Origin of the sequence: Pseudomonas carassii, from assembly GCF_036324045.1 — a bacterium.
Lineage (GTDB): Bacteria > Pseudomonadota > Gammaproteobacteria > Pseudomonadales > Pseudomonadaceae > Aquipseudomonas > Aquipseudomonas peradeniyensis.
Genome location: NZ_JAZDCT010000021.1, coordinates 1 through 55,498, shown reverse-complemented (window position 1 = coordinate 55,498; position 55,498 = coordinate 1). Strand labels below are relative to the sequence as shown.

The window sequence follows — 55,498 nt, the reverse complement described above, 5'->3', positions numbered from 1 at the left end:
CTTCGGCGAGATGGCCGTGCTCGACGGCGAACGCCGCTCGGCCACCTGCGTGGCCGCCAGCGACTGCCAGCTGCTGACCCTGGGCAAGGACGCGCTGGAAAAGATGCTCAACGAAGCGCCGCGCATCGCCGCCCGGATCATCCGCGCCCTCGCCGTGGCCTTGTCCAGGCGCCTGCGCATGCAGGATGGCCAGCGCCTGGCGCAGCAGGTCTAGCGACCCTTGTCAGGCGGTTTCGGCGGGTCCTGGCTCAGCCCGGGCAACGGCTGGTCCTTGGGTGGCCCCGGCAGCGGCATCGGCGGCAACAGCGGCGCACCCGGTCGGTTGGCGCCGGCCTTGGGCGGCGTGCTCGGAGTGATCTGCGGGTAAGGTGTCGGCGTCGCGGTCCCGGGCGCGCCGGGAACCGTCGTGAGCGGCCGCTGCTGGCCCGCGGCGTCGGCCGTGGATACTGCGCCAAGCAACAGCGCGGCGAGGATCGCATGCAACATCGGCAGCCTCCTGTCAGAAACCTTCCTACAGGCTACGCCCAACGGCGCGATTTTGCCTGTCCGCCCGCCCCACAGGCGCGCTAGACTCAAAGGCATAACCGTCATTGCCCTGATCAGAAAAAAGGTAACACCATGAGTTCCACCTCCGACGCCACCGCCCGCCTCGACCGCATCCTCGCCGACGCCAAGCGCGACAAGGAAATGGGCTACCGCGACAAGGCGCTGAAGATGTATCCCCACGTCTGCGGCCGTTGCACCCGCGAGTTCTCCGGCAAGCGCCTGTCGGAACTGACCGTGCACCACCGCGACCACAACCACGACAACAACCCCCAGGACGGCTCCAACTGGGAGTTGCTGTGCCTGTACTGCCACGACAACGAGCACGCCCGCTACACCGACCAGCAGTATTTCAGCGAAGGTTCGCTGAGCACGCCGAAAGTCGCCGTGGCCACCCACAACCCGTTTGCCGGCCTGGCCGCGCTGATGAAGAAGGACTGAACGTCGATTCGCGCCCCCGGCGTGCCGGCAAGCCCGTATAATCGCGCTCTTTTTTTGCGAAGGGCCCCGACACGTGGCGAACAAACGGTACAGCTGCATCGGCCTGTTCAACCCCAAATCCGCGGAAAACGTAGGCTCGGTGATGCGCGCCGCGGGCTGCTATGGCGTCAACTCGGTGTTCTACACCGGCAAGCGCTATGAGCGCGCCCGCGACTTCGTCACCGACACCAAGCGCGTGCACTACGACATCCCGCTGATCGGCATCGACGACCTGCAGCGCATCATTCCGCTGGGCTGCACCCCGGTGGCCGTGGAGCTGGTGGAAGGCGCACGGCCATTGCCTGAGTACACCCACCCGGACCGGGCGATCTACATCTTCGGGCCTGAGGATGGCTCGTTGAGCGAAGACGTGCGGGGCTGGTGCGAAGAGACGATCTACATCCCGACAGAGGGCTGCATGAACCTGGCGGCGACGGTGAATGTGGTGCTGTACGACCGCATGGCCAAAGGCTTGAATACCCGCTCGGGGCCGAAGTTCAAGTAGCCATCACGCCTTGCGCAATCCCTGTAGGAGCGGCCTTGTGCCGCGAAAGGGCTGCAAAGCAGCCCCACGGTTTCAGCGTTGATGCAAAGATCGCCGGGGCCGCTTTGCAGCCCTTTCGCGGCACAAGGCCGCTCCTACAGGGGAACGTGCAAGTCAGCGCAACACCTTGCTCTGCAAAACCTCGGACTGGCGCCCAAGCACGTTCTCGCTGATCTGCACGAACTCCTCGGTGCTGACGCTCGACAGGCGCATCAGCGCGCGGGCGACGTCGTCCAGCGAGCGCTTGTCGTGGTGGTGCAGGCGAATCTCGCGATCCAGCGCCTGGAGCAGCAGCACGCCACGGGCCACCTGCGCGGCATCGGCCTTGTCGCCCTTGAGGTGGGTCACCTTGGCCGCCAGCTTGTGTTGCCGGGCCTGCAGCGCCTCGTAGCGGTCATCGCTCATGCCGCCAGCGCGGCGCAGCAGCTCGGTGGCGTAATAGTCGGCCAGGCTTTCGCCCAGCCAATCGCTGCCGTCGCGGTCATTGATCTGGGCGAACAGCTGCACCAGCTCGCGCAGCACCGGGCTGGTGCCGTTCTCGCTGACCAGCGGGCGCGTGCTGTGCAGGTACAGCGAGTTGTTGCCGGCCAGCACGCCCCGCCACATCTCGTCACGGGCGCCGACCAGCAACAGCTTCGGTGGGTTGCGCGGGAACACCGCCTGCAACTGCGGCCAGACGAAGGTCAACAGGGTCAGCGTGTCCATGCGCCGCATGCCCTGGCCTTGCGGTGCGGCCACGGTCACCTCGGTATCGCCCAGGCGTGCCCGACGGCTACCCAGGTTGCCGGCGAGCATCCAGCCGGTAGGCCGGTCGAACAGCCGCGACACATCGTCGATGCGAAATTTCTGCCGGCCGATGCGTGGCCAGGCGGTTTCGACGCTTTTCCAGCCCGTCGGCAGGTCGAAGGTCAGCCGCGAGACCAGTTCGGTGCCATCCTGCTGGTCGAGACGCGCCGGCGGCACCAGCTGGTCGCCACGAAACAGCGCCCAGTGCGGTGTGATACGCGCCTCATGGGCGCCGCCGCGGGGTTGCTGGTCGAGCAGCACGCGGTAGCTGAGGCTGGTCTTGCCCGCCGCCGGGTGCCAGACGCCACGCCCGTTCTGCACCTGCCACTGGCCATCGGCGAGAAAGTCGCTGTAGGCACCGGGCTTGCCCAGGTCGAAGTCCAGGCTGCGCACCGCGCTGCCGTCGGCCAGGGTCAGGCGCACCTCGGCCTGGCCGCTCTGCGGCAGCATGCGCACCTGGTAATCGAGGTCGACTTTCTTCGCCAGGACCTGCGAACTGGCCAGCAGGCCGACAATCAGCAACAACGGGCGACGCATAAAAAGCTCCTTGTTCCCCGGACACTCAACCTGCGCGGAAGATCAGATGGTCTTCCCAGTCGTCTTCATCCACGTCGTTCTCGCTGAGCATGCGCCCCGACCGGGAAATGCGCTGCTCGTGCACCTGCTGGCGATCACCGCTGACCAGGTGGTGCCAGGCCGGCAGGTCCTGCCCTTCGCTGACCAGGCGATAGCCACAGGTGGGCGGCAGCCACTTGAACTGGTCGGCCTTGCCGGGGGTAAGCTGGATGCAGTCAGGGACATGCTCGAAACGATTGGGGTAGTCGCTGCACTGGCAGGTCTGCAGGTCCAGCAGCTTGCAGGCGATGCTCGTGTAATAGACGCTGTTGTCTTCCTCGTCCTCGAGTTTCTGCAGGCAACAAAGGCCGCAGCCGTCGCAGAGCGACTCCCACTCCTGGTCATCGAGCTGGTCGAGGGTCTTGCGCCGCCAGAAGGGCGCGGTATCGGCGATCATCACACGGTTTCCTGCAGTCAACGTCAAGCCGCGGCGCGCGGCGGCGCCAGTCTAGAGGCAGTCCGGCGGCAACGCCAGACCGCTTGTCAGTGCTCACCGGACGCAGTAGCGTGCGGTATTTTCCCCCGCCCTTGCAGGAGCACCCATGAGCGCCACCCCACGCATCGCCGACTATGCCATCAACGAGCAGTTCATCAATCGCTGGTCGCCCCGCGCCTTCACCGCCGAGCCGATCAGCCAGGAAACCCTGCTGAGCTTCCTCGAGGCCGCACGCTGGGCGCCATCGGCCTACAACTCGCAGCCATGGCGCTTCCTCTACGCCCGTCGCGACACGCCGAGCTGGGAGCGCTACCTGGGTATCCTCAACGAGTTCAACCGCAGCTGGGCGCAGCACGCTTCGGCGCTGGTGCTGGTCATCTCCAAGACCACCTTCGCAGCGCCCGGCTCCGATGAGGAGAAACCTGCGCTGTGGCACACCTTCGACACCGGTTCCGCCTGGGGCCACCTGGCGCTGCAGGCGAGCATCAGCGGCTGGCACAGCCACGGCATGGCCGGCTTCGACCAGGACCTGGCGCGCAGCGAGCTGAAGATCCCCGAGGGCTACGCGCTGCATGCGATGGTGGCGATCGGCAAGCTGGGCGACAAGGCTACCCTGGCCGAAGGCCTGCAGGCCCGCGAAGTGCCGAGCCCGCGCCGGCCGCTGAGCGAGCTGGCGGCCGAGGGTGAGTTCAGCCTCTAAGGTCGTGATCGCCTCATCGCGGGGCAGGTGCCCGTGGGAGCGGGCTTGCCCCGCGATGAGGTCGCATCAGGCAAACCTCTCTCAGTAACCCCTCGCGAAATCCACCTCGCCCCGCAATGCCTGCTCCGCCGCATACGCCCGTGCATTCTCGACAAACAACCGCACCATCGCCGCCGGCGAGGTCGGCGCCGAGCTGTGCCCGGTCAGCAGCAGTCCCCAGGCGGTCCAGAACGGATGTCGCTGGGGCAACGGTTCCTGGCGGCAGACATCGATCACCGCGCCAGCCAGATGGCCCTGCTTGAGCGCCTCGACCAGATCGGCATCGACCACCGCCACGCCGCGTCCAGCATTGATGAACAAGGCGCTGGGCCGGAAGCACTTGAACAGCGCCGCATCGTACAGGTCGTGGGTGGCCGGGGTATCGGGCAGCAGGTTGAGCACGTAGTCGGCCTGGCCGACCAGGCGCGGCAGCTGGTCGAGGCCCGCCACTTCGACGAAGGGCGCCTGCTCGCGAGCACTGCTGGCCACGCCCTGGAGGATGACGCCGAACGGCGCGAGGAACTCGGCCACCCGCTGGCCGATATCGCCGGTACCGACGATCAGCACCCGCCGTCCTTCCAGGCTCCGACCTGGGCGATCATCCCAGCGCCGCTCGACCTGGCTGACCAGGCGCGACAGCACATCGCGCTCATGGCCGAGCATGTAGGTCAGCATGTACTCGGCCATCACCTGGCCGAAGATGCCCACCGCCCGGGTCAGGCGGTAGTCGCGTGGCAGGCCGTCGGCCAGCAACGGGGTGATCCCGGCCCAGGTCGACTGCATCCAGCGAGGCTTGTGGCCCTGGCGCAACAGACTGGCCAGCAGGTCCGGCTGGCCCAGCCACACCGGGCAGTCGGGGGCCAGGCGTGCCAGTTCGGCGGAGTCGCCGCTGGTCAGGACCTCCAGGTCCGGCGCCGCCTCGCCCAGCAGGCGAGCATAGTTGGCATGATCCTGTTCAGCGATCAGAACGCGCATGTGACACACAACCTTGGCAAACAACGGAAGCAGCCCGCCAGGCGGGCCGCAGGTAGAAAGGGAACCGCGCCTGGATCAGGCCGGGTCGTTGCGGCGCAGCAGTTCTTCGGGCAGGTGCTCGATGTAGTCGTCTTCCGGAGGCGGCATCTGCAGGTGGTAACCCTGCTTGTCGAGGTTCTCCAGCACCTTGGCGATGTCCTCGCGGGCCAGTGTGCGCTCAGGCGTAAGCACCAGGTCGAAAGCATGCACCGGCTTGCCGAAGAATGGCAGCAGCGCCTCCGGCACACGCTCCAGGCCCTCGGCCTTGAGCACGTAGAGGTACATTTCGTTCTTGCGTGGGCTCTTGTAGATCGAGCAGATACGTTTCATCGGGAATCTCCGGCGCCCGCCAGGTCGTCCAGCAGGGCCTGGCCCATGCGCTCGCGACGCCAGCCGCGCAGCGCATCGGGCAGTTGATAGGGGCCGTCGGGGTAGCCGCTCTTGAGCAGGGCTTCGAGGGCTTTCTTGCGCAGCATCAGTTCCGGGGCGATGCCCAGCCGCTCGCCCTCGGCCTGGCCGATGGCACGCAGGCGCTTGAGGATGCCGGCGGCTTCGATCGGCAGCGGCTCGGGCAGCGGCTCGGGCCACTGCTCCTGGGGCTGGCTGGCGGCGCGCTTGATCAGCTGGATCAGTTGCTCACCGTCCTGGCGGATGGTACGCGGGTGCATCTCGTCGATTTTCGCCAGCGCCGACGGGCTGTCCGGCTGGCTCCTGGCCATGGGCCACAGCGAATGCTCCTTGAGGATGCGGTTGCGCGGCACGTCACGGCTGCGAGCCTCGCGCTCGCGCCAGGCGCACAGTTCGCGCAGCACGGCCAGTTGCTGGCGACCGAGCTTCCAGGCCAGCTTGACGTCGCGGTACAGGGTTTCGGGCTCGACTTCGCGGCGCAGCGCGGCGACCAGCTCGGCGCCGTCTTCCAGCACCCAGGCGTACTTGTCATCCGACAGGCGCGGGCGCAGGGCGTCGAACACTTCGGCCAGGTGCACGGCGTCCTCGGCGGCGTAGCTCACCTGGGTGTCCGACAGCGGGCGCTGCAGCCAGTCGGAGCGGGTCTCGCCCTTGGGCAGCTCGAGCCCCAGCACCTCTTGCACCAGGCGCGAATAGCCCATGGAGAAACCGATGTTCAGGTAGCCGGCGGCCAACTGGGTGTCGAACAGCGGCTGGGGCAGCTTGCCGGTAAGGCGCAGCAGCACTTCCAGGTCTTCGCTGCAGGCATGCAGCACCTTGACCACGCCACTGTCGTCGAGCAGTCCGGCCAGCGGCTGCCAGTCGCGGATCAGCAGGGGGTCGATGAGGTAGGCGCACTGGCCGACGCCGATCTGGATCAGGCCGGCCTTGGGGTAGAAGGTATCGACCCGCATGAATTCGGTGTCGAGGGCCACGAAGGGCTGTTCGCGCCAGCTTCGGCAGTGTTCGGCCAGGGTCTGGTCGTCACGGATCCAGTGTATTTCGATGGCCACGAGGCTCTCCCACTAACATTGGCGCGCAGTATATACGGCGCGGCCCCTGGGGGTGAAACCTCGCGCCATCCATGGTGCCGGGCGGTCGACCGCTCAGCGTTTGGCCGCCAGCCACGGCCGGCAGCTGGCGAACATGTCCAGCGATCGCTGGTAGACCTCGGTGCGTACCTGCAGCAGGCCGAGCATCGAGTGGAACAGGTTGTCCTGGGACAACGGCGCATCGCGCAGCTGGCCCAGGCATTCGGTGTCCAGGCCGAAGTCCTGGCGGTAGCTGTCGGAAAACCAGGCCAACAGCGGCACATGCTTCTGCTGGTCCGGCGCGATCATGTAGGGCGTGCCGTGCAGGAACAGGTTGTACTCGCCCAGCGACTCGCCATGGTCTGAAAGATAGATCATCGCGGTGTCGACCTTGTCCTGTCGGCTGCGCAAGGTGTCGATCAGGGTGGCCAGCACCTTGTCGGTGTAGGCCAGGGTGTTGTCGTAGCCGTTGACGATCTCCTGCTGGCTGCACTGGTTCAGGGCGTTGCTGCGGCACACCGGGGTGAAGGGTTCGGTGCCCGCAGGGTAGCGCTTGAAGTATTCGGGGCCATGGCTGCCCATCTGGTGCAGCACCAGCACAGTGTCCTGGTCGAGGTTGTCCAGCAACTCGGCCAGCCCCTGCAGCAGGATCTCGTCATGGCATTCGCCACTGGCGCACAGCGCCGGGTCCTTGAGGTTGCTCACATCGATGAACTGCACCCGGTCGCAGGTGCCCTTGCAACCGGACTGGTTGTCACGCCACTGCACCGCCAGCCCCGCGCGCTGGAGGATGTCGAGCAGGCCCTCGCGGTTCTTGGCCACGCGGGCGTCATAGTCCTTGCGCGGCATGCCGGAGAACATGCAGGGCACCGACACGGCGGTCTCGGTGCCGCAGGAGTGGACGTCGGTGAAGCTCAGCAGACCCTGCTCCTTGGCCAGCCGTGGCGTGGTGTCGCGGGCATAGCCGAGCAGGCCGAAGTTGTCCGCCCGGGCACTCTCGCCGACCACCAGCACGGTCAAAGACTTGCGCGCATGCTGCTGCCAGGCGCCATCGCGACGGGCATCTTCGCCATAGCGCTGGAACGGCCGGGTGGCGCTGCCCACCTGCTCACTGACATAACCGATGGAGGCCCCGACGATATTACTCGGCGTAAGCATCAGGCGCAGTTCATGGTGATTGCGAAACAGCGACGCCAACCCCTGGTAGTTGACCAGCGCCACCGAACCCAGGGCCGCGACGCAGGCCCCACTCACCACCAGCTTGCCCAGCAGTTCGCGGTGCCAGGGGCGATAGTCGATCCTGGCCTTCCACACCAGCAGCGAAGGCAACACACCGAGCAGCAGGATATACAGGGCAAACTTCAGCGAGAGCAGGTCGCGTACTTCTGCCGCATTGGTTTCGGCGACATTGCGGAACATGCCGGCATCAATAAGCACGCCATATTGATTCATGAAGTAAGCGACACTTGCGCCACTGAGGAACAACACGATCAATACCGGTTTCAGTACATAACGAAACGCTAGCAAGGTAAGTATGAGATTGAAAGCGAACAGCATCAGCACGGCGAACGCCAGGCTCAGCCACAGCCCCACCATGCCCGGTGGCACGATGGACTCCAGGTGTTGCCAAAGCAAGGTATTGAAGCCAATCAACAGGTACAGGCTGGCCAGCAACGTGACCCATTCGGTCCGCAGGGATTTGAGTTTCAGCATGGCGTTCGCAACAAGAGTTCATCAGCGGCCAACGCGCCCGGACGGGCAGGTTGGGAAGTTGGCCGAACTCTAGAAAGCCTAGCATCAATTTTTTGTGAAAAAGACGCCAACAATTGGTCTGTCGACGTCTTTCATCGATTAAACAACTTTCATTCAGCTGTCATTCAGCCAGGCAGGCGAAGTTTGGCGTACGGCTCGCGATCGATGTCCAGGACCTCCACGCACAGTTGGATGTCCAGGCCGGTTTGGCTGGGGATCGCCTCGCGCAGTACCTCGAGCAGGCTGTTGGACAACTGCTGCTTCACTTGCGGTGTGCGCCCGCTGAGGATCGCCAGGCGTACATGGGCGAAGGCCCGTTCGCCCGGCGCGGTACCGACCCGGTACTGGGCGAAGGCCTGGGCACGGCTCTTGATATCCAGCTCTTCGGCGAACTGACCGCTGCCGACCAGGGCGTGGTTCAGGCGCAGCAGCAGCACGTCGACGTTGAGCTCGCGCAGGTTGTCGCTGTATTCCAGGTTCAGATGAGGCATGGCACAGGTTCCGGTTACGCAGGGATGGGTGACAGCCTAACCCAGTCCCGCAATGCGGCAAAGGCGACTATCCTCTTGGTTCAGGCTCGCTTACCAACCCTGAGAGAGGTGAAGAAATGCCAGTTCCGCATGATTTGCTCGCAGACCTGCACGTGACCGCCGACCAGTTCCAGGCCCTCATCGACAAGAATCAGGACCTGCACAAGCTGCACAAGGAATACAACGCCAAGGACAAGGAAGTGGTGACCGCCGAAGGCAACGCCACCAACGACGACACCGTCAACCTGCTGCGCAGGGAACGCCTGCTGCTCAAGGACAAGATCGAACGGATCGTCCATCCGCCCAAATCCTGATTCCCCTCACTGACGCCATCGCGGGGCAAACCCGCGATGGCGTCGGCGACCGTTACGCGGACGCCTTCAACGCCGCATCCAGGTCCTCGACCAGATCCCGGTAGTCCTCGATCCCGATCGACAACCGCACCAGGTTCTCGCTGATCCCCATCACGCCCTTCTGCTCCGGGCTCAGGGAGTTGTGCGACATGCTCCAGGAGTGGTTGATCATGCTCTCCACCCCGCCCAGCGAGTCAGCCAGGACGAAGATCGACAGCGCCTCGACCAGACGGTTGACCGCGGCCCGATCCCCCTTGATGCGCAGCGCCACCACCGCGCCGCCGGTACGCATCTGGCGCTTGCTCAGCTCATGCTGCGGATGGCTTTCCAGCCCCGGGTAGTAGACCTGCTCGACCTGCGGATGCTGTTCGAGGAACTGCGCCACGCGCAGCGCGTTGGCGCTCTGGCGTTCCATGCGCACGTCGAGGGTCTTCAGCCCGCGCAGCGCCAGGTAGCAGTCGAACGGCCCCTGGATCGCGCCGACCGCCATGCTGATCTTGCGCAAGCGCCCCAGCAGCTCGTGATTGGCCGCCACCACCACGCCGCCGGTCAGGTCGGAGTGGCCGCCGATGTACTTGCTCGCCGAATGCATCACCAGATCCACGCCGAGGCTAATCGGCTGCTGGTTCCAGGGCGAGCAGAAGGTGTTGTCGATGCAGGTCATCACCCCACGGGCGCGGGCCAGGTCACAGACCGCCTTGATGTCCACCAGGTGCAGCAGCGGGTTGGTCGGGGACTCGATCCAGATCAGTTGCGTGTCCGGGCGGATCGCCGCGGCCACGGCCTCGACGTCGTTGAGGTCGACATAGGTGGTGGTCAGGCCTGAGGTGCGTCCACGGTAGTCTTCCAGCAGGCGGAAGGTGCCGCCGTAGACACCGTTCATCACCACCACATGGGCGTCCTTGGACAGCAGCTCGAGCACCGTGGCGGTGGCACTGACGCCCGAGGCGCAGGCGACCGCGCCGACGCCCTCCTCCAGCGCGGCCACGCAGGTCTCGTAGGCGTGCCGGGTCGGGTTGCTGACCCGGCTGTAGGCGTATTCGGGGTTGTCGTCCAGGCCGCGCTTGATGAACGAGCTGGAAGTGACGATGGCCGGGAAGATGGCGTTGTCGGCGACGCTGGACTGCTCACCAGCGTGGATGGTGCGGGTGGCGAAATTGCGCGGTTTGTCGGACATGGTCGGGTCCATTGACTGAGGATGGAAAACCGCCACTATCTCATATCCGCCGGGCCCAGGCGCCAACAGAACGTTGCTGTCGACGAAGCGCCTGAAAGGGTTTCAACGTTCTCAGCATGCGGCTAATCTTGGAAAACTTTCCTCCACCCCACCAGACGACACCATGGACAGTTTCGACCAGCACATCCTCACCCTGCTTCAGCGCGACGCGTCGTTGTCCCTCAAGGACCTGGCCGAGGCGGTCAACCTGTCCACCACGCCGTGCTGGAAGCGGGTCAAGCGCCTGGAAGAGGAAGGCTACATCCGCGGCCGCGTCGCCCTGCTCGACCCCGAGCGCCTGGGCCTGGGCCTGACGGTGTTCGTCCAGCTCAAGACCCAACGCCACGACAGCGCCTGGCTGGCGCAGTTCGCCGCCACGGTGACGGCGTTCGAGGAGGTGATGGAGGTGTACCGCATGTCCGGTGACTGGGACTACATGCTGCGGGTGGTGGTGGGCGACATCGCCGCCTACGACCGCTTCTACAAGAAGCTGATCACCAGCACCGACGGGCTGTCGAACATCACCTCGAGCTTTGCGATGGAGCAGATGAAGTACACCACGGCGTATCCGGTGGGGCGCTGAAAGTGCAACAGCACGCCCCTCTTCTGTAGGAGCGGCCTTGTGCCGCGAAAGGGGCGCGTAGCGCCCCCGGGTTTTCGGCATCATGCAAGATCGTCGGGGCTGCTGCGCAGCCCTTTCGCGGCACAAGGCCGCTCCTACACTGCCGTGGTGATCGCCTCGATCCGGTTACCAGGTTTGGCCTTCTCCAGCTTGATCGCCACGAACTTCGAGGTCGGTGTGTAGGTCCCCTCGCCATAGCTCTCCAGCGGCACCAATGGGTTGGTCTCCGGATAGTAGGCCGCCGCCTGGCCTTGCGGCACGTCATAGGCCACCAGGCGGAACCCCGAGACCCGCCGCTCGCGGCCATCCTCCCAGAGCGACACCAGGTCCACCTCCTCGCCTGGCTCGAAGCCCAGCCGACGGATGTCCGCTTCATTGACGAAGACCACCTCGCGCAGGCCGAACACGCCACGGTAGCGGTCGTCCAGCCCGTACAGCGTGGTGTTGTACTGGTCGTGGGAACGCAGGGTCTGCAGGATCAGGTCGGGCTTGTCGCCACGGGCCAGCACCTGGGCGTTGACCAGTTGCTCCGGCAGCGGGCTGGGGGTGAAGCACGCCTTGCCGGTGGCCGTGCGGAAGTTGCGCTCGGCGGCGTTGTTGCCCAGGTGGAAGCCACCAGGATGCTGCAGGCGCTCGTTGAACTCGCTGAAGCCCGGGATGACATCGGCGATCATGCCGCGGATGCGGCCGTAGTCGGCAATCGCATAGTCCCAGTCGATCGGCTTGTTGCCCAGGGTGGCCTTGGCCATGCCGGCGACGATGGCCGGCTCCGAGCGCAGCAACGGCGAGCGCGGTTTCAGCTGGCCATGGGAGATGTGCACCATGCTGAAGGTGTCTTCCACGGTGACGCCCTGCGGCCCTTCGGCCTGGATGTCGATCTCGGTGCGGCCCAGGCATGGCAGGATCAACGCATCGCGCCCAGTGACCAGGTGCGAGCGGTTGAGCTTGGTTGAAATCTGCACGGTCAGTTCGCAGTTGCGCAGTGCCGCGTGGGTACGCGGGGTGTCCGGAGTCGCCTGGGCGAAGTTGCCGCCCAGGGCGACGAACACCTTGGCCCGCCCCTCTTCCATGGCCTGGATCGCCAGCACGGCGTTATGACCATGTTCGCGCGGCACCGTGAACTGGAAGCGCTTCTCGATGGCATCGAGCAGCGCCGCCTTGGGTTTCTCGTCGATGCCCATGGTGCGGTCGCCCTGCACGTTGCTGTGGCCGCGCACCGGCGACAGGCCGGCGCCGGGCTTGCCAACGTTGCCGCGCAGCAGCTGCAGGTTGACGATCTCCTGCACGGTAGGCACCGAGTGGCGGTGTTGGGTCACGCCCATGGCCCAGCACATGATCACCCGCTCGGCCTTGCGGTACATGCGCGCGGCCAGCTCGATCTCGGCCTTGCTCAGGCCCGACTGCTCGACGATATGCTCCCAGGGCGTGGCGTCCACCACGGTCAGGTAGGCCTCAACGCCACTGGTATGCTCGGCGATGAAGGCATGGTCGAACACCGGCGGCTCATCATTGAGCTGTGCCTCGCGCTCCCACTGCAGGAGGAACTTGGCGATCCCGCGCATGGCCGCCATGTCGCCGCCCAGGGCCGGGCGGAAGTAGGCAGTGTTGGTCGGCTCGGAGCCGTTGCTGAGCATCTCGAACGGGTGCTGCGGGTGCTGGAAGCGCTCCAGGCCCCGCTCCTTGAGCGGGTTGAAGCAGACCACCTGGGCGCCGCGCTTGACCGCCTCGCGCAGTGGTTCGAGCATGCGCGGGTGGTTGGTGCCAGGGTTCTGGCCGATGACGAAGATCGCATCGGCCAGCTCCAGGTCATGGAACACCACAGTGCCCTTGCCCACGCCGAGGGTTTCGGCCATGCCGACGCCACTGGCCTCGTGGCACATGTTCGAGCAGTCGGGGAAGTTGTTGGTGCCATAGGCGCGCACGAACAACTGGTAGAGGAACGCCGCCTCGTTGCTGGCCCGGCCCGAGGTGTAGAACTCGGCCTGGTCCGGCGACTCGAGGCCGTTTAGGTGCCGGGCGATCAGGGCGAACGCCTCGTCCCAGCTGGTTTCGACGTAATGGTCGGTGGCTGCGTCGTAACGCATCGGGTGGGTGATGCGGCCCTGGTATTCGAGCCAGTAGTCGGTCTGCTCGAGCAGAGCGCTGACGCTGTAGCGGGCGAAGAACGCCGGATCCACCGAGCGGCCGGTGGCCTCCCAGTTGACTGCCTTGGCGCCGTTCTCGCAGAACTTGACCATGTCGCTTTCCGGCGACTCGCCCCAGGCACAGCCCGGGCAGTCGAAACCGCCGTTCTGGTTGGTCTTGAGCATGGCCCGCAGGTTCTTGAAGGCGTTCTCGCTGCCCAGCCAGCTCTTGGTCACGCTCTTGAGCGCGCCCCAGCCGGCGGCCGGCCCCTTGTAGTCCCTGATGTGTTCGTCCTGGCTCATGCTGCGCTTCTCCGCACGGTGTTTTTTTCAGCCTAAGAAGCCGCTCCCAGTGCGTCCAATCGAAATAAATGACAGCGTGATAAACCGTCTCGATCACCCGACAGAGCCCTTGAGCTCCGTGGCTTGCAGCCGTGATAGAGGAGACTGATCGAACGGTCGGGGAAAGCAATTTGACGTCACTGGGCGCAGGTTATAGCTTGAACCTTGTCTGCGGCCTTTCGCCGCCCCCAGCCACTGCACAGGTCGAGCGCGAACGTGGAAAAGAACCCCCAGGCCCTGATCGACGGTTTCAACCGCAAAGTCGATTACCTGCGGATGTCGGTCACCGACCGCTGCGATTTTCGCTGCGTCTATTGCATGGCCGAAGACATGCAGTTCCTGCCGCGCCAGCAGATTCTCAGCCTCGAGGAGCTGTACCTGGTCGCCGAGCGCTTCGTCGCCCTGGGCACCCGCAAGATCCGCCTGACCGGTGGCGAGCCCCTGGTGCGCCAGGGCATCGTCGGGCTGTGCGAGCGTATCGCCGCCCTGCCCGGCCTGCGCGAACTGTGCCTGACCAGCAATGGCTCGCAGCTCGGCCGCCTGGCCCAGCCGCTGTTCGATGCCGGCGTCTCGCGCCTGAACATCAGCCTCGACAGCCTTGACCCCGAGCGTTTTCGCGCCCTGACCCGTACCGGCGACCTCAAGCAGGTGATCGCGGGGATCGATGCCGCGCGCGCTGCGGGCTTTCGCCGTACCAAGCTCAACGCGGTGGTGCTCAAGGGCCGCAACGACCACGAAATCGTCGACCTGGTGCGCTTCGCCATCGACCGCGAGCTGGACATCTCCTTCATCGAAGAAATGCCCCTGGGCGTCATCAGCGAGCACGAGCGCGGCGAGTCCTTCTGCTCCAGCGACGACGTGCGCGCCCGCCTGGCCGAGCACTTCACCCTGGTCGAGTCAGCCGAATCCTCCCAGGGCCCGGCGCGCTACTGGCGCCTGGCCGAAGCGCCCGATACCCGGGTCGGCTTCATCTCGCCGCACAGCCACAACTTCTGCGCCACCTGCAACCGCGTGCGCCTGACCGTCGAAGGCCGCCTGCTGTTGTGCCTGGGCAACGAGCACTCGGTGGACCTCAAGCAGGTCCTGCGCCAGCACCCCGGCGACAGCGCCCGCCTGGAAAAGACCCTGCGCGACGCCATGCAGCTCAAGCCCTACCGCCACCACTTCGAAGTGGGCGGCGAGGTGCAGATCCTGCGCTTCATGAACATGACCGGCGGCTGATCGGCCGCCTCTGGAACCGTCTTGATCGTCCACTCACGCCCCGACATGCTGCGCGTGCTGTTCACCCTCAAGGGCTCGATCGTCCAGCGCATCGCCTTGCGCTGCCTGGCGGTGACCTTGCTGGCGGCGCTGATCGTGCTGATCGAGCGGCACTACCCGGCGCTGTTCTACCCGGTCAGCGCCACGCCCTTCACCCTGCTGGGGCTGTCGCTGTCGATCTTCATGAGTTTTCGCAACAACGCCTGCTACGACCGCTGGTGGGAGGGTCGCAAGGCCTGGGGGCGGATGATCATCGAAGCGCGCTCGTTCGTGCGCGAAAGCGTGGCGATCGAGGATCAGCAGTTGCGCACGCAGATGCTGCGTGGCCTGTGCGGCTTCGCCCATGCCCTGAATGCCCGGCTGCGCAACGAAGACGAACTGCCCCTGGCACGCACCTGGCTGGCCGAGGACGCGCCGATCACCGCGCACAACGTGTGCGATGGCATCCTGCGCGATATCGGTGCCCAATGCTCACGGTTGGCGAAGGACGGCACGATCAGCGAATTCCGCTACACCCTCCTGGAGCAGCGCCTGGCCGGTCTGTCGGACGTGCAGGCCACCTGCGAGCGGATCAAGGGCACGCCGCTGCCGTTTCCCTACACCCTGCTGCTGCACCGCACCATCTACATCTTCTGCCTGCTGCTGCCGTTCGCCCTGGCAGAACCGCTGGGCTGGCTGGCACCGCTGTTCACCACCATCGTCAGTTACACGTTCTTTGGCCTGGATGCGATCGGCAACGAGCTGGAGGATCCGTTCGGCCGGGACGAGAACGATCTGCCGACCGATGCGCTGGTGCGCACCGTCGAGCGCGATGTGCTGGCGGCGCTGGGGCATGAGCCGCTGCCACCGGCGTTGGTGCCGGTGGATCATGTGCTGAGCTGAATAGTCGGTACAGGAAAGTACTAGCCTCGGCTTTCGCAGGCCCCGATTGGCTTCAGGTGCGCGACAAAGTTGCACGGCCGGTGCCGCGCATCCAGCTGCTCGGCCAGGATGCCTTCCCAGGCCGTGCGGCAGGCGCCGGTCGAGCCCGGCAGGCAGCACACCAGGGTGCCGTTGGCCATGCCGGCCAGGGCCCGGCTCTGCACGGTCGAGGTGCCGATATCGAGGATCGACAGGGCGCGGAACAGCTCGCCAAACCCGTCGATGCGCTTGTCCAGCAGGCAGTCGACCGCCTCCGGCGTGCTGTCGCGCCCGGTGAAGCCGGTACCGCCGGTGATCAGCACCACCTGCACTTGGTCGTCGGCGATCCAGGTGGCGACCTGGGCGCGGATCTTGTACAGGTCGTCCTTGAGCAGCTCCCGCGCCACCAGGCGGTGGCCCACACCGACGGCGCGGCTGGCCAGCAGCTCGCCAGAGGTATCGGTGTCGTAGGTACGGGTGTCGCTGACGGTCAGCACCGCGATGTTCAGCGGTACGAACACCGCGTCCGGTTTAACGCTCATGGCCTTTGCTCCAGGATTGGCTTCGCGGCCACGTTAGAGACAAGCCCCGGCAGCGTCCAATCGATAGGACGTACCGAGTGATCGACGGTTTCTATCGCCGCTATCGACCCCACTACCGGGTCGGTGAAATGTTCATCAAAGATTAGCCAGGTGCTTCACTCTTGGTTAAGGTCTACCCACCCCGCAACCCCAGGCCGCACCATGGACATCAAACAGCTCAAGTTCCTCATCGCCCTCGACCAGACCCGCCACTTCGGCCAGGCCGCGGCGCTGTGCCACATCACCCAGCCGACCCTGTCCATGCGCCTGCGCAACCTCGAGGACGAACTGGACCTGGTGCTGGTCAAGCGCGGCCAGCGCTTCGAAGGCTTCACCGAAGCCGGCGAACGCATCCTGGCCTGGGCCCGCACCCTGCTCGCCGCCCATGACGGCCTGCAGGCCGAGGCCGCCAGCTGTCGCGGCCAGGTGGTCGGCAGCCTGCGCCTGGGCACCGTGCCGCTGGCCAGCTTCAACCCCATGCAACTGCTGATGCCACTGCGCGAGAAGTACCCCGAGCTGCACTTCCAGCTGTCGTCGCTGAGCTCCGAGCAGGTGATCGATGGCCTGAGCCGCAACCAGCTCGACCTGGGCATCTGCTACCTCGACCAGGTCAACACCAGCTTCTTCGAAGTGATCGAGCTGAGCACCACCACCATGGGCCTGCTGCACGACACCCGGCACTTCCAGTTCGAGGCCGACAGCCTGCGCTGGGAAGACCTCGGCGAGCTGCCGCTGGGCCTGCTGAGCAAAGGCATGCACTACCGCCAGTCCCTCGACCTGAGCTTGCGCAGCCGTGGCCTTGCGCCCAATGCCGTGCTCGAGAGCGACTCGACTTTCCAGCTGATCCAGGCGATCAACACCGGCGTGTGCTGCGCGGTCATGCCGCTCGATTGCGGCCTGGAAGACCTCAACAAGCACATGCGCATCATCCCCGTGCAGGAAGCCAGCATCCACAGCCCGGTCGGCCTGCTGCTGCGCCGCAGCGAGCCGCGCTCGGCCATCGCCGAGCAGTGCTTCGACGAGGCCCGCGCCCTGTTCAGCAGCGAGTGATCAGCACTTGATCAATGCGAGCATGGCCATGTTGCGTGGGCGGGTGATCCCGGAGTAACCACGGTCACCGAACAGACCTGGCAATGCATAGTTGACCCGCGCATCGACCCCACCCAGCGAAATGGTCGAATACTCGTCGGTGGAGTAGGCATCGACGCCCATCGCGACTTGCGAAGCGGGACCTGTGTTCTGCGTGGTGGATGCACTCCAGACGCCGTTGGCTATGTTCTCGGTGGTGTCGTAAGGGTAGAGGCTGCCCTTCTGCCAGGAGCCGAACGCCCGGCCTTGGTCTACCCCACGGCCGTCATCGAAGCCACGGATGAACTCACCGCGCAGGTCAGGCAGACCGAAGGTCGTGACACCATCGCCAGCGCCATAGGTGGTGCCGATGGCTGCGAACAATGCACCATGCTCGGCGCGAGACACCAATGCCCCATCGGCCTTCAGCCAGCCCACCGGCGCCTCGTTGGCTGCGGAGAACTTGATGTCACCAGGCGCGGCTCCGGAGAAACCGATGATCTGGCCAAGCGTCACGGCATGCTGGCTATGCGTGGCATTGGCCACCTGCTGGGCACCACCCTCGCAGTTCAGCAGGATCCAGCACAGGGCTCCCTGGTTGAGCAGTGGACCGAGGTAGGAAACCAGCGTCACATTGCCGCCAGCGACAATCTCGTTGCCTTGCAACAGCTGGCCACCGAGACCGTAGATCGGCGCGGCTGCCAGACCATCGGGAGCATAGGACGCATCCGCTACGTTGGTGCTGGTCGCACGAAAGTACTGAACGACACCATCGGTAGTGGGGAGCGCCGCAAAAGGCAGGGAATTCTTGGCGGTAAAAGCGGTTGTCATCGTGAACATCCTGTATCGATTGAATTTACGCACGCTACTGAGTAGCGCTGAAATCCATTTTATGCGTAAACGCATAATCAATCAATGCATTAATGCATCAACCTTCAATTCGTTGCCATCCGGTACTGCCGCGGCGTGAAACCGGTCAGTTGCCTGAACTGCCGGCTGAAGGCGCTGTGGTCGGTGTAGCCACAGCGCAGGGCCACCTCGATGATCGGCAGGTCGCTGTGCAGCAACTGGTGCGCATGCTCCAGGCGGGCCTTGTGGATCATCTGCCGGGGCGTGAGGTGGAACACCCGCTTGCAGTAGCGCTCCAGTTGCGCCACCGAGATCCCGGCGATGCGGGTCAGCTCGCCCATGCTGATCGGCTGGTGGAAATGCGCGCGGATATGCGCATCCACCGCAGCCAGGCGCTGGTAGGCGGGATGGGTGTCGGCGGCTGACTGCAGGTCGACGGAAATGCCCACCAGGCCGATGATCATCCCCGCTGGATCGTACAGTGGGCGTTTGTGGGTCAGGCACCAGCCCGGCTCGCGGCTGCCGTACAGGTGCAGCTCCAGTTGGTCTTCAAGCACCAGGCCCTGCTCCAGCACCCGGCGGTCCTGCTCGGTGTAGCCGGGACCCAGGCGCGCCGGGAACACTTCGGCGCTGGTCTTGCCCAGCAGCGGTTGCAGGTGCTTCAGGCCGCAGCGCTGGACCAGTGTGCGATTGGCCAGGACGTAACGGGCCTGGTCGTCCTTGATGAAGATCGCCGCATTGGCGATCACGTCGAGCATGGGCAGCAGCCAGACCACACCGGTGAGCAGGGCCTCGAGGGATTCGGGGCGGTGCTGGTCGAGGGTCTGGTATAGGGTTGCCAGTGAGTCGTGTGACATTCAATCAGGTCTCCGGTGGCAGGGCCGGCCTCTTCGCGGGACAAGCCCGCTCGTACAGGGATCGCGCCGATCTCGAAGCAAGCGCAATACCTGTAGGAGCGGGCTTGTCCCGCGAAGAGGCCGGTATTGCCACTGCATCTCTCCAGCCCTTGCAGGCTATGCAATCCAGCCTATCCAGCCACCGCCCCAGCTCGCCAGTCTTTTCTTCGACTGTGCCGATTTCGTCACCCACCCTGCAGAAAACCATCAAGAACCTCAGCCTCGATCGGTCCACTCTATGCCCCACGCAAGCCGCCCCACGATCTACAAGAGCGCGGCCGACCAAGCCGCATCGTGACATCAGACCTGCCTATCCAAAACCTACAAAAAGGCGCAACCATGTCAGGCAAATTCAAGAAACAGCTGTCCCTGCTGGACCTCACCTTCATCGGCCTGGGGGCCATCTTCGGCTCCGGTTGGCTGTTCGCCGCCAGCCACGTCTCGGCCATCGCCGGCCCGGCCGGCATCCTCTCCTGGTTCCTCGGCGGCTTCGCCGTGCTGCTGCTGGGCATCGTCTACTGCGAGCTCGGCGCCGCCCTGCCGCGGGCCGGTGGCGTGGTGCGTTACCCGGTGTACTCCCATGGCCCGCTGCTGGGCTACCTGATGGGCTTCATCACCCTGATCGCCTTCTCCAGCCTGATTGCCATCGAGGTGGTCGCCTCGCGCCAGTACGCCGCGGCCTGGTTCCCGGCGCTGACCAAGACCGGCTCCAGCGACCCGACGGTGCTTGGCTGGCTGGTGCAGTTCGCCCTGCTCGGGCTGTTCTTCCTGCTCAACTACCGCAGCGTGAAGACCTTCGCCAAGGCCAACAACCTGGTCAGCGTGTTCAAGTTCATCGTGCCGCTGCTGGTGATCGGCGTGCTGTTCACCTTCTTCAAGCCGGAGAACTTCGAGGTCCAGGGCTTCGCGCCGTTCGGCCTGTCCGGCGTGGAAATGGCGGTGTCGGCCGGCGGCATCATCTTCGCCTACCTGGGGCTCACGCCGATCATCTCGGTGGCCAGCGAGGTGAAGAACCCGCAGCGTACCATCCCCATCGCGCTGATCCTCTCGGTGCTGCTGTCCACCGCGATCTATGCCCTGCTGCAACTGGCGTTCCTCGGCAGCGTGCCGACCGAGATGCTCGCCAACGGCTGGGCCGGGGTGACCAAGGAACTGGCCCTGCCCTACCGTGACATCGCCCTGGCCCTGGGTGTCGGCTGGCTGGCCTACCTAGTGGTGGCCGACGCGGTGATCTCGCCTAGCGGCTGCGGCAACATCTACATGAATGCCACCCCACGGGTGATCTATGGCTGGGCGCAGACCGGCACCTTCTTCAAGTACTTCACCCGCATCGACGAGCAGTCCGGCATCCCGCGCCCGGCGCTGTGGCTGACCTTCGGCCTGGCGGTGTTCTGGACCCTGCCGTTTCCGTCCTGGGAAGCGCTGATCAACGTGGTGTCCGCCGCCCTGGTACTGAGCTACGCCGTGGCCCCGGTATCGGTCGCCGCCCTGCGCCGCAGCGCCCCCGGCATGCCACGGCCGTTCCGCGTCAAGGGCATGGGCGTGCTCGGCCCGCTGTCGTTCATCATCGCCGCGCTGATCGTCTACTGGTCGGGCTGGAACACCGTGTCCTGGCTGCTGGCGCTGCAGATCGTGATGTTCGTGCTGTACCTGCTGTGCCGCCGCTTCGTGCCCACCGAACACCTGTCGCTGGGTCAGCAGGTGCGCTCGTCAGCCTGGCTGATCGGCTTCTACGCCGTGACCATTTTCCTTTCCTGGCTGGGCAGCTTCGGCGGCCTGGGCGTGATCGGCCATCCGCTGGACACCGTGATCGTCGCCGCCAGTGCCCTGGGCATCTACTACTGGGGCGCGGCCACCGGCGTGCCGGCCCGGCTGGTGCGGCTCGATGGCGACGATGAAAGCGAAGCCGGCAGCGAACCCCATGCCGGCCAGCACCCCGCCGCCGTCGCCTCCTGCCCCACTACCGAATGGACACGCTGATGAAACAGGTTCATGTAATCGACTCCCACACCGGCGGCGAACCGACCCGCCTGGTGATGAAGGGTTTCCCGCCGCTGCACGGCCGCAGCATGGCCGAGCAGCGCGACGAACTGCGCGAGCTGCACGACCACTGGCGCCGCGCCTGCCTGCTGGAGCCGCGCGGCAACGATGTGCTGGTGGGCGCGCTGTACTGCCCGCCAATCTCTGCGGATGCCACCTGCGGGGTGATCTTCTTCAACAACACCGGCTATCTGAACATGTGCGGCCACGGCACCATCGGCCTGGTCGCCTCGCTGCGCCACCTGGGCCTGATCGAGCCGGGCGCGCACAAGATCGACACGCCGGTTGGCCAGGTCAGTGCCACCCTGCATGAGGACGGCGCCGTCACCGTCGGCAACGTGCCGTCCTACCGCCACCGCCGGCAGGTGGCGGTGGACGTGCCAGGCCATGGCCTGGTGCGCGGCGACATCGCCTGGGGCGGCAACTGGTTCTTCCTGGTTTCCGACCACGGCCAGCGCATCGAGCTGGACAACCGAGAAGCCCTCACCGACTACACCTGGACCCTGCTCAAGGCCCTCGAGGCCCAGGGGATCACTGGCGAACACGGCGCCCTGATCGACCATGTCGAGCTATTCGCCGACGATGCCAACGCCGACAGCCGCAACTTCGTCATGTGCCCCGGCAAGGCCTACGACCGCTCGCCCTGCGGCACCGGCACCAGCGCCAAGCTGGCGTGCCTGGCCGCCGACGGCAAGCTCGCCGAAGGCCAGACCTGGGTCCAGGCCAGCATCACTGGCAGCCAGTTCCACGGCCGCTACGAACGCGACGGTGAACGCATTCGCCCGTTCATCACCGGCCGCGCCCACATGACCGCCGACAGCACCCTGCTGATCGACGAGCAGGATCCCTTCGCCTGGGGCATCTGACCCCGTTCATTTCCCACTGAATACCGCCAGGAGTGACAACAATGACCGACAACATCTTCACCGGCACCATGCCCGCCCTGATGACCCCCTGCACCGCCGAGCGCAAGCCGGACTTCGACGCCCTGGTGCGCAAGGGCCGCGAACTGATCGACGCCGGCATGAGCGCGGTGGTGTACTGCGGCTCGATGGGCGACTGGCCGCTGCTGACCGAGGCCGAGCGCCAGGAGGGCGTGGCGCGCCTGGTCGCCGCCGGCATCCCGACCATTGTCGGCACCGGCGCGGTGAACACCCGCGAGGCGGTGTCCCACGCTGCCCACGCCGCCAGGGTCGGTGCCGCCGGCCTGATGGTCATCCCCCGGGTGCTGTCCCGAGGCGCTTCGCTGACCGCCCAGCAGCATCACTTCTCGGCGATCCTCGCCGCCGCGCCGAAGCTGCCGGCAGTGATCTACAACAGCCCCTACTATGGTTTCGCCACCCGCGCCGACCTGTTCTTCGCCCTGCGTCGCGAGTACCCCAACCTGATCGGCTTCAAGGAATTCGGCGGCGCCGCCGACCTGCGCTACGCCGCCGAGCACATCACCTCCCAGGACGATGACGTGACCCTGATGGTCGGCGTCGACACGCAAGTGGTGCACGGTTTCGTCAACTGCAACGCCACCGGCGCCATCACCGGCATCGGCAACGCGCTGCCCCGCGAAGTGCTGCAACTGGTCAGCCTGAGCAAGCGCGCCGCCAAGGGCGATGCCAAGGCCCGACGCCAGGCCCGGGAGCTGGAATCGGCGCTGGCGGTGCTGTCGTCGTTCGATGAAGGCTGCGACCTGGTGCTGTACTACAAGCACCTGATGGTGCTCAACGGCGACAGCGAGTACCGCCTGCACTTCAATGAAACCGACGCCCTCACCGACGCCCAGCGCCACTACGCCGAGCAGCAGTACGCGCTGTTCCGCAACTGGTACGCCAGCTGGTCGGCCGAGCAGAACATCGCCTGATCCCTTGGCAGCGACGCGCCCCTTTGTAGGAGCGGCCTTGTGCCGCGAAAGGGGCGCGCAGCGCCCCCTGCAGTTTCAGACCTCACCCAGATTCTCCAGGACGCCCCATGACCCTCACCGGCAATCTACTGATCGGCCAGCGCGCCGTCACAGGCACCCAGGCCGCGATCCATGCCATCGACCCGGCCACCAACACCCCGCTCGCCCCACCCTACGCCGGCGCCAGCGCCGAACAGGTAACCCAGGCCTGCGCCCTGGCCTGGGCGGCATTCGATATTTACCGCGAAACTACCCTCGAACAACGCGCCCACTTCCTCGAAACCATCGCCGAGCAGATCGAAGCCCTGGGCGATGCCCTGATCGACCGCGCCAACGCCGAGACCGGCCTGCCCAAGGCTCGTCTGCTGGGCGAGCGCGGCCGCACCTGCGCGCAACTGCGCACCTTCGCTCGCGTGGTGCGGGCCGGTGAATGGCTGGATGTACGGGTGGACAACGCCCTGCCCGAGCGCCAGCCACTGCCACGCCCCGACCTGCGCCAAAGACAGCTTGCCCTGGGCCCGGTGGCGGTGTTCGGCGCCAGCAATTTCCCGCTGGCCTTCTCGGTGGCCGGCGGCGACACCGCCTCGGCACTGGCCGCCGGTTGCCCGGTGGTGGTCAAGGCCCATGGCGCCCACCCCGGCACCAGCGAACTGGTCGGCCAGGCCGTGGCCCGGGCGGTCGCGCAGTGCGAGCTGCCCGAAGGCGTATTCTCGCTGCTGTACGGCGCCGGCCGTGAGGTCGGTATCGGTCTGGTCAGCGACCCACGCATCAAGGCCGTTGGCTTCACCGGTTCGCGCAGCGGCGGTCTCGCGCTGTGCCAGGCCGCCCAGGCACGTCCCGAGCCAATCCCCGTCTATGCCGAAATGAGCTCGATCAACCCGGTGTTCCTCTTCGAAGCCGCCCTGCAGGCCCGAGCGGAACCTCTGGCCCAAGCCTTCGTCACTTCGCTGACTCAGGGCGCCGGCCAGTTCTGTACCAACCCCGGGCTGCTGATCGCCCGTCAGGGGCTGGCCCTCGAACGCTTCATCAATGCCGCCGCCGAGCAAGTCCGGCAAGCCGCAGCGCAGACCATGCTCACCCCCGGCATTGCCGGCGCCTATGCCAAAGGCGTCGCCGCACTGGGTGAGAACCGCAATGCCCGCCAGATCGCCAGCGGCCAGCCCAATCAAGGCCCGAACCAGTGCCAGGCGCACCTGTTCGTCACCTCGGCCCAGGCGTTTCTTGCCGATCCGGCACTGCAGGCCGAAGTGTTCGGCGCCGCCTCGCTGGTGGTCGCTTGCGACAACGACGAGCAGATCCGCCAGATCGCCGAACACCTGGAAGGGCAGCTGACCGCCACCCTGCACCTGGACGCCGCCGACCTCAACTGCGCCCGCCATCTGCTACCCACCCTCGAACGCAAAGCCGGGCGGATCCTGGTTAACGGCTGGCCGACCGGGGTCGAGGTCTGCGACGCGATGGTCCACGGCGGCCCGTTCCCGGCCACCTCCGACACCCGCAGCACCTCGGTAGGCACCGCGGCGATCCTGCGTTTCCTGCGCCCGGTGTGCTACCAGGATTTCCCTGACGCGCTGCTGCCCGATGCGCTGCAACAGGGCAACCCGCTGCAACTGCGCCGCTTGCTCGATGGCCGGCGGGAAGGCTGAACCATGACCGCCACTGACACGGACATCGCCGTGGTCGGCGCCGGCATCGTCGGCGTCGCCTGCGCCCTGCAGCTGGCCCGCCAGGGCCGCCGGGTGCTGCTGATCGATCGCCAGGCGCCGGGCCACGGGGCGTCGTTTGGCAATGCCGGGCACCTGGCCACCGAGCAGGTGTTTCCCATCGCCGACCTGTCGATTCTCAAGCGCCTGCCGGCCATGCTGCTAGACCCGATGGGCCCGCTGCGCCTGGACTGGAAGTACCTGCCACGGGCCCTGCCCTGGTTCACCCGCCTGCTGCTCAACCTGCGACCGGCGCCGTTCCAGCGTAGCGTCGCGGGCCTTCGTGCGCTGAACGAAAGCAGCCTCGGCGCCTGGCAACGGCTGCTCGCATCCATCGACCGCAGCCACCTGCTCAAGGAAGACGGTTCGCTGCTGGTGTTCGAACGCCACGAATCGCGCCAGGCGCTCGCGGCATTGCGCGCCCGCCTGCAGGCACAGGCCGTGCCCGTGGACCTGTGGTCGGCAGAAGCAGTGAGCGAAGCGGCGCCACAGTTAAGCCCGTCGATCCTGGGCGGCCTGTTTTTCCCACGCACCGGTCACTTCCTCGACCCCTATCAGGTGGTCTGCGACCTGTTCAGCGCCGCCAGGGCCAGCGGCGTGCGCTTCCTGCGCGCCGAGGTCGATGGCGGCCGGGTGCATGGCCAGGGCATCAGCCTCGCAAGCGACCAGGGCACCCTCGAGGCCCGCCAGGTGTTGATCAGCACCGGGGCACATTCGGCCAGGCTCACGGCCGCCCTGACCGGTCGGCAGGTACCACTGGATACCGAGCGCGGCTACCACCTGATGCTGCCAGCGGAGCATCAACGCCTGCCGTTCGCCGTCACCTCGCTGGAGCGCAAGTTCATCATGACACCCATGGCCGACGGCCTGCGCCTGGCCGGCACGGTGGAGTTCGCCGGGCTCGAGGCGCCGCCGAGCATGCAGCGGGCGTGGCAACTGCATCGGTTGAGCAAGGGCTTGTTCCGGCGTGAGCTGGATGCCGAGGGGGCAACGCCGTGGATGGGGTTCCGGCCTTCGTTGCCGGATTCACTGCCGGTGATCGACCGGGTGGCCGATGGCAAGGTGCTGCTGGCGTTCGGGCATCAGCACCTGGGGTTGACCCAGGCGGCGGTGACGGCGGAGTGGGTGGGACGGCTGGCTGCCGGGGCCGAGGTGGAACAGGCATACAGGTTGGATCGGTTCTGAGATTGCCGGGGGCGCTTTGCGCCCGCTCCTACAGGCAACGCGTGAACCCTGTAGGAGCGGCCTTGTGCCGCGAAAGGGCCGCAGAGCGGCCCCATACGGTATCAGCGATAACGCTCCAACCAATGCGCATAAGGCGCCGGCAGCGTCCACGCCGCCTTGTCCACGCCCAGTGCCTTGGCAGCGGCATACGGCCAGTGCGGATCAGCCAGGTGCGCACGCCCCACCGACACCAGGTCGAGCTGGTTGGCCTGCAAAGCGCCCTCGGCCAGCTCCGGCGTGCCAAAGCCCCAGGCCGAAGTCACCGGCAGCTTCGCCTCGCGGCGCACCCGCTCGGCGATCGGCCCCAGGAACGCCGGGCCCCACGGGATGTTGGTCTGGGGAATGGTGAAGCCGACGCTGACGCTCAGCAGATCGAGGCCGCCAGCCTTGAAACGACGGGCCAGTTCGATGGACTCCTGCAGAGTCTGCTCATCACGGCCATCGTATTCCACCACGCCAAAGCGAGCGGTCAGCGGCAGGTTCTCCGGCCAAACCTCACGTACCGCGGCCAGGGTTTCCAGCAGGAAACGCGTACGGTTGTCGAAGCTGCCGCCATAGGCGTCGGTACGCTGGTTGGAGTGCTCGGAGAAGAAGCTCTGGCCCAGGTAGCCGTGGGCGAAGTGCAGTTCGATCCACTCGAAGCCGGCATCGCGGGCACGGCGCGCGGCATCGACGAAGTCCTGCTTGACCCGGGCGATATCGTCCAGGGTCATGGCCTTGGGCACTTTCGGCAGGTGGCCGCCGAAGGCGATAGCGGACGGGGCGATGGTGTCCCAGCCACGGGCATCGTCGGCGGCAATATGATCGTCACCTTCCCAGGGGCGATTGGCACTGGCCTTGCGGCCGGCGTGGGCGATCTGGATGCCCGGCACGGAACCGGCGGCCTTGATCGCCTTGACCACCGGCACGAAGGCCTGGGCCTGGACGTCGTTCCAGATGCCGGCGCAGCCGGGGGTGATGCGCCCTTCCGGGGACACCGCGGTGGCCTCGACCACCACCAGGCCGGCGCCACCACGGGCCAGGCCCGCGTAATGCACCTGGTGCCAGTCATTGATCAGGCCATCTTCGGCCATGTACTGGCACATCGGCGGAATGGCGATGCGGTTGCGCAGAGTGACGTCTTTGAGGTTGTAGGGTTCGAACAAGGCGGCCATGAGGTAACTCCAGGGACAGGGTGGATACGATTGTTCGATCATATTCGAACTATGGCAATTTGTGAAACCCCCGTTATCATGTCGTCCATGCGAGCCTATACCCACCCCAACCCCGAAGACCTGACGCTGGAGCGCCTGCTCTACGCCTTGAGCGACCCTGTGCGCATGGAAATCGTCCGCCACCTGGCCGGTGTCGCCGAAGCCAGCTGCGGTGAGCTGGACGGCGGCCGGCCCAAGTCGAGCATGTCCCATCACTTTCGCGTATTGCGCGATTCCGGGCTGGTGCACACCCGCAACGTCGGCACCACGCACATGAATTCGCTGCGCAGCGAAGAACTCGAAAGCCGCTTCCCAGGGTTGCTGGGCAGTATTCTCGAGCAGCGTTGAGCCGCACCCGGCCACGCCAACCTCAAGTCTTGCGCGATCCCTGTAGGAGCGGCCTTGTGCCGCGAAAGGGCTGCGTAGCAGCCCCAGCATTTCGGCGTTGAGCAAAGATCGCCGGGGCCGCAATGCGGCCCTTTCGCGGCACAAGGCCGCTCCTACAGGGGTAGGCGTAAATCCCTTGCCCGATTCTCAGGCACAAAAAAACCACGAGGCCGCCAGGGGCGATCCTCGTGGTCGGTGTTGCCGGGCAAGCCCGGCAAGCAGGGGCCTTACAGCGCCATGTCGTTCGCAGGCTTGCTCTCGACCGGTGCGGCTGGCGCCACGCTGGTCTTGACGCTCTGGTCGATCACCGGCGGCTTCTCCAGCTGCAGGACTTCGGCGGTGTAGTCCCACTCTTTCTGGGTGGCGGCGGCCGAATCGTTCAGCTTGGTACCGTAGCTCGGGACGATCTCCTTGATCTTGGCCTGCCACTCTGGAGTGGCGACCTTCTCCTTGAACACGGTTTCCAGCACGTTGAGCATGATCGGCGCGGCGGTCGAGGCACCTGGCGAGGCGCCCAGCAGGCCGGCGATGGTGCGGTCTTCGGAAGCCACGACCTCGGTGCCCAGCTTCAGCACGCCGCCCTTGTCGGCGTCACGCTTGATGATCTGCACGCGCTGACCGGCCTGCCACAGTTTCCAGTCTTCCTTCTTGGCGTTCGGGAAGTAGGTCTGCAGGGCGGCGAAACGGTCGTCGTCGGACTGCATCAGCTGGCCGGCGAGGTACTCGACCAGCGGGTACTGATCGATGCCGACGCGGGCCATCGGCCAGACGTTGTGGGTGGTGGTGCTGCTCAGCAGGTCCAGGTACGAGCCGTTCTTCAGGAACTTGGTCGAGAAGGTGGCGAATGGCCCGAACAGGATCACGCGCTTGCCGTCCAGCACGCGGGTATCCAGGTGCGGAACCGACATGGGTGGCGCGCCGGTCGAGGCGATGCCGTAGGCCTTGGCCATGTGCTGCATGGCAACGGTCGGGTTCTCGGTCACCAGGAACGAGCCGCCCACCGGGAAGCCTGCGTATTCCTTGGCTTCCGGGATGCCCGACTTCTGCAGCAGCTTCAGCGCGCCGCCGCCGGCACCGATGAACAGGAACTTGGCGTCGGTGGCGTGCTCGGTGCCATCCTTCAGGTTCTTGTACTCGACGTGCCAGGAGCCGTCTTCGTTGCGGGTGATGTCCTGCACTTCGCTGGACAGCTTCAGGTCGAAGTTTTCTTTGGTCTTCAGGTGACCGACGAACTGACGGGTGATCTCACCGAAGTTGACGTCGGTGCCGATCGGGCTCCAGGTCACGGCCAGCTTCTGGCTTGGGTCGCGGCCTTCCATCATCAGCGGGACCCACTTGGCGATCTGCGCGTGGTCTTCCGAGTACTGCATCGAGCGGAACAGCGGGCTGGCCTGCAGTGCGTCGTAGCGCTGCTTCAGGAACTTGATGTTGTCATCGCCCCAGACGAAGCTCATGTGCGGGGTGGTGTTGATGAACGAGTGCGGGTTCTTCAGTACGCCCTGGCGTACCTGCCAGGACCAGAACTGGCGGGAGATCTGGAACGACTCGTTGATCTCGATGGCCTTGGTGATGTTGACCTTGCCATCTTTGTCCATCGGGGTGTAGTTCAGCTCGGCCAGCGCGGAGTGGCCGGTACCGGCGTTGTTCCAGCCGTTGGAGCTTTCTTCGGCGACGCCGTCCATGCGCTCGACCATTTCCATCGACCAGCTCGGTTCCAGCTCGTTGAGCCAGACCGCCAGGGTGGAACTCATGATGCCGCCGCCAACCAGCAGCACGTCGACTTTCTTGGTGTCTTCGGCGTGCGCTTGCATGAAGCTCGCCGCGACTGCCAGACCCAGCAAGGTCTTGCCAGCTTTCTTGAACATTGATCGATTCCAGTCAGTAGAACGGAGGGTGGGCCTGTGGCTGGCCCAGGTATTCCATGTTCTTCAGCGCAGGCTTGTTGTGATCATTGTTCAGCAGCCAGAGAGACATTGGACGTGCCAGCCTTTGGTCGGATTGACCGACAAGGCTGAAACGATTTACGGATTGTAACCGAATTGCCAGCACAAACAAACGCGCGCCGGGGCGTCAAGACGACAGGTTGCCACGCGACAAGCCACCACGCCCCGGAAAACAAAAACCCCCGGCCACATCCATGGTCGGGGGTCTTGGATCAGGCCGTGAACGACCCGATCAGGGTATTTCCAAGATTACTGCTGCTGAGGCAGTTTATCGATCGGGCCGCAGCCGCCGATGATCTTGGAGATGGAAACCGATGGGTGGAACAGGTAGTCGTACGAGCAGTTCTTAGGCTGGTTGTAGACCTGGCCGGTGCAGCCGGACAGCAGGGCAACGCCCGAAACGACAGCAACAGCGACAGTAGCTTTGATCAGCTTTTTCATAAAAATCCTTTAGTCCATGATCCACCATCAAACTGATGGCGCGCGGATCATACGGTAAAAAGGGGTGTGAGCGAAAGGCGTTAGTACAGTTGCACTAGTTGACGGGGGTCAACTAACAAGTTTTCGGCACGGCAACTAAGTGCAATGAACTACTTGCTAAAACGTTACAGGTTGGCGTGGTTCGCACAGATCACCCCTTCCTACAAGCTACCGCGCCCCCTGTAGGAGCGGCCTTGTGCCGCGACAGGGTCGCAAAGCGACCCCGGCGATCTTGAACTGGAGCGCTCATACCCAAGAATCGCATAAGCCTTGAAAGACATTGCTCCAGGAGTAAAGCTGATGGTCAGGCCACTCAAGGCCGCCACCATCTGCATCAAGGGAAGCAAATAAGCGAACTGAAGATTGCGAAGACCAACTTCCTGGCAATTCCTTTCAGCTTCCTACAGATTTTCATCAGACTTTCCTGATTCCCTGTAGTCCATTTCCCAAGCACACTTTTCCCCCATTCAAGCCATTGCAGCTGCTCGGTTCGCGGCCTAGTCTCGACCCGTCGTTGCCAACTCAACGACCGGCTTTGACAGGCCGAAGCTCAGAACGCAATGGCTGCTTCATGGCAGTTGTGCGTGGGGCACATTCGTGTGCGCCGGGAACCTGAGCCTCGGTCTGTCAACCTACGTACAGCTGCCTCCATTGGTTTGACAGCTTGTGGTGGACGCCCCAAATTGCTCAGGTTACTACCATGATAAAAATTGTCCCCGACCCTCCGCTACAAGCATCCGACTCGCCTCATACCCTCGAGGATCTGCTCGTCCAAATCGCCGAGTACCTCGTCTGCGCCCTCACCGCCGCCCAGCACGCCGCAATGATCCACAGCAAGCCGCCGGGCCAGGTCATGGCCCTGACCGCCGTGCACGAAATCGACAGCGCACGCGGCTTGGTCGAAATGGCCCTGAGCCGTGTACAGGCAAGGCATTGATCGCGCCCTGACAACAAGGAGAACAGGTATGACTCAAGACAAGCGCATCACCACCGTCGGCATCGGCAGCTTTGGAGAAAGCGGTGAAATCGACAACGAAACCCCACTGTTCCAGGTCGTTGCGGGCCACCCCATGGACTATGCCCTGGAACAATCCACCCACTTGATAACCTGCGCCTACACCCTGAGCGATATCGCACTGACTCAGGATCTGAAGAACGCACCTACTTTGTTGGCCGCCGCCCACTATCTCACCGGCATGGCCAAAGCACTGTCGCAAGATGTCTCCCACGCAGTGACGAACAGCTCCGCTGTTTGATGCAAAAAGCCCCGTAGCACGAACTACGGGGCTTTCGGGTAAAGACCTTTATCGCATCAACCAACTTGCTCGAATCGTCGCCGCCTCACGAAAAGGCCCACGCCCAACCCCGTGGCAAGCACCGACAGCAATCCCAGGTCCAACCCGAACGAACGGGTCTGGCTCACAAGGATGCAACCGACGACACCAACCACCGCCAACGCCACCCCGAGCCACTTGCGCAGCGCGTAAGGCCTGAGAAACCGATCCAGCAAGCCGTAGAGCACCAGGGCAATGACCGCATAGGTAATTTCGGACACAGGCGTCTCCCTCAGGTCTTGATGATCAGGGTCGAGGTGGTGTGCTGCGGCCCGATGCCGCCATTGACCTGCGCCTCGATGCTGACCAATACATCGCCGGCATGGTAGGTAGGCAGGACATCATTGGCATAGGCACGCACCCCAGCGCCCACCGGCACGCCAACATAGGGCGATGCTACAGAACTCGCGGCGGCGGCGAACGCCGAGGCGGCAAGGTTGGCGACCTTGGTGCGCTGGGCATTGAGGGTATCGCCCTGCTGACGGGTCAAAGGCTTGGAGATACCAATCTTCATCACGCAAGGCAGCCCCTTGGCCAGCATCCTGTCGTAGGTCTCGACGACCTTGCTGTTGACCTCGTAATGGGCGCTTCTCGCCTCGCCGAAATGCAGCTCGCGCAGGCGTCCGCGCTCGCTGTCGGTCAGGGTGATCTGCGAGACGTTGAAGACGATCCCGTGATTACCCATGTATTGGAAAGTCCCTTCGAACTTCATTGCACGCATCCTTTCGAGGCAAAGGGTGCGATTCTCTACAAGGCGCGGCAGGTACGCAAACGGTGGCATTTGGCTATACCAGCCTATTGCCCTGTTGCGAGTAGTCCATTTCCGAATCGGGCATCCAGGCCCGCCAAAGCATTGCCGCTGACCAGGTAGCGCTCTAGGCTCTCCTCATCGCGGCCTCATCGACAGCACTATCAAGAACATTGCAGATGCCCCACAAGCCGTATGGATGATGCCCAAAAGCATCGAAGACCATGAACGAGCAGAGCGTGGTGCCTCAGGCACTATCCGAAGCGGAGGGCTAGATGCCTCAAAACGATATGCCAGACAGGCGGCTGCAGGATCCCTGGGCCAACTATTTTCAACGGCTCTATGCAGCAGGCCTGAGCCTGGGTAGACATGACTCGCCAGTAGAAAAGATGGGTACCGTTACCATGAATGACCTACCCCGTGACGAATTCAACGCCAAGCTCGAGACCATCGAAATCAAGATGGACGCTCGGGTAGAAGCCATCGCGTCGAAAATCGATGGTTTTCTCGTTGCCCAGAGTGAGCGCGACAAGCGCTTGGACGACTCGATCGCAGGTGTGCGCCGCGACATCGATCGATTGGGGAGTCTGAAGCTGAATATCTGGGGAGCCATGCTTACCGCTGTTGCGCTGGATGTAACGGTGGCGGCTCTGAGCGTGACGGTCTATCAAACAGGTAAAGGCGACATCGCTATCCCGCCCCTGTCGTCACTCGCGATAGAGGCCCCCGGCTCAGCTCACATCGCTACCGACGAGTAAAGGCATACCGCTCTATCTGCCCTAAAACCGCCTTCATGCGCCCCCTGAAACGACGAAGCCCCCGAAAACTCAACGTTTTCGGGGGCTTCGACTACTTCGCGTATGGCGGAGAGATAGGGATTTGAACCCTAGGTACTGTTGCCAGTACAACGGATTTCGAATCCGTCCCGTTCGACCACTCCGGCATCTCTCCAATGGCGCGCATCATACCAGCGATTTCGTTTCTGGCAAACCTTTTTTGAAAAAAATTCGCGTGGTATCAGGCGCTTGCGTGAACGCGCCGCTTACAGCGGCACGCCCAGGCGTTTGGCAACCTCTTCGTAGGCTTCGATCACGTCGCCCAGGCCCTGGCGGAAGCGGTCCTTGTCCATCTTCTTGCGGGTCTCTTTGTCCCACAGGCGGCAGCCGTCCGGGCTGAATTCGTCGCCCAGGACGATCTGGCCGTGGAACACGCCGAACTCCAGCTTGAAGTCGACCAGCAGCAGGCCGGCGTCGTCGAACAGCTTGCTCAGCACTTCGTTGACCTTCAGCGACAGCTTCTTCATCTCGACCAGTTGCTCGGCGGTGCCCCAGCCGAAGGCGACAACGTGGGATTCGTTGATGAAGGGATCGCCCTTCTCGTCGTTCTTCAGGAACAGCTCGAAGGTGGACGGCTCCAGCTTGATGCCCTCCTCCACGCCCAGGCGCTTGACCAGGCTGCCGGCGGCGTAGTTGCGCACCACGCACTCGACCGGGATCATGTCGAGCTTCTTCACCAGGCACTCGTTGTCGCCCAGCAGCTTGTCGAACTGAGTCGGCACGCCGGCTTCTTCGAGCTTCTGCATGATGAAGGCATTGAACTTGTTGTTCACCATGCCCTTGCGGTCGAGTTGTTCGATGCGCTTGCCGTCGAACGCCGAGGTGTCGTTACGGAACAGCAGGATCAAGCGGTCGGCGTCGTCGGTCTTGTAAACCGATTTGGCCTTGCCGCGGTAGAGTTCGTCGCGTTTTTCCATGATGGGCTCCGCTTGCTTGAGTGGGTGGGCTAGGCGATTTGGCGCCAGTCGAGCCCATGATCCTGATTCGCCACCTGAAGCCAGTCCGGGTCGCACCCGAGGGCGTCGACGAAGCACTGGCGGGCCAGATGTGGCAGGTTGTTCTTGCTGCTGAGATGGGCCAGCACCAGGTGCTGCAGGTTCTGCCAGCCCAACTCGGCCACCAGGCTCGCGGCCTGGTGGTTGTTCAAATGTCCCTGGCTGCCGCCGACCCGCAGCTTGAGAAAGTGCGGGTAATGCCCACGGGCCAGCAGGTCACGGCAATGGTTGGCCTCGATCAGCAGGGCATCGAGTCCCTGATAGCGCTCCAACAGCCGCGCGTCGTAACTGCCCAGGTCAGTGAGCATGCCGAAGCGCCGACGACCATCGCTGATCACGTACTGCAGTGGCTCGTAGGCATCATGCTCGACCCGTGCCGCGCTGACCTGCAGATCGCCGATCTGCAGTTCATCGCCACAACCGAGAAAACCGGCCACCTCGACCGGCTTGCGCATGCCGCGCAACGTGCCCTGGCTGAGGTAGACCGGTACATTGTAGCGGCGCGAGAGCAACCCTACCCCATGCACGTGGTCGGCATGTTCGTGGGTCACCAGCACCGCGCTCAATTGCGTGGCCGACACCCCGAGTAGCGCCAGGCGCCGCTCGGTCTCGCGCAGGGAAAACCCGCAATCGACCAGGATGAAGGTATCACCACTGGCGACGAGCGTGCCGTTTCCCTGGCTACCGCTTCCTAGAACCGCGAAGCGCACTTAGCCCAGGTGGTCCTGGATCGCGCTCAGCACGCGGCGGGCGACATCGGCCGGGGCCACGGTGTTGATGTTCTTCTCGACGGTCACCTGGACGTTGTCGCCGACCTTGCTCAGGCGAACCTGGTAGCGCTCGGCACGGGCTTCACGCTCTTCCTTGCTCGGCTCGCTGCCGAACAGGCGGCTGAAGAAGCCAGGCTCCTTCTGCTTGTCGTCGGGCTTCTCGGACAGGTTGATGTAGTACAGACCCAGGCTGCGGTTGATGTCCTCGACACGCCACTCGCCCTGCTCCAGGGCGCGGCCGACGCCGGACCAGGCGCGGTCCAGGTCAGACCCCAGGAACAGCACCGGGTTGCCGCTGCCATCCTCGCTCAGGCTGACCTGGCTTGGAGCATCGAAGTCGCGCGCGGCCAGCAGCGAGACCGAACCGCCCTTCTCGGCGCTGCGGTTCATGCTGGCGAGCATTTCATCGACCAACAGGGCGTCGGTGCCGGTGTTGCTGGAGGCGGACGGGAAATCAGGCTCGGCAGTGCTGCCGGCCGGACGCTCGACGCTGACCACATACACCTCGGAGGTGTTGCGCTGCACGCCGGGCTCCATGCGCACCCTCACACGGACTTCGCTGTCCGGGCTGCTGGAGGTACTGGCCAGGCGCTGGCCAAGGGAGGCCGACAGCTCGTCGAAACGCTGCCAGGTGGTGTTGAACTCACCGGTCTGCGGACGCTCTTCGGCAATGCGGAAACCGTTGTCCTCGAAGAACTGGCGGGTCACCGGCCAGACTTCGGCGGGCGAGCGCTGGGCCAGCACCCAACGGCTGTTGCCGCTGCGCTGCAGGCTGAAATCGCTGATGTCGGCGGTGGCCGACAGCGGCTGTGGACGGGGTACCTCGAACTCGCCGGTGGCGCGATCGTCGGCCACGTTGCGCGGGATCGGCAGCAGCGGATCCAGGCGCTTGACGTTGCTGGCGTCCGGCGGCAGCTGCATCGGCGCGGTCGGCTGCGCCTGCAGGTAGTCGCTGCCACGGTCGCGGAAATAGCCATCCTCGCCCCACAGCCAGCCGCACCCGCTGGTGCTGGAGATGATCAGGGCGAGAGCGGAAAGACCAGCCAGTCGCTTCATGCGGTGTACTTCCTCGATTAAACCAGTACGCCGGACTGGCGCAAGGCAGTACGGACTTTTTCGTGACAACCTTCGCTCAGCCAGGTCAGTGGCAGGCGAATGCCCTGCTGCATCAGGCCCATTTCCACCAGCGCCCATTTCACCGGAATCGGGTTGGCTTCGCAGAACAGGTCTTTGTGCAGCGGCATGAGTTTTTCGTTGATCGCGCGGGCCTTCTCGGCATTGCCCTCAAGGGCGGCCTCGCACAGGTCGGCCATTTCGCGCGGGGCGACGTTGGCGGTGACGGAGATGTTGCCCTTGCCGCCCATCAGGATCAGCTCGACGGCGGTCGGATCATCGCCGGACAGGACGATGAAGTCCTTGTCGACGCCATCCAGGATGGCCTTGGCACGGACCAGGTCGCCGGTGGCTTCCTTGATGCCGATGATGTTCTTGACCTTCGACAGGCGGATCACGGTGTCGGCCTGCATGTCGCAGGAGGTGCGGCCGGGCACGTTGTAGAGGATCTGCGGGATGTCGACGGCTTCGGCGATGTGCTTGAAGTGCTGGTACAGGCCTTCCTGGGTCGGCTTGTTGTAGTACGGGACCACCAGCAGGCAGGCGTCGGCGCCGGCATTCTTGGCGTTCTTGGTCAGGTGCACGGCTTCGGCAGTGGAGTTGGCACCGGTACCGGCGATCACCGGAATCCGCTTGTTGCTGTGCTTGACCCGCTCGACCACGTGCTTGATGACCAGGATGTGCTCTTCGACATCCAGCGTGGCGGACTCGCCGGTGGTGCCGACAGCTACGATCGCGTGGGTGCCGTTTTCCAGGTGGAAGTCTACAAGTTTGTCGAGGCTGTCCCAGTCCAGACGCCCTTGTGCATCCATGGGAGTGACCAATGCCACCATACTGCCCGCAATCATGTAACTGCTCCTGCCGGAAAAAGAGAGCGGTAATGGTACTGGCGCCATCGGCCTTGCACAAGCGAAGCAGGCGGGCGGAGCATTCCCCTTCGCGCCGCTTTTCGCTACCCTTGATCCTTTGATCGGTGCAGCACGGCCCGCCGGGCCGTCGACAGTGCTACCGGCCTGCGTCCACAGCCGTCAAAACCGGCCCGGGCCCTGCTGATGCAGGAGGCTTGCCCCCGTCCTGCACCGACCGCTCATCGCTTTAGGAATGCTGCATGTCCACCCCCACCGTTCGCGAACAATTCCTCGTCATCAGCGCCCTGGGCCCCAACCCCATGGAACTGGCCAACGTTCTCAGCCGCGCGGCCTTCGACAACCGCTGCGCGGTGGTCACCTCGCGCCTGTCGCGCCACGGCGAGACCAGCGCCCTGGTGCTGCAGGTCGGCGGCAGCTGGGATGCCCTGGCCCGCCTCGAAGCCACCCTGCCGGGCCTGGGCAAGAAGCACGGCCTGACCCTGGACGTGGTGCGCAGCGCCGACCAGGAAGTGCGCCCGCAGGCCCTGCCTTATGTGGCCTACGTCAGCGCCGCCTATCGCCCGGACATCATCAACGAGCTGTGCCAGTTCTTCCTCGACCACCGCGTCGAGCTCGAAGCGATGACCTGCGACACCTACCTCGCGCCGCAAACCGGCAGCAGCATGCTCAACGCCCAGTTCACCGTGATCCTGCCGGCCGGCACCCAGATCAGCTGGCTGCGTGACCAGTTCCTCGACTTTGCCGACGCCCTGAACCTGGACGCGCTGATCGAACCGTGGCGCCCACAGAACCCCATGTAAGGAAGCTCCCATGGCCGTAGCACTCGACCAACCCGTCGCCGATTTCCAGGCCCAGGCCACCAGCGGCCAGACCGTCAGTTTGGCTGACCTGAAGGGCCAGCAGGTGGTGTTGTACTTCTATCCCAAGGACAGCACCCCGGGCTGCACCACCGAAGGCCAGGGTTTCCGCGACCAGCATGCGGCATTCCAGGCCGTCAACACCGTGGTGTTCGGCGTGTCCCGCGATGGCATCAAGTCGCACGAGAACTTCAAGGCCAAGCAGGCGTTTCCCTTCGAGCTGATCAGCGACAAGGACGAGGCGCTGTGCCAGCTGTTCGACGTGATCAAGCTGAAGAAGCTGTATGGCAAGGAATACATGGGCGTGGACCGCAGCACCTTCCTGATCGACAAGGACGGTGTACTGCGCCAGGAATGGCGTGGGGTGAAGGTGCCTGGGCATGTGGATGCCGTGTTGGCGGCAGCCCAGAGTCTCGATAAGGCTTGAGCTCTTGAGGGCGCTTTGCGCCCTATCGCGGCACAAGGCCGCTCCTACAGGAATCGCGTTCCCCTGTAGGAGCGGCCTTGTGCCGCGAAGGGCTGCAAAGCAGCCCCAAAACTACAACATCGGCGCCACAGACCTGTCCTGCCGCGGCCACGCATCCAGCACCGCCTTGAACAGCGTCGCCAGCGGGATCGCGAAGAAGATCCCCCAGAACCCCCACAGCCCGCCGAACAGCAGCACCGCGCAGATGATCGCCACCGGGTGCAGGCTCACCGCCTCGGAGAACAGCAGCGGCACCAGCACGTTGCCATCGAGCGCCTGGATGATCGCGTACACCGCCATCAGGTAGATGAACTGGTCGCCCCAGCCCCACTGGAACAGCGCAATCAGCGTCACCGGCACCGTCACCACCACCGCGCCAACATACGGCACCACCACCGACAGGCCCACCAGCAGCGCCAGCAAGGCGGCATAGTTGAGGCCAAGACTGATGAAGGCGATATAGGTGGCGATCCCGCAAATCAGAATCTCGATGCCCTTGCCGCGAATGTAGTTGGCGATCTGCCGGTTCATCTCGTCGCCCACCCGGTTAAGCAGCGTGCGCTCACGCGGCAGATAGCCGCTGACCCAGCGCCCGATCAGCTCGCGGTCCTTGAGGAAGAAGAACACCAGGATCGGCACCAGCACCAGGTAGATCATCGCGTTGACCAGCAGCGGCAGGCTCGACAGCGAGAAGGTCAGCGCCCACTGGCCGAACTTGCCGATCTCGCCGCGCACCGATTCGATGGCGCGCAGCACCTGCTCGTCCGATACCAGGTGCGGATAGCGCTCGGGCAGCAGCAGCAGCAGCGACTGCCACTTGCCGAGCATCCCCGGCAGTTCGTTGAACAGGGTGATCAGCTGATGCCAGAGCAGCGGCACCAGCACCAGCATGAACACCGCCAGCGCGCCCATGAACAGGGCGAACACCAGCCAGACCGCCAGCCTGGACGGCACCTTCAAGCGCTCCAGGGCATTAACCAGGCCCTGCATGAGGAACGCCAGGACCATGCCCGCCAGCACCGGCGCGAGCATGCCGCCGAGGGTCAGCACCACGGTGAAGGCCAGGAACAGCAGGACCGCCAGCACCACCGCCTCCTCGTCGGAGAAGTAGCGCTGCATCCAGTCGCGAAGCACTTTGAACATTGACGATCCTTGGGAAAGACTCAGGCCTTGCGCAGCCAGTAGGTGTACACGCCGGCCTCGGCCGTTTCGTGCAGCAGCGTATGACCGGCCAACTGGGCAAAAGTGCGGAAGTCGCGCTGGGAGCCGCCGTCGGTGGCGATCACCTTGAGCACCGCGCCACTGGCCAGGCGATTGAGCTCCATCTTGGCCTTGAGCAGCGGCAGCGGGCAGTTCAGCCCGCTGGCGTCGAGCTCGGCGTCGCTGGTCGGGGTGTCACTCATCGGGCGCGTCTCCGGGGTATGAACAGAAAGGTCTGGTAGGATACCGCCACTGGTCGGCATCGCGCGACCCGGCTACAGTAAGGCTTTTGACCGACGCGAGCTTCTGCATGAATCTACTGCGCCCTACCCTGTTGACGCTGGCCTGCCTGATGGCCCTTCCCGGCCACGCCGACGACCTGCCGTCACTGGGCGACGCCAGCTCCGCGATCGTCTCGCCGCAACAGGAACACCAGCTCGGTCGCGCCTGGCTGAGCCTGTTGCGCGGCCAGGTCAACCAGCTGAACGACCCGCAGCTCAAGGACTTCGTCGAAACCAGCGTGTACAAGTTGGCAGAGACCAGCCAACTGCAGGACCGGCGCCTGGAGTTCATCCTCATCGACAGCAAGGAACTCAACGCCTTTGCCGCGCCCGGCGGTATCGTCGGGGTCAACGGCGGCCTGTTCCTCAACGCGCAGACCGAAGGCGAGTATGCCTCGGTGCTGGCCCACGAACTGGCGCACTTGTCGCAACGCCACTTCGCCCGTGGTGTCGAAGCCCAGCAGCGCATGCAGTTGCCAATGATGGCCGCGCTGCTTGCAGGTATCGTCCTGGCCGCCGGCGGTGGCGGCGATGCCGGCATCGGTGTGATTGCCGGTACCCAGGCGGCGGCGATCCAGGAGCAGCGGCGCTTCTCCCGGCAGAACGAACAGGAAGCCGACCGTTTCGGCATCCTCAACCTGGAAAAGGCCGGCTACGACCCGCGCAATATGCCGTCGATGTTCGAACGCCTGGCCCGCCAGTACCGCTACGATGCCAAGCCGCCGGAATTCCTGCTGACCCACCCGGTCACCGAATCGCGTATCGCCGACACCCGTAACCGTGCCGAACAGGCGCCCAAGGGCGGGGTCGAGGACAGCCTGCGCTACCAGCTGATCCGCGCCCGTGTCGCCCTCACCTACGAAGGCACCCCGGGCCTGGCCGCCAAGCGCTTCCGCGCCCAGCTCGACGAGAATCCACAGATGGACGCCGCGCGCTATGGCCTGGCACTGGCGCAGATCAAGGGTGGCCAGCTCAACGAAGCGCGGGAGAACCTCAAGCCGCTGCTGGCCAAGGCGCCCAACGACATTACCTACAACCTCGCGCAGATCGACCTGGACATCACCAACAACCGCCTGGCCGATGCCCAGCAACGCGCCCAGCGCATGCAGGCGCTGTACCCGGCCAACTATCCGTTGAAACAGGTGCGCGCCGACCTGCTGATCAAGCAGAACAAGCCGGCCGAGGCGGAGAAGGTGCTGGACGACCTGGTCAAGAACCGCCCGGACGACCCGGACGTGTGGTACGACGTCGCCGAAGTGCGCGGGCTGTCGGGCAACACCATCGGCCTGCACCGCGCCCGCGCCGAGTACTTCACCCTGGTCGGTGATTTCGACCAGGCGATCCAGCAGCTCGACTACGCCAAGCGCCGCTCGGGCAGCAACTTCCCGCTGGCCTCGCAGATCGACCAGCGCCAGCGCGAGATCATGGAGCAGCAGCGAATGGTCAAGGAGATGATGGGGCGCTAGGCGTCAGAACCGATAACCCTGTAGGAGCGGCCTTGCGCCGCGAAAGGGCCGCAGAGCGGCCCCAGGATGTTCAGGGTCACGCAATAAACAGGGGCCGCTTCGCGGCCCTTTCCGGCCGGTCCGGCGCCCCGGCAAGGCCGCTCCTACAGGGTGATGTCAGGCGTTACCCGACAACTTCAACCGCGCCGCCTGGGTGAAATCGAGCATGCGGTTCAGCGGCTTGATCGCCTTGGGAATCAGCGCAGGCTCGACGAAGATCTCGTTGCTACCCTTGCGCAGGCAGTCCAGCGTGCGTTCCAAAGTATTCATCGCCATCCAAGGGCAGTGCGCGCAGCTGCGGCAGGCCGCGCCGTTGCCGGCGGTCGGCGCCTCGACGAATTCCTTGTCCGGGCACAGCTGCTGCATCTTGTAGAAGATGCCGCGGTCGGTGGCGACGATGAAGGTCTTGTTCGGCAGGGTCTGCGCCGCCTTGATCAGCTGGCTGGTGGAACCCACCGCGTCGGCCAGCTCGATCACCGCTTCCGGCGACTCCGGGTGAACCAGGATCGCCGCGTCCGGGTATAGCGCTTTCATGTCGGCCAGCTGGCGCGACTTGAACTCTTCGTGAACGATGCAGGCACCGTCCCACAGCAACATGTCGGCACCGGTCTGCTTCTGAATGTAGCGACCCAGGTGCTGGTCAGGACCCCAGATGATGGTCTCGCCGTTGTCCATCAGGCTTTCGACGATCTCCAACGCGCAGCTGGAGGTCACCACCCAGTCGGCACGGGCCTTCACTGCGGCGGAGGTGTTGGCATAGACCACCACGGTGCGCTCGGGATGCTGGTCGCAGAACGCCGAGAACGCCTCCACCGGGCATCCCAGGTCGAGGGAGCAGGTCGCCTCCAGGGTGGGCATCAGCACGCGCTTTTCCGGGGTGAGGATCTTCGCGGTCTCGCCCATGAAACGCACGCCCGCCACCACCACGGTCTCGGCCGGGTGGTTCTTGCCGAAGCGCGCCATCTCCAGCGAGTCGGACACGCAGCCACCGGTTTCCTCGGCCAGGGCCTGGATCACCGGGTCGCAATAGTAGTGGGCCACCAGCACGGCGTTCTGCTTTTTCAGCTCGGCGGCGATGGCCGCACGGTATTCGGCCTCCTGCGCGGGCGTCAGCGGGTTGGGCTGCTTGGCATCGAGGTGGGCCTGGACCAACAGGCGTTCGGAAATCTGGGTCATGATCGCTGGACCTGCGGGGCGCTTGAGCGCGTCAGTCGAGTGTATCACCCGGCCCTGGCAGATCGGCTAATGGTGCCGGACGGCCAGCGTCTCGGCCCCTCTGCGGGCGCGGATTCTTATCGGACGCGAAGGCTACAGGCAATCGGAGGGATGCAAAAGGGGTTTTTGCGGGGCGAGACAATCGCGGGGCAAGCCCGCTCCCACGAAGACGACGGGAGCGGGTCTGCCTGAGGGATCAGCCCTGCGGCTGGAGTGCCGCCAGATGGCCGCTGATCAACATGGCGAACTCTTCGACGGTCATCTTCTTGCCGTTGAAGTCGACCATGCCGTCGGCGTATTGCAGGCTCGACACCACGTCGCTGCCCTGCACCGTGGCCATGCCGCTCTGCAGCGCCATCATGCCGACCATTTCACCGGCCTGGCTGGACTGCTGGGCGATGGTCTGGGCATCGGTCTCGCCCGCGAGCAGCGCCTGCAAGGTGGCCAGGTCGGCGACCATCGGCTTGGAAACGCTGAGTTTGGCCTTCAGTTGCGTCAGCAGCTGCTTGCCCAACTGGTCAGGCGGCAGGTCGAACGAGCTCGGGCTGGCAAAGTCCATCGCCAGGTTGAAGTGGCTCTCGCCATTGGCGGTCTTGAACGCCAGCTTCTCCACCGCCACCTGTGGCTTGGCCACCAGCAGCTTCTGCAGGTCGCCCTGGACCTTGGCCTGTTCCTCCGGGGTCATCTCCAGCGACGGCGCTTCACCATCGGCGGCGGCCTGCTGCATCTGCGGCAACTGGGTCTGGTACCACTCCATCAACGCCTGCATGGCCGGAATGTCGATGGACTTCATGGTCAGGACCATTTCCGCGCTGCCCACCTTGCGGCCGGCGTAGCTGATGTCGTCGACCTTGTACTCCAGGCGCCCGGCCAGTTTGTCCTTGGCCTCGCCCTCGGCGTTGTACAGGTTGTTCTGCTGCAGCCCCTTGAGCACCAGCACTTCCTGCTTCGGCCCGAAGGTCACCTGGGTGTCGGCCAGGGCCAGGTCGAAGTTGCCGACATAAACCATGTCGTGGGCGGTCTCAGTGAGCCTGCCACCGGCCTTGAAACCGTTGAGCAGGATCTTCACCGGCGCCTGCTGCTCGTCGACGAAGTTCAGCTCGAGGCGCTCGGCGCTGCTGTGGATCTCCACCGCCTTGCCTTCGCGGTCGCCGCGCAGCTTGAGCTGCAGGCCGGAGAAGTCCAGGACATTGCCGCCGTCTTCCTTGAGCGTGACCGGCGCCAGGCGGATATCGCTGTCGACGCTGCCGTCGTAGCCGAGGCTGACCTGGGCGGTGACCGGCGCCTTGTCGCCAGCGGCGGTGAACCAGCCGGTGGTGAAGTCATCCTTGTCCAGCGCGCTGTTGCTGGTGGCCATGACCGGCATCAGCTTGAAGGCCTTGACCCGCGACCAGGGGAACGGACCGTGCTCGATCTGGTCGGTCACGCCCACCTGGAAGTTCAGTGCTTCGGCTTCGCCGACCTGCACGTTCTCGGCCTTCAGGCGGTAGTGCGCGGTGCTGGTGAAGAAGTGCTGGTCCAGCGAGACCAGCTCGATGGTCATGCTGCCGCCGTTGCCGGCCAGGGCTTTCTTCAGCTCTTCGTTGCCGCGGGCAACGGAGCGCTCCAGCTCCGCGGGCAACTGCTTGCCGGTGTACCAGGCGCCAGCGGTGGTTGCGACGGCGATGGCCACGGCCAGACCGGAAAGGATGCCTACTGATTTCTTCATGAATAGAACCGATTGCTGTCCATATAGGGCTGATAGGCCCCCTCGAATGGGGGTATGCAAGATTAGCACTGACCGGCCCGGCGTGAGACGCAAGTTTTCGCATCGTTATCCGCGGTCGCCCAGGTCCAGGCTCATGCGCAACTGGTCGGCGAACAGAAAACCGTCGCAACACACCCCCGGTATCTCGCTGTCAACCTGGAAACCATGGGCCCGGTACAAGCGCTGCGCCAGCTGGTTGTCGGCGTCCACATCCAGTTGCAGGCGCCCATGCCCCGCCGCCCGTGCCCGGGCGATGGCGCCTCGCAGCAGCCGCGTGCCAAGCCCCCGCCCGCGCGCCTGGGGCGCCACGGCCAGGTTGTACAGCCACAACGCATCGTGACCAGGCCGGGGATGGCGCGCCACCGACCGCTGCAGGCGGCGGATCACCCGCAACCCGGACAACCCCGGATAGAAACGCAGTATCGAGGTGAGCAAGGCCAGGTCGAAACGGGTCTTTTCGCGGGCACCAAGCGTAGCCACAACCCCTTGGCACTCCCCTGCCTGCACCAGCACCCGATGCCGGGCATGGCCAAACCAACCCAGGTTGCGGGCAAAGGCGTGCGCCAGGTAAGGCTCCAGATGGCGTGTCCCGTAGATGAACGCCAGGGGTTGCGGCGCGATGCTGGCGACCAGCGGCACGACCTGGCCGACATGCCCGGCATCGGCGAGCTGCCCGCCCATGTCCAGTGTGTCAGTCACCCTTGAGCACTCCCATGCTGCGCAGCAGGCGGATGGCGTTGGTGTTGCGCGAAATGCCGTGGCGCAGCTGATAGTTGAAGCGCAGCACCTGTGCCTCGCCCTCTTCGAAACCTTCTTCGAAGTAGATGTTGCGGCCCAGCCCCTGGAGTTCAGGCGCGGTGGCCAGCGCCACGTTGTGGGTGGTGAGCATGCCCAGTGCCTGATGGGCGCAGAGGGTGCGCAGGATCTCGATGATCGCCAGGTTGCGCTCCTTCTCGTTGGTGCCCTTGAGCAGCTCGTCGAGCAGGTACAGCACCGGCTCCGCTGCCTGGCGCACGGTGTCGATCACCGCCTTGACCTGCATGACCTCGCTCATGAAGTACGACAATCCCTGTTCCAGCGAATCGCTGACCGAGATCGACGACACCATGCGCATTCGCCCGAAAGCGAAATGCCGCGCCGCCACCACCGAGCCGGCCTGTGCCAGGCGCAGATTGAGGGCCACGGTACGCATGTAGGTGGTCTTGCCCGACATGTTGGAGCCCGTAATCACCGTGACCCGCCCCGGTACCAGCTCAATCGGGTTGGCGACCACCCGCTCCGGGTGAATCAGCGGATGACAGGCCGCCTCGGCATGAATCTCGGCCTCGCCGATGGCTTCGGCCCGACACCAGCCCGGGTTCTCGTCCGCCAATCCGGCAAAGGCCGCCAGGGCCTCCAGCTCGGCGACCACCTCCAGCCACTCGGGCAAGCGACGACATTGCTCGCGCTTCCAGCGGGCCAGGGCACGGGCGCAATGGAAGTCCCAGAGCAGCAGGGCCTGGGCGAACACGCTGACGGTCGGGTTGTGCCGCAGCCGGGCGTAGCCGAGGATGCCGTCAAGCTGGCGAATCGCCGCTGCCGGTGCCCGGCCATCAGCCTGCAGGCGCGCCACCTGGCGGCTCAGACCCGGGCTGTCGAAGCGCTGCGCAACGGCCAGGGCCAACCAGTCCGACAAGCCGCCAAGCGCATCGGCGGTATCGTCCGCACCGTCGAACACCTTGTGCCAGGCCTTGGCCCGCCAGCCGTAGAACATCAGATTGACCACGATGCAGGCCAGCAACGCCAACGGCGGCACCACGCCGGCCAGCACCGCCACGACGCCACCCAGGCTGGCGAGCGTGGCAAGCAACCCCAGCACGACCTGCGCCGGCGGGAACACCCCGGCATCCACCCGAACCACCCATGCGGCCAGCCGCCCCAGCCCGTAGCCACGCGCATTGATCTGCAGTGCGTGAGCCGCCAGGGCCTGACGCAGACTCCGGCGCTCGGCCAACTCGGCAATGGCCGCCTGGCGTTCGGCCAGCTGGGCCGTGGTGGCCGGCAGGGTCAGCCAGGCAGCGATGCGTTCGTCGCCCAGGCTGGTGGACTGGCTGAACAACAGCTGGCCCAGCGATGCCGGGCCAAACAGGTTGATGTCCAGGTCCTGCTTGTCGAACAGTGGACGCAGGCTGGCTGGACACGCGGGCAGGTCGTCGAAACGCCGGTCCAGCCGCGCCAGGGCCCACTGATTGAGCGTGTCCCGGTGCTGTTGGTGGGCGATACGCTCGCGCAGGCCGGCATGACGCCGGACCAGCGCCACGAACAGCACCAGGCAACCGCCGAAGGCCAACCACAGCCACGGCGCGAAGCCGTTCTCATAGCCATGCCAGGCCAGGGTGGGCATGGCCAGGAACACCAGCAGGCGCGCCCACTCGGTCTTGCGCAGGCGTGCCGACAGCCGGACGACCTGTTGCCGATGACGGCTCGACCTGGCCGTGAAGTCGTCACGCAGGGCCTGCCGGTTCCGCTTCTGACTGGGCGACGGCGCGGAAGACGCGACGTTGGCCGGGCTGCTTGATATCGAACATTTCTGCGACATGAGGTCCTAGGATCCTGTTCAGGACGGGGTTCTTCAGCTTCAGGTACAGGCCGCTGCCGCTGAGCTGCGAGCCGAGGTTCTGCTTGACGAAATAGTTGGTGATGCCGAGGTCGACCCGCTCCGTGGCCGGCGAGGCAAACCGGCGCAACAGGTCGATGTGCAGCACATAGTAGGCGTTAACCGGCAGGTCCACGGCATAGTCACGGCCGAACAGGAACGGGTTGATGACCCGCTCGCCCACACCGCTGAGCACGAACGCCACGGCCCGGTCATGCGGATCAAGCAACACCGAGAACACGGCCTGGTCACTGCCTTGCAGGCGCTGAAGGAAAGCCAGTGGCAATTGCTCGCGCTGGTACTCGGTCGCATGCTGGTGTGTACACACATACAGCTCGTACAGCCGCTCGAGGCCGGGCACCTCGCCCTCATGGTGAAGCACCCGGTAACCGGAGGTTTCGAAACTGCTCAGTGCCTTCTTGAGGATCTTGCGGCTGTTGGCCTTGAGCCGGGCGTAATGCCCTGCCCAGTCCAGGCCGTGCAGGTGGATGAGCGCCAGGGGGTAGTTGTGGCAATGACGAAAGCCGCGCCTGTGCAGCAGGCCGTCGAATGCGGCATGACTGGCGTTCTCGCGGTCCAGGTCACGCACCACGTGCACCCGGGCACGCGGCAGCGCCCGTTCGGCACTGGTCACCAGCAGCGCGAACAGTTCGTCCTGGTCATGCTCCGGCGCTACCCACCAGTGCTGCCCTGCCGTTTCGAAACAGCCCAGCATGGCCACCCGCAGCATGCCGATCCGCGGCACCAGCCGCCGCAGCGGGCCAACGCCACGGCGCAACCAGGCTGGCGCTTCGGCCATCAGGTCCAGGTCCTGCTGGGTGACGAACAGCATCCCGGCGACTTGCGCCGATCCAGGCCGGCGCGCCACCAGGTAGCGGTAGTCACGATCGTGGAAACAAGCCTCGACCACCTGCATGAACGCGTGGCTGCGAAACGGATGATGGAAGGCCAGGGTGCTGTCCCACAGGCTCTGGTCGAGGTCGTCGATGCTGTCGAAAACCTGCACCTGCCAGGTATCCAGGTCGTAGGTTTCAATCAGCATGGTCGAGCAATCCTTGGGCCTTGAGACTGTCCAGGTAGGCATCGTGGTGCTTGAACACATTGCGCAGCGCCGGAATCTGCGGCGCCGGGAACAGTCCGTCGCGCAGCAGGTACAACAGTCGGTTGACCCAGCCTCGACGATGGCGGATGTAGAAATACAGCGGTGAGGAAACGGCCCCGATGCTGAACTTGGCCTCGTAGCTGGTCTGGCCCAGCTCGATGTACGGCACGCCACAACGCTCGGCCTCCTCGACGATGCGGTACAGGCAGTTGAAATACAGGCTGCCGGCATCGCGATAGGCGTAATCGATGCCCAGGTACAGCGGATGCAACGCATCGCCCGCGAGGAACAACTCGAACGCCACCAGACGCTGCTCATCGAAGCAGAGCAAGGCGTAGGCCTGGGTACCAAGGCAGTGGCAGACCTCACGGAAGAACGCTTCGGAGAGACGCTCGAATCGGGTGCTGGAGCGTTCGAGCACGTTCAGGTAGAGCCGATGCATTTGTGCCGCATGATCGGCGAAGTTCGCTTCGACCACCCAGCGCAAGCCCGCTTCGTCGAACGTCCTGCGGCGCTTCTTCAACACGTTGCGGTACTTGCTGAGCATGTTGTCGACATACCCCATGCCATTCACCGCCGCAGTGCTCACAAAGGTGGTGTCGGGGCTGCGGCACAACAGGTAGTGCTCGCCGAATGCCGCTGAAAGCCGACGCTGCAGGGCCTGGTCGAACTCCTTGAGGCAGACGAAACCGATACCCAACGCGTCGGCCCTGGCCTGCAGTTCCTGATGCAGCATCGCAAGCACCGGATCCCAGGCCCCCTCCCGTACCCCGGGCAGGCCCAGCAGGTCGGAACAGATCGCCAACGGGCTGCCGATGACGAACAGGCGTGCCTTGAGCAAGCGCCCATACACCCTGCGCGCCTGCCGCACCACGGCCTGAACCTCCACCGGCGCGAGGTCGGACAACGAATAGTCCATCACGAAGCACGGCACGATGCCGACCAACCGCCCGTCACGCAGCACCCTGAGGTAATGAAAGCTGTCGACGATGCCCGCTCGCTCCAGTGCCTGCTGCAGTTCGTACGAGGCGGTCACCCTGCCGACGCCGAAGCAGGCCTGCCATTCGCTCCGTCCGATATCACTCAGTTGCCGGGTCCACTCAAACACGACGGCCATCCCGGGCTCCGTGCGCATCGATCAGCCGCAGTGTCCGGCCAACGTCGGTGATGGCCTCGATGCTGTAGTCGAGTTCTTCTCGGGTGAGATTGGCACTGAGGTTGATGCGCACCCGGGCACGCGAACGGCTCACCGCCGGGTGAGCCACCGGATTGACGTAAACGCCGCGCAGGTGCAAGGCCTTGGCCAGCTCGTAGGCCTTGTGCTCTTCGTAGGTCATCAGCGGGATGATGCTGCTGCGTGTGTCGAGCAGGTCGAAGCCACGGGCGCGCAGGGTCGCGACAAAGTACTCGGTCTTGTCGCGCAATTGCTCGATGATCTGTGGCGAAGCCTCCAGCACATCCAGCGCGGCGATGATCGAGGCCAGCACAGGGGGCGGCAGCGACGCCGAGAAAATGTAAGGGTTGGCGCCTGCACGCAAGAGGCTGGCGGTTTCATGGCGAGTGGCGATGAAGCCGCCGACACCCGGCAACCCCTTGCTCAGGCTGCCGGTCAGCACATCGACCTGCCCCGCCACCCCGAACAACGCCGGCGTGCCCCGCCCATGGGGCCCCAGGTGCCCCGTGCCATGGGCATCGTCGACGACCAGGAAGGCGTTGTAGCGCCTGGCGAGTTCGGCGATCCGGTCCAGCGGAGCAAGGTCGCCGTCCATGCTGAACACGCCATCGGTGACGATGAACTTGCGCTGTTGCGCGGGAAGGCGCTGCAGGTGGCTCTCCAGGCTGCGTAGCGAGGCATGGCGGTAAGGCACTACCCGCGCCGCGCTCAGACGCAGGCCATCGACGATCGACTGGTGATTGAGCATGTCGCTGAGCACCACGTCGCCCTCGCGGCACAGGGTGCCCAGGGCTGCCAGGTTGGCGGCGAACCCCGACGAGAAGGTGATCACCGCCTCGACCCCGAGGAACTGCGCCAGGCGCCGCTCCATCTCCAGGTGCAGCTCGCTGGTACCGTTGAGCAGGCGCACGCCGCTGGAGGTGGTGCCGTAATGGCGTATGGCGTCGATGGCCGCCTCGTTGATACGGGGATGGCCATTGAGCCCGGAGTAGTTGTACGACCCCAGGTGCAACACGTCACGGCGCTCGGGGACCCTGGCATGCTCGCTGAAGCTGACCGAGGCATGCTTGGTCGGCATCGAATGGAACACCCGCCCGATGACGTCCATGTAGCCCTGCCCCACCAGACTTTCGAGGCGTTCGAGCAGGCTCTCCAGGGCCTGGTTGTCGCGGGCCAGCCGCTGGGGCTGCGCCCCGTCGTCGGCCGAGCCCCGCAAGGCGCTAGTCGGGTTCATCAATCACTCCTTGATCAACAATGGATTGCGCCGCACGGCCAGCAGGGGCAGGCAGCAGCTCAGGATTGCCAACAGCAGCAACCAGGCTCCGCCGGTCGCCTGCCACCACAGGAACAGGCTGGCCAGCGCCAGCCCCAGATACAACGGCCAGCGCAGGTGCGCCAGGCCGGACTCTCGGTGCCCGGCGCTATTGGCCGCCAACAGGAATGCGAGCGCCGCCAGGGCCGCCTGCCCCGGCGGCAGGACGGCGTACTGGGTCACCAGGAAAAAACCGAGGAACAAGGCCGGCAGGTAGTCCGGCCAGGCGAACGCGCCCTGCCCCAGGCTGGCGTGTTGCTCGACGACCCGGGTATGCGCCGGACTGCCGAACAGCACCCGCAACTTGCCGCGCAACCCGCTGGCCTCCCGCGCCGAACGCAGGCAATGCCGATAGAGGAAGAAGTTCAGGTGGCCAGGCGAGCCCGGCTGGCTGATCGGCGTGGTCACCCCGTAACGCACCGGCTCCTGAGGCAGTTCACGCTGGTAGGTACCGAACAGGCGGTCCCAGATCACCAGGAAACAGCCGAAGTTCTTGTCCAGGTAGCGATCATTGCTGGCGTGATGGACCCGATGCTGGGACGGCGTGACCAGGATTCGCTCCAGCACGCCCAGCTCAGGGATCAGTGGCGAATGGATGAAGAACTGGTAGATCAGCTGCGCGGCCACCACCAGCAGGTAGTGTTGCAGGGGGATGCCCAGCACCGCCATGGGCAGAAAGAACAGCCAGACGGTGAAATTGCCCAGCCAGCCTATGCGCACGGCGGTCGTGAGATTGAAGGCCGTACCGCAGTGGTGGATCAGGTGATTGCACCAGAGCAGCGCGCATTTGTGATGGGCCCAGTGATTGACCCAGTACAGGAAGTCATAGACGAGGAAGGCAAAGGCGATGTTCGCCCAGGGGTTGCCCAGGTCCAGCCCCAGTGACCAATGGCTGTGCAGGTAAGCATAAAGCCCTAGGCTGGTCGCGGCGAACAGCACGCCGACCGCCAGGTTGCCGATGCCGAGGACGAAATTGACCAGTCCCTCGGCCGGGTGCCAGTCCGCTGTCCGGCGCCAGGCCAGCCATGCCCCCTCGACCACGATCGAGCCGAGTACCAGCACCAGCAGGTAATCCAGAAACGCCGCGCTCTCCATGCCAGCTCCCTTGCCCAGGGCGTGCCAGGATTGGCGCGCCAGCAGACTCCTGATCCGTGGAGCCCGGCCCGGCCAACCCGTTGCAGGGCCGCCAGGCGAGTACTTTTACTAGAACGAATCACCCTAGAAGGGATAAAGGAAAAATCCATGACAGCCGTCGCAAGCGCGACGTATTTCGTCACAGCACATTTCAGGTAAGCGTTAATTTTTATCAACACACATAACGAGGAAAACACTCAAAAAACGACGAAAAAAACCAAAATATCGACTATTCGTTCAATAAAAATTCACACAAACCCGACATGCTGTCGTGTTTCACTTGACACCCCCACCCCCTTCGTCGTTTATTTTTCCCGCTTTGCGTCGCGCCCGATAAACCACAACTACAGGCAAGCGCCCCGATCATGCCGATCCCGTCCTCGAATCATCTTCGCCACCCCCTCGTGCACGTCCGCCATCCACGCCCCGGCCCCTCGATCGGCTGATCCGCGTACCTTCTGCCACGCCCTCGGGCGTTACCTGCCGCTCCAACTACAAATGGTGAATAACATGGAGCCCATCCGCACGTCCTTGCCGCACACCTCCGTCCGCCCGCCAGAGGAGGCACGCCATGCAGCCTGACGCCCAGTTCCGCAAGTCCCTGCGTCTCTGGCATGTGGTGATCATCGGCCTGGCCTACCTCACCCCGATGACCGTGTTCGACACCTTCGGCATCGTCTCCGGCATCACCGCCGGGCATGTACCCAGCGCCTACCTCCTGGCCCTGGCCGGCATCCTGTTCACCGCCGTGAGCTACGGCACCCTGGTGCGACGCTTCCCGCAATCGGGCTCGGCCTATACCTACACCCAGCGCGCCATCAACCCGCACGTGGGCTTCCTGGTGGGCTGGTCGTCGCTGCTGGACTACCTGCTGCTGCCCATGGTCAACGCGCTGCTGGCCAAGCTCTACCTGTCAGCGATGTTCCCCGAGGTACCGGCCTGGGTGTGGGTGGCCGGTTTCGTCACCCTGATCAGCCTGATCAACATGCGCAGCGTCAACCTGGTGGCGCACTTCAACCTGCTGTTCGTCGCCGTGCAGGTGGCGATCATCGGGGTGTTCATCTACCTGTGCTGGCGTGGCCTGGACCACGGCGAGGGGTTGGGCACCGCCTGGAGCCTGGTGCCGTTCGCCGACGACCAGACCCAGTTCGCCGCCCTGGCCGCCGGCGCGACCATCCTGTGCTTCTCGTTCCTGGGCTTCGACGCGGTGACCTGCCTGTCGGAAGAGACCCGCGACCCGGGCAAGACCATCCCACGAGCGATCTTCCTCACCGCGCTGATCGGCGGCGTGGTGTTCATCGGCGTGTCCTACTTCATCCAGGCGTACTTCCCGACCATGGCGCGTTTCCATGACCAGGAAGCGGCCCTGCCGGAAATCGCCCTGTACGTCGGTGGCAAGCTGTTCCAGTCGATCTTCATCGCCTGCACGGTGATCAACACCATCGCCTCGGGCCTGGCCTCGCAGACCAGCGTGTCGCGCCTGCTGTACGTGATGGGCCGCGACAACGTGATCCCGGCCGGGGTATTTGCCCGCCTGCACCCGCGTTACAAGACCCCGGTGCTGAACATTGCCGTGGTCGGCCTGATCTCGCTGTCGGCGATCTTCTTCGACCTGGTCACCGCCACCTCGGTGATCAACTTCGGCGCGCTGGTGGCATTCAGCTTCGTCAACCTGTCGGTGATCAACCACTGCTACATCCGCGAGGGCCGGAACAAGGGACTGACGAACAACCTCAAGTATCTGGTGGCGCCGACGATAGGCTTCTGCATCATCGTCTCGCTGTGGCTGGACCTGAACGAACACTCGTTGTTGTTCGGCGGTGTCTGGGCCCTGCTTGGCGTGCTCTACCTGGCCTGGCTGACCAAGGCCTTCAGGGTAGCGCCACCGAACTGCATCGCCGACTGACCCCGCCGACGCCCGCCTGACTGCGGGCGTCCTGTTTGCCCGAGAAGGAAAAGCCCATGCTGCTGCGCCGTCTCTCCATCCAGTGGAAGATCACCCTGCTTGCCGGCCTGTGCCTGCTGGCCATCGTCGCCCTGCTGGTGGCCACCTCGCTCACCCAGGCCCGGCGCAGCGCCGAGCAGGTGTTCCAGGCCAACACCGAGCTGCTCGACCACAGCGCCCGCCTGCGCCTGCAGGCCCACGGCGAGACCCAGGCCCTGCGTATCCAGCGCTACTTCATGGACGCCTACCAATACGGCAACGGCTTCGCCCGCCTGGTACAGGCGCTCAAGGCCCGTGGCGGCGCCGACCTGCGCGCCGACCTCAGCCGCGAGGCGCGCGCCGCCCTGGCCGGCAACGCCGACCTGATCGGCCTGTACCTGGTGTTCCAGCCCAACGCCCTGGACCAGCAGGACGCCCGCTTCGTCGGCCAGGTCGACAACGGCAGCAACGACAGCGGCCGCTTCTCCCTGTACTGGTCGCAGCCCGGCACCGGTAACCTCGAGGTGGAGGCAATGCCCGAGTCGATGCTCGCCGACACCAGCATCGGCGCCAACGGGTCGCCCTACAACCGCTGGCTGACCTGCCCGCTGGAGACCGCCAAGGCCTGCGTGCTCGACCCGTACTTCGACGAGGTCAACGGTCACCAGGTGCTGATGACCAGCATCGCCCTGCCGCTGCTGGAAAATGGCAAGGTGGTGGGCGTGGTCGGCCTGGACATCGGCCTGGACAACCTGCAGCAACTGAGCCTGGCTGGCCGCCAGGAGCTGTTCGATGGCCAGGGCCAGGTCAGCATCGTCAGCCCTTCGGGCCTGCTCGCCGGCCACAGCCAGGACGCCAACCAGCTGAGCAAGACCGTGGAGCAGGCCTTCGGCGCCAGCGCCACCGCGCTGGCCGGCCCGCTGCGCGCCGGCCAGGCGGTCGAGCGTCTGGACGATGGCACCATGCGCATTTCCCGCCCTTTCGCCCCAATCCCCGGCGCGGCGCCGTGGCAGGTCCTGCTTGAGCTGCCCGAGCAGGTGCTGCAGGCTCCCGCCGTCGCCCTCAACCAGCGCCTGGACAGTCAGAACCAGAGCGCCAACCTGGTCAGCCTGCTGATCGGCCTGGGCGCCGCCGTGCTGGGGCTGCTGCTGGTGTGGCTGACCGCTCGCGGCGTAACCCGGCCGATCCTGGCCGTGGCCGCCCGCCTGAAGGACATCGCCAGCGGCGAAGGCGACCTGACCCGGCGCCTGGACTACGCCCGCGACGACGAACTGGGCCAGCTGACCGGCTGGTTCAACCGTTTCCTCGACAAGCTCCAGCCGGTGATCGCCCAGCTCAAGGGTTCCCTGCAGGAGGCCCGTGGTACGGCCGACCAGTCGGCGCTGATCGCCAGCCAGACCAGTGACGGCATGCAGCAACAGCACCGCGAGATCGAGCAGGTGGCCACCGCCGCCAACGAGATGAGCGCCACTGCCCACGACGTCGCCCACAATGCCGCCCAGGCGGCCCAAGCCGCTCGCGGCGCTGACCAGGCGACCCGTGACGGCCTGGCGCGGGTGGCCGCCACCCGCGAGGCGATCGGCGAGCTGGCTGGTGGCATGGACGCGGCCATGGAAGAGGCACGCGCCCTGGAAAGCCGCGGCGAGCAGATCGGCTCGGTGCTCGAGGTGATTCGCGCCATCGCCGAGCAGACCAACCTGCTGGCGCTCAACGCCGCCATCGAGGCCGCCCGCGCTGGTGAAGCCGGGCGTGGTTTCGCGGTGGTCGCCGACGAGGTGCGCAACCTGGCCCAGCGTACGCAGGTCTCGGTGGAGGAGATCCGCCAGGTGATCGAGGGGCTGCAGCAAGGCACCCAGGACGTGGTCGGCGCGATGCACGCCGGCCAGCGCCAGGCTCAGGACAGCGCCGCGCAGATGGAGCAGACGCTGCCGGCGCTGCAGCGGATCGGCGAGGCAGTGGCGGTCATCACCGACATGAACCTGCAGATCGCCTCGGCGGCCGAGGAACAGAGCGCCGTGGCCGAGGAGGTCAACCGTAACGTGGCGGGTATACGTGATGTGACCGAGTCGCTGGCCGGACAGGCCGATGAGTCGGCGCGGATCAGCCAGGCGCTGAACCGTTTGGCCAACCAGCAGCAGGTATTGATGGAGCAGTTCCGGGTGTAGTTGTTGGTTGATCTTGATCTTGATCTTGATCTTGATCGCAAGGTTAACCCCTTCCCCGCTAGCGACAGCTACGCCAGCCCAGGCGCCGCCCGTAACTTCGCGACTTCAGGAGGCCGAACGCAGGT

The 55,498-nt window shown here is 64.9% G+C and carries 55 protein-coding genes, 1 tRNA gene and 1 pseudogene (1 of these 57 cut by a window edge); 24 read left to right on the top strand and 33 right to left on the bottom strand.

Annotation, left to right across the window (positions count from 1 at the left end; all coding sequences use genetic code 11):
- Nucleotides 1-214, top strand: the 3' portion of a protein-coding gene (locus V0R62_RS16455) for a cyclic nucleotide-binding domain-containing protein (RefSeq protein ID WP_186735927.1). It extends 260 nt beyond the left edge of the window; only the last 214 of its 474 coding nucleotides appear in the window; its start codon lies off the left edge, out of view; the stop codon is at nt 212-214.
- Here V0R62_RS16455 and V0R62_RS16450 read toward each other — a convergent pair.
- Nucleotides 211-486, bottom strand: coding sequence for a hypothetical protein (locus V0R62_RS16450; protein WP_028693029.1), 276 nt, complete (start codon nt 484-486; stop codon nt 211-213). The genes V0R62_RS16455 and V0R62_RS16450 overlap by 4 nt on opposite strands.
- A 132-nt stretch (nt 487-618) precedes the next feature.
- Between V0R62_RS16450 and V0R62_RS16445 the strand changes: the two genes are divergently transcribed.
- Both V0R62_RS16445 and V0R62_RS16440 read left to right on the top strand, forming a co-directional pair.
- The gene (locus V0R62_RS16445) at nt 619-984 is read left to right on the top strand and encodes a YajD family HNH nuclease (RefSeq protein ID WP_023632486.1); all 366 of its coding nucleotides are present in this window, start codon (nt 619-621) and stop codon (nt 982-984) included.
- Between the two features lie 73 nt (nt 985-1,057).
- The gene (locus V0R62_RS16440; protein WP_028693028.1) at nt 1,058-1,528 is read left to right on the top strand and encodes an RNA methyltransferase; all 471 of its coding nucleotides are present in this window, start codon (nt 1,058-1,060) and stop codon (nt 1,526-1,528) included.
- A 153-nt stretch (nt 1,529-1,681) separates the two neighbouring features.
- Here the strand turns inward: V0R62_RS16440 and V0R62_RS16435 are convergent, their stop codons facing one another.
- Both V0R62_RS16435 and V0R62_RS16430 read right to left on the bottom strand, forming a co-directional pair.
- A complete protein-coding gene (locus V0R62_RS16435; RefSeq protein WP_330104500.1) occupies nt 1,682-2,890 on the bottom strand; it encodes a M61 metallopeptidase family protein in 1,209 nt (402 codons plus the stop codon).
- Nucleotides 2,891-2,915: 25 nt separating this feature from the next.
- Nucleotides 2,916-3,365 (bottom strand): YcgN family cysteine cluster protein, encoded by a 450-nt coding sequence (locus V0R62_RS16430; RefSeq protein ID WP_028693025.1) that lies wholly within the window; start codon nt 3,363-3,365, stop codon nt 2,916-2,918.
- Nucleotides 3,366-3,510: 145 nt separating this feature from the next.
- Between V0R62_RS16430 and V0R62_RS16425 the strand changes: the two genes are divergently transcribed.
- A complete protein-coding gene (locus V0R62_RS16425) occupies nt 3,511-4,104 on the top strand; it encodes a nitroreductase family protein (protein ID WP_050704316.1) in 594 nt (197 codons plus the stop codon).
- 81 nt (nt 4,105-4,185) lie between these two features.
- Here V0R62_RS16425 and V0R62_RS16420 read toward each other — a convergent pair whose 3' ends face one another.
- The 5 genes from V0R62_RS16420 to V0R62_RS16400 all read right to left on the bottom strand — a co-directional run bounded on the left by V0R62_RS16420 (nt 4,186) and on the right by V0R62_RS16400 (nt 8,878).
- Nucleotides 4,186-5,118, bottom strand: coding sequence for a D-2-hydroxyacid dehydrogenase (locus V0R62_RS16420; protein WP_330104499.1), 933 nt, complete (start codon nt 5,116-5,118; stop codon nt 4,186-4,188).
- Nucleotides 5,119-5,193: 75 nt separating this feature from the next.
- Complete coding sequence (locus tag V0R62_RS16415) at nt 5,194-5,487, bottom strand: YcgL domain-containing protein (protein WP_028693022.1); 294 nt, start codon at nt 5,485-5,487, stop codon at nt 5,194-5,196.
- On the bottom strand, nt 5,484-6,617 hold the full coding sequence (gene rnd, locus V0R62_RS16410; protein ID WP_330104498.1) for a ribonuclease D: 1,134 nt from the start codon (nt 6,615-6,617) through the stop codon (nt 5,484-5,486). The genes V0R62_RS16415 and rnd overlap by 4 nt, the downstream gene beginning before the upstream one ends.
- A 93-nt stretch (nt 6,618-6,710) precedes the next feature.
- Nucleotides 6,711-8,348 (bottom strand): phosphoethanolamine transferase, encoded by a 1,638-nt coding sequence (locus V0R62_RS16405; RefSeq protein ID WP_330104497.1) that lies wholly within the window; start codon nt 8,346-8,348, stop codon nt 6,711-6,713.
- A 164-nt stretch (nt 8,349-8,512) separates the two neighbouring features.
- Entirely contained in the window at nt 8,513-8,878 is a 366-nt protein-coding gene (locus V0R62_RS16400) for a 5-carboxymethyl-2-hydroxymuconate Delta-isomerase (RefSeq protein WP_330104496.1), read from the bottom strand.
- 116 nt (nt 8,879-8,994) lie between these two features.
- Between V0R62_RS16400 and V0R62_RS16395 the strand changes: the two genes are divergently transcribed.
- Nucleotides 8,995-9,231 (top strand): DUF465 domain-containing protein, encoded by a 237-nt coding sequence (locus tag V0R62_RS16395; RefSeq protein WP_050704311.1) that lies wholly within the window; start codon nt 8,995-8,997, stop codon nt 9,229-9,231.
- A gap of 52 nt (nt 9,232-9,283) precedes the next feature.
- Here the strand turns inward: V0R62_RS16395 and V0R62_RS16390 are convergent, their stop codons facing one another.
- Nucleotides 9,284-10,459: a trans-sulfuration enzyme family protein gene (locus V0R62_RS16390; RefSeq protein WP_330104523.1), complete on the bottom strand. Its 1,176-nt coding sequence runs from the start codon at nt 10,457-10,459 to the stop codon at nt 9,284-9,286.
- 151 nt (nt 10,460-10,610) lie between these two features.
- On the opposite strand from V0R62_RS16390, the gene V0R62_RS16385 reads away from it, so the two are divergent.
- The gene (locus V0R62_RS16385) at nt 10,611-11,069 is read left to right on the top strand and encodes an Lrp/AsnC family transcriptional regulator (RefSeq protein WP_046856697.1); all 459 of its coding nucleotides are present in this window, start codon (nt 10,611-10,613) and stop codon (nt 11,067-11,069) included.
- A 134-nt stretch (nt 11,070-11,203) separates the two neighbouring features.
- Here the strand turns inward: V0R62_RS16385 and V0R62_RS16380 are convergent, their stop codons facing one another.
- Nucleotides 11,204-13,534, bottom strand: a complete 2,331-nt coding sequence (locus V0R62_RS16380) for an FdhF/YdeP family oxidoreductase (RefSeq protein ID WP_330104495.1) — start codon at nt 13,532-13,534, stop codon at nt 11,204-11,206.
- Nucleotides 13,535-13,789: 255 nt separating this feature from the next.
- On the opposite strand from V0R62_RS16380, the gene moaA reads away from it, so the two are divergent.
- Nucleotides 13,790-14,794, top strand: coding sequence for a GTP 3',8-cyclase MoaA (gene moaA, locus V0R62_RS16375; protein WP_050704307.1), 1,005 nt, complete (start codon nt 13,790-13,792; stop codon nt 14,792-14,794).
- A 21-nt stretch (nt 14,795-14,815) separates the two neighbouring features.
- Nucleotides 14,816-15,715, top strand: a complete 900-nt coding sequence (locus V0R62_RS16370) for a bestrophin family protein (RefSeq protein ID WP_330104494.1) — start codon at nt 14,816-14,818, stop codon at nt 15,713-15,715.
- A gap of 20 nt (nt 15,716-15,735) precedes the next feature.
- Here the strand turns inward: V0R62_RS16370 and moaB are convergent, their stop codons facing one another.
- Entirely contained in the window at nt 15,736-16,275 is a 540-nt protein-coding gene (moaB, locus tag V0R62_RS16365; RefSeq protein ID WP_186715522.1) for a molybdenum cofactor biosynthesis protein B, read from the bottom strand.
- Nucleotides 16,276-16,476: 201 nt separating this feature from the next.
- Here moaB and V0R62_RS16360 point away from each other — a divergent pair, with 201 nt between their 5' ends.
- Entirely contained in the window at nt 16,477-17,364 is an 888-nt protein-coding gene (locus tag V0R62_RS16360; RefSeq protein WP_330104493.1) for a LysR family transcriptional regulator, read from the top strand.
- Here the strand turns inward: V0R62_RS16360 and V0R62_RS26875 are convergent, their stop codons facing one another.
- Both V0R62_RS26875 and V0R62_RS16350 read right to left on the bottom strand, forming a co-directional pair.
- On the bottom strand, nt 17,365-18,213 hold the full coding sequence (locus V0R62_RS26875; protein WP_408005693.1) for a phage tail protein: 849 nt from the start codon (nt 18,211-18,213) through the stop codon (nt 17,365-17,367).
- A gap of 104 nt (nt 18,214-18,317) precedes the next feature.
- Nucleotides 18,318-19,088 (bottom strand): AraC family transcriptional regulator, encoded by a 771-nt coding sequence (locus V0R62_RS16350; RefSeq protein ID WP_330104492.1) that lies wholly within the window; start codon nt 19,086-19,088, stop codon nt 18,318-18,320.
- A gap of 378 nt (nt 19,089-19,466) precedes the next feature.
- Here V0R62_RS16350 and V0R62_RS16345 point away from each other — a divergent pair, with 378 nt between their 5' ends.
- The 5 genes from V0R62_RS16345 (at nt 19,467) to V0R62_RS16325 (ending at nt 25,949) form a co-directional block, all read left to right on the top strand.
- Nucleotides 19,467-21,107: an APC family permease gene (locus tag V0R62_RS16345; RefSeq protein WP_330104491.1), complete on the top strand. Its 1,641-nt coding sequence runs from the start codon at nt 19,467-19,469 to the stop codon at nt 21,105-21,107.
- Nucleotides 21,107-22,033, top strand: coding sequence for a 4-hydroxyproline epimerase (locus tag V0R62_RS16340; protein WP_330104490.1), 927 nt, complete (start codon nt 21,107-21,109; stop codon nt 22,031-22,033). Before V0R62_RS16345 ends, V0R62_RS16340 begins: the two co-directional genes overlap by 1 nt.
- Before the next feature lie 41 nt (nt 22,034-22,074).
- A complete protein-coding gene (locus V0R62_RS16335; protein ID WP_330104489.1) occupies nt 22,075-23,022 on the top strand; it encodes a dihydrodipicolinate synthase family protein in 948 nt (315 codons plus the stop codon).
- A gap of 107 nt (nt 23,023-23,129) precedes the next feature.
- Nucleotides 23,130-24,707: an aldehyde dehydrogenase (NADP(+)) gene (locus V0R62_RS16330; protein WP_330104488.1), complete on the top strand. Its 1,578-nt coding sequence runs from the start codon at nt 23,130-23,132 to the stop codon at nt 24,705-24,707.
- A 3-nt stretch (nt 24,708-24,710) separates the two neighbouring features.
- Entirely contained in the window at nt 24,711-25,949 is a 1,239-nt protein-coding gene (locus tag V0R62_RS16325; RefSeq protein ID WP_330104487.1) for an NAD(P)/FAD-dependent oxidoreductase, read from the top strand.
- 101 nt (nt 25,950-26,050) lie between these two features.
- Here the strand turns inward: V0R62_RS16325 and V0R62_RS16320 are convergent, their stop codons facing one another.
- Nucleotides 26,051-27,142, bottom strand: a complete 1,092-nt coding sequence (locus tag V0R62_RS16320; RefSeq protein WP_330104486.1) for an NADH:flavin oxidoreductase/NADH oxidase — start codon at nt 27,140-27,142, stop codon at nt 26,051-26,053.
- Between the two features lie 51 nt (nt 27,143-27,193).
- Here V0R62_RS16320 and V0R62_RS16315 point away from each other — a divergent pair, with 51 nt between their 5' ends.
- The gene (locus tag V0R62_RS16315) at nt 27,194-27,529 is read left to right on the top strand and encodes an ArsR/SmtB family transcription factor (protein WP_028693003.1); all 336 of its coding nucleotides are present in this window, start codon (nt 27,194-27,196) and stop codon (nt 27,527-27,529) included.
- 266 nt (nt 27,530-27,795) lie between these two features.
- Here the strand turns inward: V0R62_RS16315 and mqo are convergent, their stop codons facing one another.
- Nucleotides 27,796-29,433, bottom strand: a complete 1,638-nt coding sequence (mqo, locus tag V0R62_RS16310) for a malate dehydrogenase (quinone) (protein ID WP_198744485.1) — start codon at nt 29,431-29,433, stop codon at nt 27,796-27,798.
- A 327-nt stretch (nt 29,434-29,760) separates the two neighbouring features.
- Nucleotides 29,761-29,952, bottom strand: coding sequence for a DUF4223 family protein (locus tag V0R62_RS16305; RefSeq protein ID WP_023630554.1), 192 nt, complete (start codon nt 29,950-29,952; stop codon nt 29,761-29,763).
- 739 nt (nt 29,953-30,691) lie between these two features.
- On the opposite strand from V0R62_RS16305, the gene V0R62_RS16300 reads away from it, so the two are divergent.
- Nucleotides 30,692-30,928 (top strand): hypothetical protein, encoded by a 237-nt coding sequence (locus V0R62_RS16300; RefSeq protein WP_330104485.1) that lies wholly within the window; start codon nt 30,692-30,694, stop codon nt 30,926-30,928.
- Nucleotides 30,929-30,956: 28 nt separating this feature from the next.
- Complete coding sequence (locus tag V0R62_RS16295; RefSeq protein ID WP_330104484.1) at nt 30,957-31,247, top strand: DUF3077 domain-containing protein; 291 nt, start codon at nt 30,957-30,959, stop codon at nt 31,245-31,247.
- 56 nt (nt 31,248-31,303) lie between these two features.
- Here V0R62_RS16295 and V0R62_RS16290 read toward each other — a convergent pair whose 3' ends face one another.
- Both V0R62_RS16290 and V0R62_RS16285 read right to left on the bottom strand, forming a co-directional pair.
- Nucleotides 31,304-31,546: a hypothetical protein gene (locus V0R62_RS16290; protein ID WP_330104483.1), complete on the bottom strand. Its 243-nt coding sequence runs from the start codon at nt 31,544-31,546 to the stop codon at nt 31,304-31,306.
- Between the two features lie 11 nt (nt 31,547-31,557).
- Complete coding sequence (locus V0R62_RS16285; protein ID WP_050704288.1) at nt 31,558-32,037, bottom strand: hypothetical protein; 480 nt, start codon at nt 32,035-32,037, stop codon at nt 31,558-31,560.
- A 311-nt stretch (nt 32,038-32,348) separates the two neighbouring features.
- Between V0R62_RS16285 and V0R62_RS16280 the strand changes: the two genes are divergently transcribed.
- On the top strand, nt 32,349-32,831 hold the full coding sequence (locus V0R62_RS16280) for a hypothetical protein (protein WP_330104482.1): 483 nt from the start codon (nt 32,349-32,351) through the stop codon (nt 32,829-32,831).
- A 103-nt stretch (nt 32,832-32,934) separates the two neighbouring features.
- On the opposite strand, the gene V0R62_RS16275 is transcribed toward V0R62_RS16280, so the two are convergent.
- The 5 genes from V0R62_RS16275 to dapA all read right to left on the bottom strand — a co-directional run bounded on the left by V0R62_RS16275 (nt 32,935) and on the right by dapA (nt 36,635).
- Nucleotides 32,935-33,024, bottom strand: a tRNA-Ser gene (locus tag V0R62_RS16275).
- A 91-nt stretch (nt 33,025-33,115) separates the two neighbouring features.
- On the bottom strand, nt 33,116-33,826 hold the full coding sequence (purC, locus tag V0R62_RS16270; protein ID WP_011535129.1) for a phosphoribosylaminoimidazolesuccinocarboxamide synthase: 711 nt from the start codon (nt 33,824-33,826) through the stop codon (nt 33,116-33,118).
- A 29-nt stretch (nt 33,827-33,855) separates the two neighbouring features.
- Complete coding sequence (locus V0R62_RS16265; protein ID WP_198744480.1) at nt 33,856-34,614, bottom strand: MBL fold metallo-hydrolase; 759 nt, start codon at nt 34,612-34,614, stop codon at nt 33,856-33,858.
- Nucleotides 34,615-35,730: an outer membrane protein assembly factor BamC gene (gene bamC, locus V0R62_RS16260; protein WP_046856746.1), complete on the bottom strand. Its 1,116-nt coding sequence runs from the start codon at nt 35,728-35,730 to the stop codon at nt 34,615-34,617.
- A gap of 17 nt (nt 35,731-35,747) precedes the next feature.
- On the bottom strand, nt 35,748-36,635 hold the full coding sequence (gene dapA, locus V0R62_RS16255; protein WP_028692995.1) for a 4-hydroxy-tetrahydrodipicolinate synthase: 888 nt from the start codon (nt 36,633-36,635) through the stop codon (nt 35,748-35,750).
- A gap of 260 nt (nt 36,636-36,895) precedes the next feature.
- On the opposite strand from dapA, the gene V0R62_RS16250 reads away from it, so the two are divergent.
- Nucleotides 36,896-37,456, top strand: coding sequence for a glycine cleavage system protein R (locus V0R62_RS16250; protein WP_028692994.1), 561 nt, complete (start codon nt 36,896-36,898; stop codon nt 37,454-37,456).
- A 10-nt stretch (nt 37,457-37,466) separates the two neighbouring features.
- Entirely contained in the window at nt 37,467-37,940 is a 474-nt protein-coding gene (locus tag V0R62_RS16245; RefSeq protein ID WP_330104481.1) for a peroxiredoxin, read from the top strand.
- A gap of 111 nt (nt 37,941-38,051) precedes the next feature.
- On the opposite strand, the gene V0R62_RS16240 is transcribed toward V0R62_RS16245, so the two are convergent.
- Both V0R62_RS16240 and V0R62_RS16235 read right to left on the bottom strand, forming a co-directional pair.
- Nucleotides 38,052-39,122: an AI-2E family transporter gene (locus V0R62_RS16240; protein ID WP_028692992.1), complete on the bottom strand. Its 1,071-nt coding sequence runs from the start codon at nt 39,120-39,122 to the stop codon at nt 38,052-38,054.
- A gap of 20 nt (nt 39,123-39,142) precedes the next feature.
- Nucleotides 39,143-39,382, bottom strand: coding sequence for a sulfurtransferase TusA family protein (locus V0R62_RS16235; RefSeq protein WP_028692991.1), 240 nt, complete (start codon nt 39,380-39,382; stop codon nt 39,143-39,145).
- A gap of 107 nt (nt 39,383-39,489) precedes the next feature.
- Here V0R62_RS16235 and V0R62_RS16230 point away from each other — a divergent pair, with 107 nt between their 5' ends.
- Nucleotides 39,490-40,926 (top strand): M48 family metalloprotease, encoded by a 1,437-nt coding sequence (locus V0R62_RS16230; RefSeq protein ID WP_186733979.1) that lies wholly within the window; start codon nt 39,490-39,492, stop codon nt 40,924-40,926.
- Between the two features lie 156 nt (nt 40,927-41,082).
- Here the strand turns inward: V0R62_RS16230 and nadA are convergent, their stop codons facing one another.
- The 8 genes from nadA to V0R62_RS16190 form a co-directional block, all read right to left on the bottom strand.
- Nucleotides 41,083-42,141, bottom strand: a complete 1,059-nt coding sequence (nadA, locus tag V0R62_RS16225) for a quinolinate synthase NadA (protein WP_062574878.1) — start codon at nt 42,139-42,141, stop codon at nt 41,083-41,085.
- 235 nt (nt 42,142-42,376) lie between these two features.
- Entirely contained in the window at nt 42,377-43,888 is a 1,512-nt protein-coding gene (locus V0R62_RS16220; protein WP_330104480.1) for a YdgA family protein, read from the bottom strand.
- Between the two features lie 105 nt (nt 43,889-43,993).
- Nucleotides 43,994-44,626: a GNAT family N-acetyltransferase gene (locus tag V0R62_RS16215; protein WP_330104479.1), complete on the bottom strand. Its 633-nt coding sequence runs from the start codon at nt 44,624-44,626 to the stop codon at nt 43,994-43,996.
- Nucleotides 44,619-46,505 (bottom strand): MutS-related protein, encoded by a 1,887-nt coding sequence (locus V0R62_RS16210; RefSeq protein ID WP_330104478.1) that lies wholly within the window; start codon nt 46,503-46,505, stop codon nt 44,619-44,621. The genes V0R62_RS16215 and V0R62_RS16210 overlap by 8 nt, the downstream gene beginning before the upstream one ends.
- A complete protein-coding gene (locus tag V0R62_RS16205) occupies nt 46,411-47,604 on the bottom strand; it encodes a GNAT family N-acetyltransferase (RefSeq protein WP_330104477.1) in 1,194 nt (397 codons plus the stop codon). The genes V0R62_RS16210 and V0R62_RS16205 overlap by 95 nt, the downstream gene beginning before the upstream one ends.
- On the bottom strand, nt 47,594-48,781 hold the full coding sequence (locus V0R62_RS16200) for a GNAT family N-acetyltransferase (protein ID WP_330104476.1): 1,188 nt from the start codon (nt 48,779-48,781) through the stop codon (nt 47,594-47,596). The genes V0R62_RS16205 and V0R62_RS16200 overlap by 11 nt, the downstream gene beginning before the upstream one ends.
- Nucleotides 48,765-50,072, bottom strand: a complete 1,308-nt coding sequence (locus V0R62_RS16195) for an aminotransferase class I/II-fold pyridoxal phosphate-dependent enzyme (RefSeq protein ID WP_330104475.1) — start codon at nt 50,070-50,072, stop codon at nt 48,765-48,767. The genes V0R62_RS16200 and V0R62_RS16195 overlap by 17 nt, the downstream gene beginning before the upstream one ends.
- A 3-nt stretch (nt 50,073-50,075) precedes the next feature.
- A complete protein-coding gene (locus tag V0R62_RS16190) occupies nt 50,076-51,245 on the bottom strand; it encodes a sterol desaturase family protein (protein ID WP_330104474.1) in 1,170 nt (389 codons plus the stop codon).
- 610 nt (nt 51,246-51,855) lie between these two features.
- Here V0R62_RS16190 and V0R62_RS16185 point away from each other — a divergent pair.
- The 3 genes and pseudogenes from V0R62_RS16185 (at nt 51,856) to V0R62_RS26865 (ending at nt 55,373) form a co-directional block, all read left to right on the top strand.
- The gene (locus tag V0R62_RS16185; protein WP_050704275.1) at nt 51,856-53,190 is read left to right on the top strand and encodes an APC family permease; all 1,335 of its coding nucleotides are present in this window, start codon (nt 51,856-51,858) and stop codon (nt 53,188-53,190) included.
- A 56-nt stretch (nt 53,191-53,246) separates the two neighbouring features.
- Nucleotides 53,247-54,515 (top strand): annotated as a pseudogene (locus tag V0R62_RS26870) (PDC sensor domain-containing protein); the annotation flags it as partial.
- A 102-nt stretch (nt 54,516-54,617) separates the two neighbouring features.
- Nucleotides 54,618-55,373, top strand: coding sequence for a methyl-accepting chemotaxis protein (locus V0R62_RS26865; protein WP_408005694.1), 756 nt, complete (start codon nt 54,618-54,620; stop codon nt 55,371-55,373).
- Nucleotides 55,374-55,498 lie beyond the last annotated feature (125 nt).

Coding starts and splice junctions, on each gene's coding strand:
- V0R62_RS16450 (WP_028693029.1), bottom strand. CDS start 486: ATGTTGCATGCGATCCTCGCCGCGCTGTTGCTTGGCGCAGTATCCACG.
- V0R62_RS16445 (WP_023632486.1), top strand. CDS start 619: ATGAGTTCCACCTCCGACGCCACCGCCCGCCTCGACCGCATCCTCGCC.
- V0R62_RS16435 (WP_330104500.1), bottom strand. CDS start 2,890: ATGCGTCGCCCGTTGTTGCTGATTGTCGGCCTGCTGGCCAGTTCGCAG.
- V0R62_RS16430 (WP_028693025.1), bottom strand. CDS start 3,365: ATGATCGCCGATACCGCGCCCTTCTGGCGGCGCAAGACCCTCGACCAG.
- V0R62_RS16425 (WP_050704316.1), top strand. CDS start 3,511: ATGAGCGCCACCCCACGCATCGCCGACTATGCCATCAACGAGCAGTTC.
- V0R62_RS16420 (WP_330104499.1), bottom strand. CDS start 5,118: ATGCGCGTTCTGATCGCTGAACAGGATCATGCCAACTATGCTCGCCTG.
- V0R62_RS16415 (WP_028693022.1), bottom strand. CDS start 5,487: ATGAAACGTATCTGCTCGATCTACAAGAGCCCACGCAAGAACGAAATG.
- V0R62_RS16405 (WP_330104497.1), bottom strand. CDS start 8,348: ATGCTGAAACTCAAATCCCTGCGGACCGAATGGGTCACGTTGCTGGCC.
- V0R62_RS16400 (WP_330104496.1), bottom strand. CDS start 8,878: ATGCCTCATCTGAACCTGGAATACAGCGACAACCTGCGCGAGCTCAAC.
- V0R62_RS16395 (WP_050704311.1), top strand. CDS start 8,995: ATGCCAGTTCCGCATGATTTGCTCGCAGACCTGCACGTGACCGCCGAC.
- V0R62_RS16390 (WP_330104523.1), bottom strand. CDS start 10,459: ATGGACCCGACCATGTCCGACAAACCGCGCAATTTCGCCACCCGCACC.
- V0R62_RS16385 (WP_046856697.1), top strand. CDS start 10,611: ATGGACAGTTTCGACCAGCACATCCTCACCCTGCTTCAGCGCGACGCG.
- V0R62_RS16380 (WP_330104495.1), bottom strand. CDS start 13,534: ATGAGCCAGGACGAACACATCAGGGACTACAAGGGGCCGGCCGCCGGC.
- moaB (WP_186715522.1), bottom strand. CDS start 16,275: ATGAGCGTTAAACCGGACGCGGTGTTCGTACCGCTGAACATCGCGGTG.
- V0R62_RS16360 (WP_330104493.1), top strand. CDS start 16,477: ATGGACATCAAACAGCTCAAGTTCCTCATCGCCCTCGACCAGACCCGC.
- V0R62_RS26875 (WP_408005693.1), bottom strand. CDS start 18,213: ATGACAACCGCTTTTACCGCCAAGAATTCCCTGCCTTTTGCGGCGCTC.
- V0R62_RS16350 (WP_330104492.1), bottom strand. CDS start 19,088: ATGTCACACGACTCACTGGCAACCCTATACCAGACCCTCGACCAGCAC.
- V0R62_RS16345 (WP_330104491.1), top strand. CDS start 19,467: ATGTCAGGCAAATTCAAGAAACAGCTGTCCCTGCTGGACCTCACCTTC.
- V0R62_RS16340 (WP_330104490.1), top strand. CDS start 21,107: ATGAAACAGGTTCATGTAATCGACTCCCACACCGGCGGCGAACCGACC.
- V0R62_RS16335 (WP_330104489.1), top strand. CDS start 22,075: ATGACCGACAACATCTTCACCGGCACCATGCCCGCCCTGATGACCCCC.
- V0R62_RS16330 (WP_330104488.1), top strand. CDS start 23,130: ATGACCCTCACCGGCAATCTACTGATCGGCCAGCGCGCCGTCACAGGC.
- V0R62_RS16325 (WP_330104487.1), top strand. CDS start 24,711: ATGACCGCCACTGACACGGACATCGCCGTGGTCGGCGCCGGCATCGTC.
- V0R62_RS16320 (WP_330104486.1), bottom strand. CDS start 27,142: ATGGCCGCCTTGTTCGAACCCTACAACCTCAAAGACGTCACTCTGCGC.
- V0R62_RS16315 (WP_028693003.1), top strand. CDS start 27,194: ATGGCAATTTGTGAAACCCCCGTTATCATGTCGTCCATGCGAGCCTAT.
- mqo (WP_198744485.1), bottom strand. CDS start 29,433: ATGTTCAAGAAAGCTGGCAAGACCTTGCTGGGTCTGGCAGTCGCGGCG.
- V0R62_RS16305 (WP_023630554.1), bottom strand. CDS start 29,952: ATGAAAAAGCTGATCAAAGCTACTGTCGCTGTTGCTGTCGTTTCGGGC.
- V0R62_RS16300 (WP_330104485.1), top strand. CDS start 30,692: ATGATAAAAATTGTCCCCGACCCTCCGCTACAAGCATCCGACTCGCCT.
- V0R62_RS16295 (WP_330104484.1), top strand. CDS start 30,957: ATGACTCAAGACAAGCGCATCACCACCGTCGGCATCGGCAGCTTTGGA.
- V0R62_RS16285 (WP_050704288.1), bottom strand. CDS start 32,037: ATGAAGTTCGAAGGGACTTTCCAATACATGGGTAATCACGGGATCGTC.
- V0R62_RS16280 (WP_330104482.1), top strand. CDS start 32,349: ATGCCTCAAAACGATATGCCAGACAGGCGGCTGCAGGATCCCTGGGCC.
- purC (WP_011535129.1), bottom strand. CDS start 33,826: ATGGAAAAACGCGACGAACTCTACCGCGGCAAGGCCAAATCGGTTTAC.
- bamC (WP_046856746.1), bottom strand. CDS start 35,730: ATGAAGCGACTGGCTGGTCTTTCCGCTCTCGCCCTGATCATCTCCAGC.
- dapA (WP_028692995.1), bottom strand. CDS start 36,635: ATGATTGCGGGCAGTATGGTGGCATTGGTCACTCCCATGGATGCACAA.
- V0R62_RS16250 (WP_028692994.1), top strand. CDS start 36,896: ATGTCCACCCCCACCGTTCGCGAACAATTCCTCGTCATCAGCGCCCTG.
- V0R62_RS16245 (WP_330104481.1), top strand. CDS start 37,467: ATGGCCGTAGCACTCGACCAACCCGTCGCCGATTTCCAGGCCCAGGCC.
- V0R62_RS16240 (WP_028692992.1), bottom strand. CDS start 39,122: ATGTTCAAAGTGCTTCGCGACTGGATGCAGCGCTACTTCTCCGACGAG.
- V0R62_RS16235 (WP_028692991.1), bottom strand. CDS start 39,382: ATGAGTGACACCCCGACCAGCGACGCCGAGCTCGACGCCAGCGGGCTG.
- V0R62_RS16230 (WP_186733979.1), top strand. CDS start 39,490: ATGAATCTACTGCGCCCTACCCTGTTGACGCTGGCCTGCCTGATGGCC.
- nadA (WP_062574878.1), bottom strand. CDS start 42,141: ATGACCCAGATTTCCGAACGCCTGTTGGTCCAGGCCCACCTCGATGCC.
- V0R62_RS16220 (WP_330104480.1), bottom strand. CDS start 43,888: ATGAAGAAATCAGTAGGCATCCTTTCCGGTCTGGCCGTGGCCATCGCC.
- V0R62_RS16210 (WP_330104478.1), bottom strand. CDS start 46,505: ATGTCGCAGAAATGTTCGATATCAAGCAGCCCGGCCAACGTCGCGTCT.
- V0R62_RS16205 (WP_330104477.1), bottom strand. CDS start 47,604: ATGCTGATTGAAACCTACGACCTGGATACCTGGCAGGTGCAGGTTTTC.
- V0R62_RS16200 (WP_330104476.1), bottom strand. CDS start 48,781: ATGGCCGTCGTGTTTGAGTGGACCCGGCAACTGAGTGATATCGGACGG.
- V0R62_RS16195 (WP_330104475.1), bottom strand. CDS start 50,072: ATGAACCCGACTAGCGCCTTGCGGGGCTCGGCCGACGACGGGGCGCAG.
- V0R62_RS16190 (WP_330104474.1), bottom strand. CDS start 51,245: ATGGAGAGCGCGGCGTTTCTGGATTACCTGCTGGTGCTGGTACTCGGC.
- V0R62_RS16185 (WP_050704275.1), top strand. CDS start 51,856: ATGCAGCCTGACGCCCAGTTCCGCAAGTCCCTGCGTCTCTGGCATGTG.
- V0R62_RS26865 (WP_408005694.1), top strand. CDS start 54,618: ATGCAGCAACAGCACCGCGAGATCGAGCAGGTGGCCACCGCCGCCAAC.